Raw genomic sequence first — 55,760 nt, forward strand, 5'->3', positions numbered from 1 at the left:
GGTCACACGAACGCGCACCACAGGGGCGCGGGGCTGAGACATTGTGCGGCTCCGCCGCATGGGCGCGACCAGCCACAAGGCACCCGCAGCCGGGCGCCGCCCCAAACCCGAACGGCGCTCACTCCCCGTAAGCCGCCCGCAGGGCATCCCGCACGGCGTCCAGGGCGTCAGCCTCCGTCACCCCGAGCCGCCGCGCCCGCGAGGCGAACTCCTGCGCCCCGGACGCCACCTCCCGCTCCGCCGCGGAGCCCGCGGCAGCGACGAACGTTCCGTTGCGCCCCCGCGTCTCGATCACCCCGTCCCCCTCCAGCGCCCGGTACGCCTTGGCGACCGTGTTCGCGGCGAGGCCCAAGGACTCGGCCAGTCCGCGCACGGTCGGCAGCCGGTGGCCGACCGGCAGGACGCCCGACCGCGCCTGTTCGGAGATCTGCGCGCGCACCTGCTCGTAGGGCGGCGTGCCGTCATCGATATGGATCTTCAAGGTCACGCGGCGATTGTCCCGTATCCCGGGGAAAATGAGAGGCACCCGGCCACCCGTCCGCCGTAGCGTGCGCCCACATGACCGTTCTTGTACGCGATCTGCGTTCCGACGACCCGGCCGATGTCGCGGCCTTCGCCCAGGTCCGCCATCTCGCCGTGCCGTTCATCCTGTGGACGCCGGAGGCCGTCGTGCACCGGCTGGTCCACACGCCCCCGGACGCCCGGAGCCGGTCCCTGGTCGCGGAGGAGGACGGGGAGGTGATCGGCACGGCCCAGATCGGGCTGGTCCACGACAGTCCGGAGCCCGGTCAGGGCTTCCTGAACATCTACGTCCACCCGCAGAGGTTCCGGCGCGGAGCCGGCGGGCTGCTGGTGCGCACGTCCGAGGAGTACCTGGCCGGCGAGGGCGCGACGAAGCTGTACTCCTGGGTGCTGGACGGCCCGGCCAACCTGGCCTTCGCCGAGCGGCACGGCTACGAGCGGCGGCGCGCCGCCCACTTCCTGCGACTGGACCTGGCCAAGGCCGCGCTTCCGCCGCTGTGGACGCCGCCTCCCGGGGTCGAGCTGCGCACCGCCGCCGACTTCGCGGACGACCCGCGCCCCATGTTCGAACTGGACGCGGAGACGGTGGCGGACGAACCGAGCGACGTCGACGTGGAGTTCACGGACTACGAGGCCTGGCTCGCGGAGACCTGGCGGCACCCGCTGCTGAACCGTGAGCTGACCACGGTCGCGGTCGTCGACGGCCGCCCGGCCGCCTTCAGCGTCGCCTACACCGACGGCACCCGTTACTCGACCGCGATGACGGGGACGATCCGCGCCCAGCGCGGCCGGGGCCTGGCCAAGCTCGCCAAGACCGACTCGCTGCACCGGGCCCGCGCGGCCGGGTACACGGAGGCGTTCACGGGCAACGACACCGACAACGGTCCGATGCTCGCCATCAACAAGTGGCTCGGCTACGAGGTCTGCGCGACGGAGGTGCGCCATGTCCGTGAACTCGGCTGAGACACCGGCCGTGGTGGAGGTCGTCCTGGTCAAGGCGGGCCGTACGAAGATCCGGTACGCGAGCGAGCTGCTGCACGACGACGGCACCCGCCTCGCCGTACGCGCCCCCTGGGCCGGTGACGGCGTCCGCGACTTCGGCTTCGTGCGCTTCGAGGCCGGCGACGTCTTCACCGAGTACTACTGGCGCGACCGGTGGTATTCCGTGAAGGAGGTCCGGACTCAGGCCGGTGTGCTGAAGGGCTGGTACTGCGACATCACCCGCCCCGCCGTCCTGACCGGCACCCGGCTGGTCGTCGAGGACCTCGACCTGGACCTGTGGCGCTCCGCCGACGGCACGGACGTACGGCGGCTGGACGAGGACGAGTTCGCCGAGAGCGGGCTTGCGGAGCGGGACCCGCGGGCCGCTGCCGCCGCCGTGGCCGCACTGGACGAGCTGGAGCGGCTGGCCCGCGGGGACGGCTTCACCGACCTGCTGGAATAGTGCGCCGCCCGGCTCACCCGTATGTCGCCACCACCGCGTACCGCTCGTCGGTCACCTCCCTCCCCCACAGCGCCGGGTCGCCGGACAGCCGTTCCACGCGCACCTGCCCGGCGTGCGGGGTGAGGAGGGCGGTGAGCCGGTCGGCGGGTATGCCGACCGGGGTGACGGTGCCCCACACTCCCTCGACCAGGACCAGCCGGCCCCGGGGGCGCAGCAACTCCCGCCAGTGCCGCAGGGCCCGGCCGGGGTCGGGCAGCGTCCACAGGACGTGGCGGACCAGCACGGTGTCGAAGCGCTGCTCGCCGACGGGCGGTGCCGCGGCGTCACCGGTGAGGAACACCGCGTCACGACCGGCGAGTTTGGTCCTGGCCAGCTCCACCATGGCCGGGGAAAGGTCGACTCCGGTGACGTGGTGTCCCCGCTCGGCCACGAGGAGCGACAGGCTGCCGGTGCCGCAGCCCAGGTCGAGGACGTCGCCGGGGCGGGCGGGCAGCCAGGAGGCCAACCGGGCGGCCCAGGCCCGGCGTACGCCGGCATCGCGCAGGCCGTGGTCCGGTGCGTCGTCGAAGGCGGCGGCCTCCGCGTCCCAGTCGACACGCGGTGCGGTCGTCCGATCACTGTCTTCGCTCATGCGCCAAGAGTGACACCAGCCACTGACAACGGAGTCGTGGCGCCGGAACGTGACAACCGCCACTGACAGGAATGCATCGATGGGCAACTCTCGGGGAAAGGGTCTACCTCCGTGAGAACGCGGAACCCGGTGGATCCGTAAGGAGGCAGCCATGCGCCGTCTGACCGTGCAGAAGCCCCTGAAGAAGACCGACGCCCGCCGAGTCCGCGAGGAGGCCGACGAGCGCCCCTCGGGACGCCCGGAGGTCCGCAAGGACATCGCGCGCACGTGGTGGCCGGAGAGCTGACCGGGCCGGTCACGTCATGAGACGCGTCAGAGCAGCCGCTTACGGTAGTGGACGCGGTCGTAGGACCCGTCCACTCGGCGTTCCACCGGCTCGTACCCGTACTTCGGGTAGATCTCCTGGTTCTCCCACATCTTCGCGTTGGTATAAAGCCTGATCTCGGGCAGACCCAGCGCACGCGCGTGTGCCTCCACGAACCGCAGCAGCCGCCGTCCCACCCCTCTGCCGTGCGCGTCGGGGTGGACGGCGACGCTGTCGAGGAAGAGGTGGTCCGTGAACTCCTCCAGGACCACGAGGCCGACCGTGCCCATTCCGGGTTCGCCCGTGACGAACACCTTTCCCGCGGCCACGTTCGCCGCGTGGTCCGCCTCCATGGGCTGCGGCACCACCCCGATGCGCTCGACGTAGGGGCGGTAGGCGGCGTCGGTGACGGCCTCGACGGCCGGTACGTCGGCGGTGACCGCCTGCCGGATCCGCTCTTCGTGCTCGTGTGTCATGCCGCGAACGGTAGCTACCTCAGCACAGCCTGAGCACTCCCTTAACGCGACCATAAGGATCTCCATCACCCGCCTCCAGCAGGCGATTTCACGGTTTCCCGGGGCTAGTTTGCTGCTCACCCCACGGGTTCCGGCCCAAGGCCCAGGTTCCCCGTTTTTCCCCGTTCCCCGTTCCCCGTTCCCCGTTCCCCGTGACCGTCTCGAGGAGATCCCCATGCCCGCACCGTCCGCGTCCCGCAGGGCCGTCGCCGTCGCCGTCGCCGGTCTCGCCCCGCTCGCCCTGACCACGCTGGCCGCGGCTCCCGCGTCGGCGCACGGTTCGATGGGCGCCCCGGTCAGCCGGGTGTCGCAGTGCCACGCCGAGGGCCCCGAGAACCCGAAGTCCGACGCGTGCAAGGCGGCGGTCGCGGCCGGCGGCACCCAGGCGCTCTACGACTGGAACGGCATCCGCATCGGCAACGCGGCGGGCAAGCACCAGGAGCTGATCCCGGACGGCAAGCTGTGCAGCGCCAACGACCCGGCGTTCAAGGGCATGGACCTGGCCCGCGGCGACTGGCCAGCGACCAGCGTGAGCAGCGGCTCCTACACCTTCAAGTACCGCGTGACGGCCCCGCACAAGGGCACGTTCAAGGTGTACATCACCAAGCCCGGCTTCGACCCGGCGGGTCCGCTGGGCTGGGGCGACCTGGACCTGTCCGCCCCGGTGGCGACGGTCACCGACCCGGCCGCCTCGGGCGGTTTCTACACCTTCTCCGGCACTCTGCCCGAGCGCTCCGGCAAGCACCTGCTGTACGCGGTGTGGCAGCGCTCGGACAGCCCCGAGGCGTTCTACTCCTGCTCCGACATCTCCTTCGGCGGCGACAGCGGCACCGCGGCCGGGGACGCCACGGGCAGCGACACCGGCAGCGACGCGGCGGGCGGGGACGCGGCCGGCGGTGCCGCCCCGGCACCCGAGGCCTCCGCCCCGTCCGAGGAGCAGCTCGCGGCCGCGGCCGGCAAGTCGACGATCGAGCACCACGGCCACGGCGACCAGGACGCGGAGACGACCACGGACCCGACTGACCCGGCCGCCCCGGACGCGGCGCCCGACCCGGCCGCCGAGGCCGCAGCGGCCGCCGGTGAGCCCAACCAGGTCAAGGCCGCCGGTGCGAGCACCGAGAACCTCGCCGAGACCGGCGGGGACAGCACCACGCCCTACATCGCCGTCGGTGGCGCCGCCGCCCTCGCGCTCGGCGCGGCCGCGCTGTTCGCGTCGGTCCGCCGCCGGGCGCTGACCGGTGGCCGTCACGGCCGCTGACCCGGGACCGGGGGAACGCGGGGTCCGTCCGGCGGCTCAGGCCGGACGGACCCCGCGTGTGTGCCGGGCGTCTCGTCAGCCGAAGACCGAGGCGCAGGTGGTGGGTGTGGCGTGCGCCGGGTCCAGGGCGCCCGCCACCTCGTGGAAGGCGATCCGGTCGAACAGCCCGATCGCCAGGTGCTCGGAGAAGTCGAGCGGACACAGGTCCTGGAGCAGGACGTTGCGCACGCCCGGGCCGCTGAGGAACTGGCTGCGGTACGGCGTGACCACCTCGTCGTACTTCGTGGCGAGGACGGTGTAGCGGACGCCTGGCACGGTGTCGCCGCCCGCGTTGAGCTTGGTGAGGACGTCGGAGCCGACGACCTGGTCGGCGAGGGCGGGGGTGTGCTCGTTCAGCAGGTCCCCGATGCCCGGGAAGTACGGCAGCAGGTTGGTGAGGCCGGAAAGCGTGGTGCCGTGGTTGCTGGGCGCGATGCCGACCAGGGCGTTCACCTTGGCGGCCCCGCCGAGGAACTTCAGGTAGTAGCGGGGCATCATGCCGCCCTGCGAGTGGCCGACGATGTCGGTCTCGGCGGCGCCGGTCGCGGTGAGCACCTTGTCGACGTAGGTGGCCAGTTGCTCCGCCGACTTCTCGACCGGGCCGAGGCCGTGGAAGAGCGGGACGCCGGGCAGTTGGCCGTAGTCGAGGGAGAAGACGCAGTAACCGCGGTTCTTCAGGTAGGGCGCGAGGCCCAGCCAGTTGTCGACGGAGTTCCCGAAGGTGCCGTGGACCAGGACGACGGGGCGGGGATGGGCGGCGGAGGGCTCGCAGGTGTAGTCGTTCCAGCCGGCGCTGGGGCGCGCGCCGGCGGCGTGGGCGGTGGTGGCGGCGGGGAGCAGCGCGATCGCGGCGGTCAGCAGCAGCGCGGTCAGCGGTCTGAGCAATCGGCTCCAGGGCAGCATCGGGTGATCTCCTTGCGGCTCAGGGGAGTTGCGTCAGCAGGACGCCCTGTGATCCGGATCACGAGGATGCTGTTCACTCGTCAAGTTACGGGCGAGTAGTGCAAGTGTGAAGTTACGCGTCAGTAAAAACTTCCAGCGATAACCAACGCCGCCGGCACCGCAGGTGATAGGGGGTCACCAGGTGGGCCGCACCGGTCCGCCCGGCGCCACCCGCAGCAGGCTGTCGCGCAACGCGCGCACCCCGTCCTCGCCCAGCACGCCGACCCACGCGTCCACGGCCTCCGCCGCCGCCTCCTCCGCGGCCCGCGTGCAGGCCCACCCCGCCCCGGTCAGTACGACCAGCCGGGCGCGCGCGTCGGCGGGATGCGGCCGGCGTTCGGCATACCCCTTGCGGACCAGCTCCTCGACGAGCTGACTGGCGGCCTGCTTGGTCGTCCCGAGGTGGGCGGCGAGGTCGGTGACCGTCGCGCCGTCCGGGGCGAGCCTGGTGAACGCGAACCCGTGCGCGGGGCGCAGCCCCTCGAAGCCGCGGGCGACGACCCCCTCGTGGATGCGCTGCGTGAGCCCGCCGGCCGCGGCGAGCAGGGCGGCGGACAGGGCCATGGCGTCGGAGTTCTGCACGGGGGCATTGAAACACCCTTGACATGTTGGTCAAGCAGCTTGACTATAAGGACCGGCAAAATGGTCAAGCAACTTGACCATTTGGTCACATCCACAGTCGCATCGCACCCAGTCCCACCCAGTCCCACCCAGTCGCACCCAGTCGCACCCAGAGGAGATCGCCATGCCCGTCGTCCGCTCGTCCGAAGGCGTCACCCACGAGATCCACGGCACCCGCTTCGTCTCGTACGCCAACCCACGCGTCGGCAGCAAGGAGCTGTGCGCCTGGCGCGGTGAGATCCCGGCGGGGACGAAGGCACCCGCGCACACCGTCGACCGGGAGGAGATCTTCCATCTGCTCACCGGCGAACTGCTGATCACCCTCGACGGCCGCACCGAGCGCGTCGCCGCGGGCGACACCGTGATCATCAACCCCGGGGCGACCCTCGCCGTCGAGAACCCCACCGACCGGACCGCGACGTCCTGGGTCACCACCTCGGTCGGCCTGACGGCCCGGATGGCCGACGGCACCCGGATCACTCCCCCGTGGGCCAACTGACCCACGGGGGCCTCACGCCGCCAGCGACCCCGGCATCACCGCCCTCGGCCCGAACTTCGCCCGCGCGCGGTCCGCGACCTCCTCGATCCGGCGGACCTTCTCGTCCACGGGGTCGAAGGTGAGCTGGTGGGAGGCCTGTTCGGCGGGGGCGAGGCCCTCGGCGCGCAGGACGACCGAACGGACCCGGGCGCGCTGGAGACCGAGCGCCTCGTACATGTCGTACGCGGTCCGCGTCAGCGCCGCCGAGTGCGCGGTCGGCTCCTTCAGGGTGCGGCTGCGGGTGGTGGCCGACCGGTCGGCGTAGCGGACGGTGAGGGTGAGGGTGCGGCACACCTTGTCCACGGCGCGCAGCCGGGTGCCCAGTTCCCCGGCGGCCGAGAGCAGGGCGCGGCGGTGCCGGTCGGGGTCCAGCTCGTCGCGGTCGAAGGGGCGGTCGGCGGCCAGGGACCGGGATACGCCGTTGGGGACGACGCGGCCGCGGTCGACACCCTGGGCCTTCTCGTGCAGCTCGCGGCCGGCCTTCGCGCCGACCAGGCGCTGGAGCGTGGACAGCGGCGCGGCGGCGACCCGGCCGAGGGTGTCGAGGCCGTACTCGCACAGGGTGCGGGCGGTCGCGGTGCCGACGCCGGGCAGCGCGGCGACTGGCTGGCCGGCGAGGAACTCCCGCTCCTCGCCCCCGGGCACCGCGCGGGTCAGCCCCGGCCGGGCGTCGCGCAGGGCCATGCGGGCCAGCATGGGGCCGGGACCGGCGCCGATCACGCAGTCGACGCCGTACAGCGCGAGGGCGCGGACGCGGATCACCGAGGCCAGCTCCACCGCGTCGCGTCCGAAGTACCGTTCGGCGCCGCGCAGGTCGGCCAGCGCGCCGTCGGGTGGCAGCGCCTCGACGACCGGCGTGAACTCCGCCAGCAGCCCGAGCAGTTCGGGCAGGGCCGCCTCGTACATCGGCGGCAGCTGGAAACGTACACAGAGAATCGTCATCCCGCACTCCCCGGACTCTGGTGCCACAACTTCCTTCCGACCGCGGGCCCTTCGCCCGCGGGGCGCAGATCTGCCCAGGGGTGCATCTCGTACCCCGTGGACATGCGGATCGTCCGCTGTCCCCCGTCGCCGTCGTCGCCGCCGTCGCCGTCGCCGTCGGCGGCGGCCCCGGCGGTCTCGGGGGTGGCGGGGGCGGCGGCCAGCCGGGCCGCGACGCCCTCGAGCCCCTCCTCGCCCCGCACCTCCAGCAGGTCCGCGAGGTTCCAGGCGGCGGAGCCCACCACGCTGAGGCTGCGCGGGCCGCGCCGCTGCACCACCCCGCGCACCAGCAGCAGCCAGGAGTGGAAGACGGTGTGCGCGCAGGCGTCGTGGGAGTCGTCGAAGAAGGCGAGGTCGACCAGGCCGGAGCCGTCGTCCAGGGTGGAGAAGATGACCCGGCGGCCGGAGCGGATCGGCGGCGTCTGGGTGGCCGCCTTGGCGCCCGCGACCAGCACCGTCTCCCCGTGCCTGGCCTCGCGCAGCCGCTTGGCCGACACCACGCCCAGTTCGCGCAGGAAGGTGCGGTGGTCGTCCATCAGGTTGCGCGAGGCGTCCATGGACAGCACGCCCAGTTCGGCGCTGAGCTTCTCCGCCGAGGTGAGGTCGGGCAGCCCGGCGGAGGCGGTCTTGCGTCCGCCGGACAGCGGGAGCTGGTCGCCGCGTCCGCCCCGGGCGCCGCGGTGCAGTTCGGTCAGGTGCAGTTGCAGGTCGCGGCGGTTGGCGCCGAACGCGTCCAGCGCGCCGACCTGGGCGAGCCGTCCGGCCAACGGCCTGCTGGGGCGGGCCCGTTCCCAGAAGTCGAGCAGGGAGGCGTAGGGCTGCCCCTCGGCGATCCGTTCCGCCTCGGCCTCGCTGATGCCGTGCACGTCAAGGAGGGCGAGGCGGAGTCCCCACGCGGCGGGCTTCCGTGACCCTGATTCAGACACCAGTTCGATCCTGTGTGCGGCCCCCGACTTGTTCACGTCCAACGGCAGGATCGGCACCCCGCGCCGTCGCGCGTCCGCCAGCAGCAGCCGCTTGGGGTACATGCCGGGGTCGTGGGTGAGCAGGCCCGCGTAGAAGGCGGCCGGGTGGTGCGCCTTCAGCCACGCCGACTGGTACGTCGGCACCGCGAAGGCGACCGCGTGCGCCTTGCAGAAGCCGTAACTGCCGAAGGCCTCGATGATCTCCCAGGTCCGCCGAATCGTTTCCGCGTCGTAGCCGCTCGCCGTCGCGTGCTGCGCGAACCACACCTTGATCCGCCCCTGCGACTCCGGGTCGGAAAGACCGCGCCGCACCCGGTCCGCCTCGCCGCGCCCGCAGCCGGTCATGATGTCGACGATGTCGATGATCTGCTCGTGGAAGACGACGACCCCGTACGTCCCCTCCAGCGGCTCCGCCAGGTCCTCGTGCGGGTAGCGCACCGGCGCGCGCCCGTGCCGGGCCTCGATGAACGGCCGCACCATGTCGGCGGCGACCGGTCCGGGCCTGAAGAGCGAGATGTCGACCACGAGGTCGTGGAAGGTGGCCGGCTGGAGCCTGCCGACCAGGTCCCGCTGCCCCGGCGACTCGATCTGGAAGCAGCCCAGCGTCTCGGCGGAGCGGATCATCCGGTACGTCGCCGGGTCGCCCTCCGGTACGGCGTCCAGGTCGACCTCGGTGCCCGTGGCCCGCTTCACCTCGGCGACCGCGTGCGCCATCGCCGACTGCATCCGCACGCCGAGCACGTCCAGCTTGAGCAGCCCGAGGTCCTCCACGTCGTCCTTGTCGAACTGCGCCATGGGGAAGCCCTCGCCGCTGGTCGGCATGACCGGCGTACGGGAGAGCAGTGAGGCGTCGGAGAGCAGCACGCCGCAGGGGTGCATGGCGACGCCGCGCGGGAGGGCGTCGAGGCCCTCGACCAGCTCCCAGAGCTTGCCGTAACGCCCCCCGCCGTCCCGCCGGGACTCCTCCGCCAGCTCCCTCAGCTCGGGCAGTTCCTCCAGCGCGGCGCGGGCGTCGCGGGCGCGGATGTGCGGGAAGGACTTGGCGACGCGGTCGATCTCGGCCGGGTCCATGGACAGGGCGGCACCGACGTCGCGGACGGCGTGGCGCACCCGGTACGTCTCCGGCATGGCGACGGTGGCGACCCGCTCGGTGCCGAAGCGGCCGATGATCGCGCGGTAGACCTCCAGCCGGCGCGCGGACTCCACGTCGATGTCGATGTCGGGCAGTACGACCCGCTCCCTGGACAGGAAGCGCTCCATCAGCAGCCCGTGCTCGACCGGGTCGGCGTGCGCGATGCCGAGGAGGTGGTTGACGAGCGAGCCCGCGCCGGAACCGCGCGCGGCGACCCGGATGCCCATGTGCCGTACGTCGTCCACGACCTGGGCGACGGTGAGGAAGTACGAGGCGAAGCCGTGGTGGGCGATGATGTCCAGCTCGTGGTGCATCCGCTCCCAGTACTCCCTGCGGTCGCCCCGTCGGTCGTAGCCGCGCAGCACCATGCCCGCCGCCGCCCGGGAGGCGAGCGCGCGCTGGGCGGTGCGGTGCCCGGCGCCGACGAGGTGCGGCTCGGGGAAGTGGACGGCGCCCATGCCGAGGTCGTCCTCGGGGTCGACCAGGCACTCGGCGGCCGTGGCCCGGGTCTGCTCCAGCAGGCGGTGGGCGGTGTCGCGCCGGAAGCCCGCGGACTCGACGATCCGCTCGGCGGCGTGCCGCATGGCGCCGGCGTCCTTGAGCCAGGCCTCGCCGGAGTCCAGTTCCTTGGAGGCGTCGATCGGGACGAGCCGGCGGGCGGCGTCCAGGACGTCGGCGACCTGGCCCTGGCCGGGGTCGGCGTAGCGGACGGCGTTGGAGAGCACCGGCCGGACGCCCTGCTCGGCGGCGAAGCCGACGGTGCGGGCGGCCAACCGCAGGGAGCCGGGGCCGGTGCCCTCGCGGCCGTGCCAGACGGCCTCCAGGCGCAGGGCGTCGCCGTAGACCTCCCGCCAGGGGGCGAGGAGCCGCGCCGCACGGTCGGGGCGGCCTGCGGCGAGGGCGCGGCCGACGTCGGAGTCGGGGCCGAGCAGGACGGTCAGGCCGTCGGCGTGGTTGTCGGACCAGGAGAGCAGCGGGGCGCCCTCGGCCGTGTGGGCGGCGGAGACCAGGCGGCACAGGTCGGCCCAGCCGCGGGCGCCGTCGCGGGCGAGGAAGGTCACCCGCGGGGCCGACTCGTCGACGAAGGCACCTCCGCGCACGGGGACGCGGCGCCGGTCACGGCGTACGGAGGTGGCCGTGCGTTCCGCCTCGGGCTCGGGGGCGGCCACCGCCAGGTCCGCGCCGAACAGCGGACGGACGCCCGCCCTGGCGCAGGCCTTGGCGAAGCGGACCGTGCCCGCGAGGGTGTCGCGGTCGGTGAGGGCGAGGGCGTCCATGCCCCGCTCGAAGGCGCGCTCGGCCAGCCGCTCCGGGTGGGAGGCGCCGTAGCGGGCGGAGAACCCGGAGACGGTGTGCAGGTGCGTGAAACCCGGCATCACGCACCTCCCGACTCTGAACCCGACGCCTTATCGAACGTCTGTTCCCAACTACCTCACCCCCACCATAGACCAATTCTCGAATGTGTGTGCGACATCCGTTCGGACCCGCCCCACCTGCGCATACGCCCGCCGACACGGACGGTGAGGACATGTCGCACACCCCGGTCACCGACCGCCGCAGCGGCTCCTTCCTCGGTGAGGTGAAGGACGCCGTCACCCCGCGGGCCACCCTGCTCGTGATCGGCGTGATCGCGCTCCAGCTGCTGTTCATCGCCTCCTACGTGGGGGCGCTGCACGACCCGAGGCCGAAGGACGTGCCCTTCGGGGTGGTCGCGCCCGGGGCGGCCGCCGAGCAGACGGTGGACCGGCTGGAGCGGCTGTCCGGCTCGCCGCTGGATCCGCGCACGGTGGCCGACGAGGCGAGCGCCCGGAAGCAGATCGTGAACCGGGAGATCGACGGCGCCCTGATCGTGAAGCCCGACGGCGGGCAGGACACCCTGCTGGTCGCCTCCGGCGGCGGCACCGTCCTCGCCACCACCCTGGAGGGCATCGTCGGCAAGGTGGAGAAGGCCGAGCGGCGCGCGGTACGGATCGTCGACGTGGCCCCGGCCTCTCCCCACGACTTCGACGGGCTGTCGTCCTTCTACCTGGTCGTGGGCTGGTGCGTCGGCGGCTATCTGTGCGCCTCGATCCTGGCGATCAGCACCGGCGCGCGGCCGGCCAACCCGCGCCGCGCGGCGATCCGGCTGATCGTGATGGCGCTGGTCGCGATCGTCGGCGGGCTCGGCGGCGCGGTGATCGTCGGGCCGGTCCTGGGCGCGCTGCCCGGCGCCGTGGTGGACCTGTGGGGGCTCGGCGCGCTGATCACCTTCGCGGTGGGCGCCGCCACGCTCGCCCTCCAGGGCGTCTTCGGGATCGTGGGCATCGGTCTTGCGATCCTGCTGGTGGTGATCGCGGGCAACCCGAGCGCGGGCGGCGCCTTCCCGCTGCCGCTGCTGCCGCCGTTCTGGAAGGCGATCGGCCCGGCGCTGCCCCCGGGCGCGGGCACCTGGGCGGCCCGCTCGATCGCCTACTTCAAGGGGAACGACGTGACCTTCTCCCTGCTGGTGCTGTGGGCGTGGGCGGTCGCGGGGACGGTGATCACGATGCTGGCGGCCGTGCTGCCCATCGGGCAGCGGGAGAAGGAGTTGCCCGCCCGGGCCGACTGACCCGCCGCGGGCGTGCGGAAGTCCCCGCCGCGGGCGTGCGGAAGTCCCGCCGCGGACACGCGGAAGTCCCGCCCCTCGCGCGCGGGACGGGACTTCACAGGTGCGGGTGGTGCTCAGCCGATCTGCGTACCGGTGGCCGACAGGGCCTCCGTCACCGGCTGGAAGAAGGTCTCGCCGCCCGAGGTGCAGTCGCCGCTGCCGCCGGAGGTGAGGCCGATGGCCTGGTCGCCCGAGAAGAGCGAGCCGCCGCTGTCGCCGGGCTCGGCGCACACGTCGGTCTGGATCAGGCCGTTGACGATGTCGCCGTTGCCGTAGTTCACGGTGGCGTCCAGGCCGGTCACCGTGCCGTCGTGCACCTGGGTGGTGGAACCGCTGCGGGTCACCTCCATGCCGACGGTGGCCTCGGAGGCGCCCGAGATGGCCTGGGAGGAGCCGTCGTAGAGGTTCACCTCGCTCGGGTGATCCACGTCCGCGGTGTACTTGACCAGGCCGTAGTCGTTGTCCGGGAAGCTGGACGCCTCGTTCTCGCCGATGACGTTCCCGGAGGAGTCCGACCAGCTCGAGATGGACTCGGTGCAGTGGCCGGCGGTGATGAAGTACGGCTCGCCGCCCTTGGTCACGTTGAAGCCGAGCGAGCAGCGCCCGCCGCCTCCGGTGATGGCGTCGCCGCCCGCGACGAAGGGCTTGTACTCGCCCTTGGTCCGCTGGAGTTCGGCCTTGGCGCCCAGCCCGTCGACCACCTTGGTCAGCTTGGTCAGCTCGGCCTTGGAGACCGTGCGGTCGGCGGTGACGACGACCTTGTTGGTGGTCGGGTCGGTCGCCCAGGAGGTGCCCGGGATGGTCGCGTCCTCGGTGAGGGTGGTGCGCGCGCTCTTCAGGTCGGCGAGCGAGTTCGCGACGACTCTCGCCTTGGCGCCGGCCTCCTCGACGGTCTGCGCGGCGCTCTCGTCGAGCACGTTGACCACGAGGCTCTTGGCCTGCGCGTCGTAGTACGTGCCCGCCGCGTCGGTGCCGAGGTCGCCGATCAGCGTGGAGGCGAGCTTTCCGGCCGCCGTGACCGACAGGGTCTCGGGTGCGGAGGTCGGCTGGGACTCGCTGGCGTTCGCACTCTGGAAGGTGACTCCCGCGGCGACCAGTGCGGTGATTCCCGCACCTACCACGGCGGCCCGCCGCCTGGGTATGCGTCGGTGCTTCAACTCATGTCCTCCTGTGGGGGGTCGGCCCGGGAGGTTGTGGGGACCTCGCGAACCGGAAGGCTGGTTGACGAGCGTTCACTCTTCCGATTCCACAGGCGGTACACAAGGTCGACTTCGAGACGTGCGCACGACAACTCCAGCGCGGTCACACGGCCTTCACCGTTCATGCTCCTTCCAGCAGGATTCACGCGGCGAACGCATCAGCAAACGCTACGAGCGAGTAACCGCGGCTTGGCCGAACCGGTCCAGCCCTGTCCGAAAACCACCCCTTGCATTCAGGCCGCCGCGTGTGCGTCTACACGCGGTGGTGGCACCGGGCCCGGACACGCGCGGGCACGGAAGAGCCCCCGCACACCGACGGGTGTACGGGGGCTGTCGAACTGCCGGACTGCCGGGGACTAGTAGACGCTGACGCCGTAGGCGCTCAGGGCCTCCGTCACCGGCTGGAAGAACGTCGTACCGCCGGAGGAGCAGTTGCCGCTGCCGCCGGAGGTCAGACCGTACGCGGTGCCGTTGCTGCCGTAGAGCGAACCACCGGAGTCGCCGGGCTCGGCGCAGACCGTGGTCTGGATGAGGCCGCCGACGACGTCACCGCCGCCGTAGTTGACGGTGGCGTTCAGGGCGGTGACCCGGCCGCTGTGGGTGCCCGAGGTGGAGCCGTCACGGATGACGGTGGTGCCCACGCTCGGGGTGGCCGCGCGGGTGATGTCCACGCCGTTGGCGGTGCCGGGCCGGCTCACGGAGCCCGTGTACTGCACGATGCCGTAGTCGTTGCCCGGGAAGCTGGAGCCCGCCGTCTGTCCGATGACGGTGCCTCCGGAGCTGGCGCGCCAGGCGCCGGCGCCGTCGGTGCAGTGACCGGCGGTCAGGAAGTACTCGGCTCCGCTGCTGGTGCGGACGTTGAAGCCGAGGGAGCAGCGCCAGCTGCTCGCGTAGATGGCGTCGCCGCCCTGGATGAGTTTGTTGAACGTGCCGGGGGTGCGCTTGACCGTGAGCGCGCCGGCCTTGTCGCCGGCCTGCTCCTTGATCTTCGCGATCTCGGCCTGGGAGACGGTGCTGTCGACGGTGAGCAGCACCCGGCCGGACTCGCTGTCGACGGCCCACGCGGTGCCGGGGACGTCGGCCTTGAGTACCGCGCTGCCTGCACTGCTCAGCTCGGCGGCACTGAAGGTGGCCGGGGTGGGTGCCGCGTTCGCGCTGGGGATCGCGACGGCGGCCGCGGCCACGAGGCCGGTGGATACGGCGATCAGCCGAGTCCGTCTCGTGATGCCGCTGCGGGGGGTGGTGCGCTTGATCCTCACTTTTCGTTCCTCCACAGGGGAAGTCGGGGGCCCCTCTTGGTGGGGTCGGGGGCCCGTGAGGCGCAGCCAGGGACGGACCTCCGGGTTCCGGATACGTCGTGCCCCTGACAAGCGCTGAGGTTGGAGTATTCGGCCGAACGACCGGTCGGCGCAAGAGTGCCTTTCGGCCGTCAACCTTTGAACGACCTTTACCGCCCCCGCATGGCCGCGCCGGCCGTCAGCAGCACCGGGTCGCCGTCCCTCGTCCACCGCCCGGGGATGTCCGGAAGTTGACCGTCCGGAGGGTCCGCCGGACGCGTCAGCCGTCACCCGTCGTCATGGGCACCCCTTCCCCCGGGTCGGCCAGACCGAGGTGGGAACGCAGGGTGGCACCCTCGTAGGCGGTACGGAACGCGCCCCGTTCCTGCAGCAACGGGACCACCCGGTCCACGAACCCGTCCAGCCCGCCCGGGGTCAGCTGCGGTACGAGGATGAAACCGTCGGCGGCGTCCCGCGCCACGAACTCCGTCAGTTCGGCGGCGACTTCTTCGGGGGTGCCGACGAAGGACTGCCGGGCGCCCGCCTCGATCACGGTCTGCCGGATGGACAGTCCCCTCTCCTGGGACAGGGCCCGCCACTTCTCGGCGGTCGCCACGCTGTCGCCGTGCCGGGTCCGGCCCTGGCTGAGCGCCGGTTCGGGCACCGGGTCGATGTCGGGCAGCGGCCCGTCGGGGTCGTAGGCGGACAGGTCGACGCCCCAGATCTGCTCCAGCGTCAGCAGCGCGGTCTGCGGGGAGACCTGCTGCCACCGGATCTCCTCGGCGCGCTCGCGCGCCTCGGCGGCGGTGTCCCCGAGGACGACGGTGACCCCGGGCATGATCTTGAGGTCGTCCGGGCCGCGGCCGTACCTCGCCAGGCGCCGCTTGACGTCGGCGTAGAAGGCGCGGCCCGCCTCCAGGGTGCCGTGCCTCGTGAAGATCACGTCGGCCGAGGAGGCGGCGAACTCCCGGCCCTCGTCGGAGTCGCCCGCCTGGATCACCACCGGGTGCCCCTGCGGGGAGCGGGGCAGGGTGAACTCGCCCGCGATGTCGAAGTGCCGCCCGTGGTGGGCGAAGGGGCGGGGGGTGCCGTCCGGGGTCCAGGAGTCCCACAGTTCCCGTGCGGTGGCGACGAACTCCGCGGCGCGGGTGTACCGGTCGGCCCGGTCCAGGTAGCCGCCGCGGCGGAAGTTCTCGCCGGTGAAGGCGTCGGAGGAGGTGACCACGTTCCAGGCCGCGCGGCCCGCGCTGAGGTGGTCCAGGGTGGCGAGCCTGCGGGCGAGTTCGTAGGGCTCGTTGAAGGTGGCGTTGACCGTGGCGGCGAGCCCGAGGCGTTCGGTGACGGCGGCGAGCGCGTTCAGCACGGTCAGCGACTCGGGGCGGCCGACCACGTCCAGGTCGTGGATACGGCCCTTGTGCTCGCGCAGCCGCAGTCCTTCGGCCAGGAAGAAGAAGTCGAACAGGCCGCGCTCGGCGGTACGGGCGAGGTGCTCGAAGGAGGCGAAGTCGATCTGCGAGCCGGAACGCGGATCGGCCCAGACGGTGGTGTTGTTGACGCCCGGGAAGTGCGCGGCCAGGTGCATCCTCCTGGGCTCCACCCTCTTGGGCTCCATCCTCCTGGGTTCCGCCCTTCTGGGCTCCAAGCTCTCGGGTCCGGTCATGACGCTCCTCGCGCGACGGCGTACTGGTTGGCGGGCCGGGCCAGGCCCAGGTGGTCCCGGAGCGTGCTGCCCGGGTAGAAGGTGCGGAACAGTCCCCGGTGCTGGAGCAGGGGCACGGTGCCGTTGACGAGGCGTTCCAGATCGCGGCGCGGTTCGACCGGCGTGAGGTGGAAGCCGTCGACGACGCCGTCCCGGTGCCAGGAGGCGATCAGTTCGGCCAGGTCGACGGGGCCGCCGCGGTACAGCGGGCCGCGTGCGGTGGTCCGGGGGCCGCCTCCGCCGTGGCCGGGGTCGGCCGCGTACTCGCCGTCGAGGTCGACGTCCAGGGCCGCGAGGACTCGCAGGTCGTCCGGGTCCCGGCCGTGCGCCGCCGCGGACGCCCGCAGTTCGGCCCGCGCGGCGGCGGCCTGCGCGGGCAGCGCCGTGCGGACGAGGGCGACGTCGGCGTACCGGGCCGCGACGGCCCGCGCGGGCCGGTTGGTGGCGTCCACCACGCGCACGGGGTGCCCCTGCGGGGGCCGCGGCACGATCGAGGGGCCCTTGACGGAGAACGCGGAGCCGGTGAAGTCGACGTAATGCAGCTTGTCCCGGTCGACGAAGCGGCCGGTGGCCACGTCCCGGATCTCGGCGTCGTCCTCCCAGCTGTCCCACAGGCGCGCCGCCACGTCGGCGGCCTCGCCGGCCTCCTGCCAGAGCGCGTCGGCGGGCGCGGCGTCGCGGCGGCCGAAGAGGCGGGCCTCGCCCTCGGTGGTGGACACCTCGATCCGCCAGCCGGCCCGGCCGCGGCTGATCCAGTCGAGGGTCGCCACGGCGGCCTGGACGTGGAAGGGCTCGGTGTGGGTGGTGGTGACGGTGGGGACCAGGCCGACGCGCCGCGTGGCGGGCGCCGCGCGGGACAGGACGGCCAGCGCGTCGGGGCCGGGGCGGGCGAGGCTGTCGCCCAGGGTCACGAAGTCGAGCGCGCCGCGTTCGGCGAGCCGGGCGGCCGCCACGTACGCGTCGGCGTCGTACACCGACGGCCGGTCGAGGGCGGTGGCCAGGTGCAGCCGCCGCCTGCCGTGGGAGGAGGTCATGCGGGTCATCCCTTTCCGAACTGCGGTTCCAGAACTGCGGTTTCAGAGGACCTTGGACAGGAACGCCCGGGTGCGCTCGTGCCGCGGGCGGTCCAGTACGTCGCCGGGCGGGCCCTGCTCGACGACGCGGCCGTCGTCCATGAAGACCACCGTGTCGGCCACCTCGCGGGCGAAGCCGATCTCGTGCGTGACGACGATCATGGTGGTGCCCTGCCGGGCCAGGTCCTTGATGACGTCGAGGACCTCGCCGACCAGTTCGGGGTCGAGCGCGGACGTCGGCTCGTCGAACAGGAGCAGCTTCGGTTCCAGGGCGAGCGCCCGCGCAATGGCGACCCGCTGCTGCTGACCGCCGGACAGCTGCCGGGGGAAGGCGTCGGCCTTGTCCTCGAGCCCGACCCTCTCCAGCAGCCGGCCGGCCGCCTCCACGGCCTCGCGGCGTGAGCGCTTCAGTGCGGAGACCGGGGCCTCGGTGAGGTTCTCCAGCACGGTCAGGTGCGGGAAGAGATGGAAGTTCTGGAAGACGAAACCGATCCGCGTGCGCTGCTTCAGCACCTCGCGCTCGGGCAGTTCGCGCAGCCGGTCGCCGGTGCGCCGGTAGCCGATGAGGTCACCGTCCACGCTGATCACGCCCCGGTCCACCTTCTCCAGGTGGTTGACGGTGCGCAGCAGCGTCGACTTGCCGGACCCGGAGGGGCCGAGGACCACGGTCACCTCGCCGGTGCGCACGGTGAGGTCGATGCCCTTGAGCACCTCCAGCGGGCCGAAGCTCTTGTGCACGGACCTGATGTCGACCATGACGTTCGTCTCGCTCATCGCGAGGACTCCTCGAGCAGTGGGGGGTGCGGTGCCGCGGGCCCGGCGGGCGCCCGCAGGAAGGTCAGCGCGGCCCGCGCGGTGGCGTCGTTCTGCCGGAACGCCACCCCGCCGGTGCGGGGCCGGGTGAAGGCGCCCGAACCGCGCGCGTCGGTGTGCGGCCCGAGTGCGAACCGCCGCGGGTGCGGGCGCCCGGCCCGGTCCAGCACCCGTCCGTCGGTCCGGTCCACGGCCAGCAGGCCGTCCGGGGTCGTGGCGGCCCCGTCGGCGTACAGCGCGCGCAGCAGCGGATCGCGGGTGCGCTCGACGGTGGGGTGCGGCAGCCGTGCCTCGACCAGCGCCCGCGCCTCGACGGCGGTGCCCGGCACGGTGGCGCCCCTCGTCCGGAACACCCCGTCCTCGGCGGTGACCGTCATGCCGGCGCCCAGGAAGCGCACGACGCCGGCCCGGGACAGCGCGAGCAGCTGCCGCAGCCGGGGTCCGGGCGGGCCCGAGGCAAGGTAGCTGAAGAAGCCGTGCCACCGGCCGCCGACGTCGCCGAGCCGGACGAGCTGCCCGTAGACGGAGAGCAGGGCGAGGAAGACCGCCAGGTCGGGGCTGTGCGCCGGGTCGTGACGGCGCCGCAGATCGGCCTCGACGTATCGGCGCAGCCCCTCCTGGAGTTCGTCGTGCGAGTCGTGGCGCACGGCGTCGAGGGGGCGGTCGAGGGCGGCGAGGTCGAGCCGGTCGGCGGGGTCGGGCACGGCGGCGGCGACGAGGGCGGCCCGTCCGTCCGGGCCGGCGAGGGCGTACCGCGCCTCGAAGTCGGCCCAGTCGGCGCCCACCCGTTCCGGATGGGCGGTGAACAGGCGGTGGTAGTGGGCGAAGCCCAGCTCCTTCTCGATCAGCGGCCACACGTCCCGCCGGAAGTCGAAGCCCTCCGGCCGGGCGAGGAGTTCCTCGGTCTCGGCGGGTCCGAAGAACCTCGGCAGCGGCGGCCGCTCCCCGGTCCAGTCGTAGCCGATCTTCGAGTGGTACGGCACTCCGCGCCGCGAGCCTACGTACAGCACCGGTTCCCGGCCGGACGGCACGTACGTGTCCCCGTCGTAGCGGCCGCCCCTGCCCTCGGTCAGCAGCACCATCAGGTCCACGAAGGCCAGTCCGAGTCCGCGCACGAGGACCGGCTCCCCGGGGCGCAGCGCGGACAGGTCGCTGTCGGCGGTGAAGTCCGGCGGCAGGTGGACCAGGCCGTGCGCGCGGGCGTACGCCGACAAGTCCCGCTGCTCCTCGTCGGGTTCGGCGTCGAGGTGGCCGAGGGCGAGGACGACCAGGTCGGCGGGGAGCGGAGTGCCGCGGCCCTCCAGCCACACCCGCTGGCGTTCCTCGGGCGAGCCCTCCACCCGTACCGCGCGGCGCGTGTGGTGGTACACGACGACGTTCGGCGGCAGCCCCGCCACGGCACGCTGGTACACCCAGCGCAGGTAGGCGCCCTGGGCCTGCCGGCCGGCGAAGGTGCCGCCGTCCAGGCCCGCCCACTCGTGCAGGGTGGGGCCCGGCCGCACGGGACCGGCCATCTCGACCGTCTCGTCGGTGAACATGGTGACGTCCTCGGCGTGCGAGTTCATCCACAGCAGCGGCGACTGCTCGGCGCGCCAGATGCGCCCGGCGCCCGGTGGGTGCGGGTCCACGAGATGGATGTCGAGGCCGGAATCGTCGTACAGCTCGGGCGCGTTGGCGGCGATGCGCTCCAGCAGTCCGGTGCCGCGCGGTCCGGCGCCCACGATCACCAGGGACGGCCGGCTCATCGGGTGCGCCCCGTGCCGCGGGCGTAGTGCCTCTCGACGTAGTACTGGCCGACGCCGAGCAGCGAGGTGACCACGGTGTACCAGACGGTGGCCACCATCAGCAGCGGGATGACCTGGTAGGTGCGGTGGTAGACGAGCTGCACCGAGTAGAGCAGGTCCTGTACGGCGATGACGCTGACGATGGAGGTGCCCTTGAGTGTGCCGATCAGCATGTTCCCGGCCGGCGGCACGATGGAGCGCATGGCCTGCGGGAGGACGATCCGCCGCCACCGGCGCCACCGGCTCAGGCCGAGTGCCTGCGCGGCCTCGATCTGGCCGCGGTCCACGGACAGGATGCCGCCGCGCACCACCTCGGCCGCGTAGGCGGCCTCGTGCAGCGTCAGGCCGATGACCGCCACGGTGACCGGGCCGAGCAGGTCGACCGTCTTCACGCCGAGGACCTGCGGGTACAGGGCACCGATGTTGAACCACAGCAGCAGCTGGACCAGGATCGGTATCGACCGGAACAGCCACACGTACCCCCAGCTCACGGCGCGCAGCACGGGGTTGGCGGAGAGCCGGAACGCGGCGAGCAGGGTGCCCAGCGCGAAGCCGAGGACCATGACGACGGCGGTCAGCCACAGGGTGAGCCACAGGCCGCGCAGGACCGCGTCGGAGGTGAAGTAGTCCGCGACGACGCCCCACTGGAAGGCGTCGTTGCGCAGCACGGAGTTGACGGCGAGGCCGAGGAGGACGAGGACGACGACGGCGGCCGTCCACTGGCCGAGACGACGCTCTGGGACGATCCGCGGGAGGTCCGCCCGGTCCGGGGAGTCCGGTACGGCGGCGGACTTGGCGAGGGTGTCGGAGGACATGCGAAGGCTCCGTGACATCGAGTCAGTCGGACACGGTGGGTGGTGCCTTCACACGGCCGAGCCCCTCAGCAGGGCCGTCCGCCGAGAGTACGGCGGTGTTTCGGTCCGCTGTCAAGGCCGTCCACACTGTGAGCCGCACATCTCAATTCGTTGACGCGGAACCGGATGCCTGTTCCACTTGGCCCATGCATCCACAGCAGTGGCTGGTCACGCGCTCCCACATCGACTTCGGTCGAGTGTGGTCCTGTTCCTGTTGAGCCGACCTCCCTGCCTGCCCTGCCTGCCCTGACCGCCTGATCCCGTCGGGGCCTCCTCGGGTTCGACCTGTCGTCCCGCCTTCACACGCGCACCCCTCCCCTCGCGCCGCCCCATGCCTTCGCTCTCAGGAGACCTCTGACCATGCGCATGCCCATGCGTGCACCCTCGCGCGCCCGAAAACGACTTTTCCCGCCTTACGCCCTGATCACCTCGGCGGCCCTGCTCCTCACGGCGTGCGGCTCCGGTGACCCCGCCGGGGACGCGGCGAACGCGGCGGCCGGCTCCGACGCGATCCCCACCACGGACGTCGTCTCCGGCATCGGAGAGAACGCGGACGCCGTGCAGCTGCTGCCGCCCGGCACCGGCGAACTCACCCTCGCCGTCAGCGTCGGCGGCACCCCTCCCGGCACCACCTACCTGGCCGACGGCAAGACGCTGACCGGCCAGGACGTCGACTTCGCGAACGCCGTCGCCAAGGCGCTCGGCATCACGCTCAAGACCGAACAGGCCTCCTTCGAGGCGATCCTGCCGGCCCTGGACAGCGGCAAGTACGACCTCGGCGCCAGCAACTTCGGTGTGACCGAGGAGCGGCGCAGGACCATCGACTTCGTCACCTACATCAACGACGGCCAGGGCTTCGCCGCCCGCGAGGACAGCGGGCTGTCCAAGGTCACCGGCCTGGAGCAGCTGTGCGGCCTGAAGGTGGCGACCGGCGCCGGCACCACCTTCGAGGCCACGCTGGAGGAGAACCGGCACCTGTGCACGGACGCCGGCGACAAGGCGTACACGGTGCAGACCTACAGCGAGCAGGGCGCGCTGTGGTCCTCGCTCCAGCAGGGGCGCAGCGACGTCGTGATGTCCACCATCAACGGCCTGCGCTACGCGGTCGCCCACCAGCAGGGCGTGAAGTTCCTGAACGAGTTCCACCGCCTGGACGTCGGCTTCGCCCTGAAGAAGGGCTCGAAGCTGGCGCCCGCCCTCCAGACAGCGGTGAACGGGCTGATCGCCGACGGGACGTACGACCGGATCCTGAAGAAGTGGGAGACGACGGAGTCGGCGATCGAGAAGTCCCGGATCTCACCACCGGAGCTGAAGGACTGACGGCAGGACTGACGGCCTCTCAGCAGTCACACCCGCAGCCGTCGCAGCAGCATCCGTCGCCACAGCAGTTGCCGCAGCAGTCACAACAGTCGCAGCAGTCACCGCAGTCGCACTTGGAGCACAGCCCTTCCCTGTGCTGCCTGCTCCAGGGGTCCTCGAACGTGCCGCAGCACATCTGGCACGTGCAGGCCAGCCCCAGCCACACGGCGCATCCGGTGAGCAGCCCGCGCCGGTCGCGCCGGGGCGGCTCCGGGGGCGTCGGCCCACCGGGGCCGCCGGGGGCGCCCGGAGTGCCGGGAGGGGCGTACGGATGGCTGCCGTGGGCGCACGAGACGGTGCCGAACGCGCGGTCCACGGAGTTTCCCAGCTCGTGCACGAGCAGCCGGTGCACCAGCCGGCCGTCGCCGAACTCGGCCTCCCGCAGGGCCAGCCGCACCCCGTGCACGGCGTCGTCCGCGAGCCGCCGGGCCTCGGTGAGCGGCGTACCGGTGGCGGTGAGCGGGTTCCAGGCGCCGGACGCGGCGTCGGCCTCCTGGTCCTCCACGGCGTCCAGGAGGTGGGCGAGCCGGCCGAAGAGCCGTCCGGCCTCGGCGAGCGGCGCGGCGTTGTGCGGCCGCCCGGCGAGGTGCGCGGTGTGCGCGAAGGCGGCGGCGGTCGCGGTCTCGGTCGGCTCGGTGACGGTGAGCAGGGGCGTGCCCGGCCCGGCGAGCGCCTCGATGCCGCCCTGCCGGTCCACGGCGTCGAGCAGTACGGCGGTGTCGAAGCCGACGGCGCTGCCGCCCCGTGCTCCGGCCGTGTCCCAGCCGGTGGCGATCCGGCGGGCGGCGAGCGCCACCGGCCGCCGGGCCAGCAGCCCGTCCCCGTCGGCGACATGGTCGCGCACCTTGGCCGAGGCCAGCACCAGCGAGACGGCCGCCGCGAGCCGGGCCCCCTCGCCGTGCGCGACGGAGGCGGTGCGCATGCCGCGCAGCGGGCAGGGTCCGGCGGTGCGCCGCCCGGCGCCCGCGCCGCCCCGCTCGGCCTGAGCCTCCGTCAAAACCGATATGAGGAGCCCGTCATAGTTCGTCACGATGCGCGCGAACTGTCCGTGGTCCTTGCGCAGAGCGAGACACAACCCGCACAAATGCGCCATCCACTGGCTCGTGAGGCTCTCTCCGAGCCGATGCCTGCACGGCCTGACGATTCCGAACACGACACTCCCCCGTGGTTGGTACGACGCTGAGCTGCGGCATCGTACCCACCGTCGCGTTCACCCGTACGCACCCGTCCTCACCCGTCCGCCGAGAAGAATCATATTTCACTCACAGTCAGCAGCCGTTTGGGAAACGACCCTTGGGACACAAGGACTCTCGACGGATTCGCTGTGCACCAGTACCGTCACAAACCCCCCGCGCGGCGTCTATCCACTTGGCGCGACGTCCGCATCATGGATGACCATAGGGATGCGGAAGCACGAAAGACCGCTGTGAGAGGAGGCGTCCATGGGATCGGTACGCAAGGCGAGTGCGTGGCTCGGCCTCGTCGACGACAACGATGACGAGCGTTACTACGACGACGACTACTCCGAGGGCACCGAGACCGGGGACGCCTGGGTCACGGACCCGCGGGTGAAGGTGGCCTCGGACGTGGCCGAGGAGAAGGGCCGCCGCATCGCGACGGTCACCCCGGACAGCTTCCGGGACGCACGGTCCATCGGTGAACTGTTCCGGGACGGGGTCCCGGTCATCGTGAACCTGACGGCCATGGAGGGCGCCGACGCCAAGCGCGTGGTCGACTTCGCGGCCGGACTGATCTTCGGCCTGCGCGGTTCGATCGAGCGGGTGTCGACCCGGGTGTTCCTGCTGAGCCCGGCGGACACCCAGGTCATCAGCGGCGAGTCCGCCACGCACCGATCCGACGGTTTCTTCAACCAGAGCTGAGGCGGGGCCGCGCACCACGGCCCCGCCCGCCCCGATCCGCGCTCCTACCGGAAGGCGTCCAGTCCGGTGAGCGCCTTGCCCAGCACGAGCTGGTGCATCTCGACGGTGCCCTCGTAGGTGAGCACCGATTCCAGGTTCGTCGCGTGCCGCATCACGGGGTATTCGAGGGAGATCCCGTTGGCGCCGAGGATCGTGCGGGCCGTACGGCAGATGTCGATGGCCTCGCGTACGTTGTTGAGCTTGCCGAAGCTGACCTGCTCGGGACGCAGGCGGCCGGCGTCCATGCGCCGCCCGAGGTGATGGGCGAGCAGGATCCCCTTGTGCAGTTCGACCGCCATGTCGGCGAGCTTGGCCTGGGTCAGCTGGAACCCGCCGATGGGCCGCCCGAACTGCTCCCTCGACTTCGCGTACTGAACGGCCGCCTCGAAGGAGCTGCGGGCCGCGCCCATCGAGCCCCACACGATGCCGTAGCGGGCGTGGGTGAGACAGCTGAGCGGTCCGCGCAGTCCGGCGCCTTCCGGCAGTACGGCGTCGGCGGGCAGCCGTACGTCGTCGAGGACGAGTTCGCTGGTGACGGACGCCCGCAGGGACCACTTGTGCTTGATCTCGGGCGCGGAGAAGCCGGCGCTGTCGGTCGGCACGACGAAGCCGCGGATGCCGTCCTCGGTCTGCGCCCAGACGACGGCGACGCCGGCCACCGACCCGTTGGTGATCCACATCTTGCGGCCGTTGAGCACCCAGTCCCCACCCGCGTCCCGCTTGGCGTGGGTGCGCATGTTGGCGGGGTCGGAGCCGTGGTCGGGCTCGGTCAGCCCGAAGCAGCCGATGACCTCGCCGGCGGCCATGCGCGGCAGCCACTGCTGCTTCTGCTCCTCGCTGCCGAAGCGGTGGATGGCGTACATGGCGAGGGAGCCCTGCACGGAGACCAGGGAGCGGATGCCGGAGTCGGCCGCCTCCAGCTCCAGGCAGGCGAGCCCGTACTGGACGGCGGTGGCTCCCGCGCAGCCGTAGCCCTTGAGCGACATGCCGAGCGCGCCGATGGAGCCGAGTTCGCGGGCCAGGTCGCGGATGCCGGGCAGCTCGCCCCGCTCGTACCAGTCCGCGATGTGCGGCAGCACGCGGTCCGCGGCCCAGGTGCGCACGGTGTCCCGGATCGCCAGGTCCTCCGGTTCCAGGAGGTCGTCGACGCCGAGGGGGTCGGCGGGGTCGAACGCGGGCAACTTGGGGGACGCGGCCATGGGACACCCTCCGGGACGGTTAAAACTAGCGGCGCTAGTTACGACTCTCCTGCCGACGTTACGATGCGAGGCACCGCACGTCCACCATGCCCGTCCCCCACCCACGCACCACCGGTTCACCGCCAACCGAGAGGTGAACGTCGGCCGCGGGGGCCGCGCACCGTCGGCGGCTTGCGGCAGTCGAGTCGCAGCCGGGCCTGTGCCGCCCGGGACACGCGCTCACACGGAGACGCGGGACTCCACGGCCCCCCGAGGCGCAGGCACGGAGACCTCCTCCTCGCACTGCATCACCCGAGGCAACCGCAACGCCATCACCGCCCCCAGCAGCAACAACCCCGCACTCACCACCAACGTCACATGCAGCCCATGCACGAACGCATCGGCCGCCGCCCGCCGCAACGCACCCCCCGCAGGCCCCCCGAGCTGCGCGGCAACCTCGTACGCCTCCCCCAGCGAATGCCCCGCCGCCACCGACGCCGACGCCGGCACCCCGGGCACGCCTCCCGCCACCCCCGGCGTGTACGCCGCGTTCATGACGCTGCCCAGCAGCGCGATCCCGATCCCGGCGCCCAGTTGGTAGGAGGTCTCGCCGATCGCCGCCGCCCCGCCGGACTGCTCCTGCGGCGCCTCGCTCAGCATCGACTCGTACGCCCCGAACAGCGTCGTCTCCAGACCGAAGCCGAGCAGGACGAAGCCGCAGAGCAGCAGCGCGCAGTTGTCGGCGCGGCCCATCGCCGTGAGCAGCAGCACCGCGAAGGCCGTCAGGCAGAACCCGACGCACACCATCGTCCGCGGCCCGAAGCGCCGCAGCATCCGCGCCCCCGCCAGCCCCGCCGCCATCGCCGCGAAGGTCAGCGGCAGCAGCCGCAGCCCGGTCTGGAGCGGGGACAGCCCGAGCACCAGTTGCAGATACTGCGCCGCGATCAGTTCCAGACCCACCAGCGCCAGCATCGCCAGCACGATGCACCCGACCGACGTACTGAACGCCGGCCGCCGGAACATCCGCAGGTCCACCAGCGGGTACGTACGCCGTCGCTGCCGCCGTACGAAGCCGGTCAGCAGGGCCGCGCCGGCCACCAGCGGCAGCACGGTGAACACGCTCGCCACCGGCTCACCGCCGCCCAGCCGCTTCACGCCCAGGACGACCCCGAACAGACCGGCCGCCGCCATCAGCGCGCCGACCACGTCCCAGGGCCCGCGGCCGTCGCCCTTGGACTCGGGCAGCAGCAGCCGCCCCACCGGCAGGCTGACCAGCATCAGCGGGATGTTGACGAGGAAGACCGAGCCCCACCAGAAGTGCTCGAGGAGGAAGCCGCCGAGCAGCGGGCCGACCGCCGCGCCGACCGCGGCCACGGCGCTCCAGATGCCGATGGCCAGCGCCCGCTCCCGCCGGTCGGGGAAGACCTGCCGCAGGATCGACAGGGTCGCCGGCATGATCATGGCGCCGCCGACGCCCAGCAGCGCGCGGGCCGCGATCAGGACCTGGGCGCCCTCGGCGAGGGCCGCGAGCGCGGAGGCGACGCCGAAGAGGGCGTAGCCGAGCAGGAGGACCCGTCTGCGGCCGACCCGGTCGCCCAGCGTGCCGAAGAGGATCAGCAGCGAGGCACAGACGAGCGGATAGACGTCGACGATCCAGAGCAGTTCGATCGCGCCGGGCCTGAGGTCCTCGGTGACGGCGGGGACCGCCACGTGCAGCACGGTCGCGTCGACGGCGACGAGCAGCAGGCTGACGCAGAGGACGACCAGCACGACCCAGCGGTTGGCACCGGCCCCGGCCGCCCGACGGCGCAGCGCTGCGGCAGCCGTGGTCGTCCCGGACATGTACGTACCTCCAAGATGTTCCCTCGCGTCCGGCGGGCCGTGGGGTGGGGACTCCCCTGCGGCTCGGCCGGAGAGGAGCGGGGGGCTCCGGGCCGTGCAACGGGACGCGAGTGACTCGCCAGAGTACGCGAGACCGTGCATCGCACACGTGGCGGGTCTCACACATCCCGCCTCGCTCGTGTGGCGTGCGCCACTGCGTCCGCGGCCCCGGTCGGCCCGGTCGGCCGGCCGCTTTGGGGCTCGGCAGATAATCGAGCCCGTGACCGATCTTGAAACGCGCACGGCGGGCCGCACCGGTGCCCTGCGCCGGGCCGCCCCGGCGCTCCTCGGCTACGCGGCCGTACGCGCCCTGGGCCTGCTCGCCCTGGCCCTGTGGAGCGCCGCGCGCGGCAAGAGCGCGTACACGCTGCTGACGGCCCGCTGGGACTCCCTCTGGTACACCAGGGTCGCCGAGCTGGGCTACGGCTACGAGGTGCGGCTGCCGAACGGCGACGTGCACTCCAATCTGGCGTTCTTCCCGCTGCTGCCCTGGCTGGAGCGGCTCGGGGCGGCGGTGACACCCCTGTCGTACGCCGGCGCCGGCTTCGTCGTCAGTCTGCTCGCGTCGCTCGCCGCGGCCTGGGGGATCTTCGCGGTGGCGGAGCACGTGTACGGCCGCCGCGTGGGCGTGTGCGCGGTGCTGCTGTGGGCCGTGCTGCCGGTCGGGGTCGTGCAGTCGATGGCCTACAGCGAGTCCCTGTTCACGGCGCTGGCCGCCTGGTCCCTGTACGCGGTGCTGACCGGACGCTGGGTGACGGCGGGGGCGCTGGCCGCGCTGGCCGGGCTGACCCGCCCGGTGGGGCTCGCGGTGGCGGCGGCGGTGTGGGTGGCCGCGATCGCGGCATTCGTGCGAAGCCGGAGCGAGGCCGCCGCGGACGGCGCCCAGGGCTCGCCGCGCGCTCCCGGTGACGGCGCGCGGCGCGTGCTCGGCATGCTGCTCGCGCCCCTGGGCGCCGCCGGTTACGTGCTGTGGGTCGGCCACCGCACCGGCAAGGGGCCGCTCGGCTATCTCGACGTCCAGGCCGGCTGGCGCAACGGCTTCGACGGGGGCGTGGCCTTCGCCCGTTTCGTCGCGGAGAAGTTCACGTCGTTCCCGGCGGCCCTGGCCGGGGTGGGGCTGATCGTCGGGGTCGCGCTGCTGGTCCGGCTGTACGTGGTGGGCGTACGACAGCGCCAGCCGCTCGCCCTGCTGGTGTACACGGGGATCGTCCTCGCCCTCGCCCTGTGCGCGTCGAGCTACTTCGGCTCCAAGCCCCGGCTGCTGCTGCCCGCCTTCCCGCTGCTGCTCCCCCTCGCCCTGGCCCTGGCCCGGCTGCGCACCTCCAGGTCGGCCCTGGTCGTGTGCGGGGTCGCGGTGGCGTCGGCGGTGTACGGGGCGTTCTGGCTGAACGGCTCCGGCCCGCCCTGACCGGCGGGGGACCTCCGATGACCATCGGGACAATTCCGTACCAGCATTCGGTGAACGAATTGATAAGCACGATAAAACCGCCGACCGGGCAGATCAAAGGAATTGAAGTCCGCGGTGGGCCGGGATTGCCGATTACCCGGAAATAGATCGCCGCCTGAGAGGAATCCCACATCACATCGTCATCACAAAGCCGTTGATTCGGCCGGGATCACTCCTCACTCGCTGTAACGTCGATTGGGTGCGTACCGAACGGAAGCTCACCCGTCTGGACCGGGTGTTCGCGAGACTGGACCGGGAGCCGGAACGACCGGCGCTCCTGGACGTGCCGGATATGAGCCGGCACCGGTTCGCGCTGTTCGCCGGAGCCCTCGCGTTCTACCTCGCGATCGTGTGGGCCGTGGTGATCACCTCGTGGCTGGTCCGGCTCGACTGGCAGGTCATGTTCTTCCGGCCCTACCAGCAGTGGCCGGAGATCCACGCGTTCGTCGACTACTACGTGGTGCTCGGCCAGCGCGGTCCCACCGCGGTGATGGTCGCGGCCTGGCTCGGCTGGCGCTCCTGGCGCCAGCACACCCTGCGCCCCCTGCTGGCGCTCGGCGTCTCGCTGCTCCTGCTGAACGTCACGGTCGGTGCCGCCAAGTACGGCATGGGCCGGCTCGGTCCGCACTACGCGACCACGATCGGCGCCAACGAGATGTGGCGCGGCGGCGATATATTTCCGAGCGGTCACACCGCGAACGCCGTCGTGACCTGGGGCATTCTCGCCTATATGGCCTCGACGCCCAGAGCCCGGCGCTGGCTGTCCGCGATCTCCGCGGTCACCTCGCTCGGGGTGGGCATGTCCACCGTCTACCTCGGTACGCACTGGCTGAGCGACGTGCTCCTCGGCTGGGCGGCGGGGCTGCTGATCCTGCTGGCGCTGCCCTGGTGCGAACCGCTGATCACCCGCGCCGAGACGTTGATCCTCGGTCTGCGCGACCGCTGGTACGCCTCGCGCGGCCGCGCGAAGGAGCCGAAGCGGCCGGCCGGCCCGCCCGTGGTCCTCACTCCGCCCGGCTCCGGCCAGGAGGACGCGCCGGCCCGCGAGCCGGTCGCCGCGCCCCACACCCGGGCTCCGGCGTACCTGGCTCCGGGTCCGCACACGACCCGCTCGGACCGTGTGCCGGTGACCCCGGCCGGCAGCCGCCGGCCGCCGCACTCCGACCGCCACCCGCGCAACACGGCCCCGGCCGCACGCCCCCTGTCGGGCGGCTGAGGGCGCCTCAGCCCTTCCAGGCCCGGGACACCCGGCCGTCCTTCACCTCGAAGTTGAGGCGGCCCACGCGGTACTCCATGGTGATGACCGTGCCCGGTGCCAGTGACCGCACCGTCGACCAGCCCCGCTCGCGAGCCCGCCGCTCGGCCGCGTCGGAATCGAGGCCCACGTAGGTGTCCGGACTGTCCTGGGGCTCGGCCGGGGGTGTCGGAATCGGTGCCATGCCGCCACGCTATGCCCTGCTCATGGAGCGGGGAAGCCCGGGCCGGTAACACGGGTCACGGATGCGCCTACGGTCACACTTCTGTCACAGGATCATGATGCGCGTTTTGTTGGAACTCGCTCACACGGACGGACGGTTTTGTACGCCTTCCGGAGGCCTGTGAGGTGAATTGCCGCGTGTCGCGGTGCGTCGTCGAATAGGGGGACGGGAAAGGCGTTCCACGCGTCCCGTCGGCGCCGCGCATTTCGCAGCCGAACACCCCCGAACGGCCTTGCGGGCGACCGTGCGAACGGGCTCGTGGGTCGCTTACACGGATCGGACATCGGACATTCGCCTCCCCTCACCCGCTCACGGGTTCCCGCCACCCGCCCCGGGCCGCCGGGCCGGCTCCAGGGCGCGGGTGAGCCGGTCGCGCGCCGTCCGGATCGCCTCCGTCAGTTCGGCCGGCTCCAGCACCTCGAAGTCGAAGCCGGTCAACATCACGTGCACCACCATGATGTCCAGGCTCCCCGCGCCGGTACGCAGGAGGCAGCTGTCCGGGCCCTCCGCCTCCAGCACCCCCGCGGAGGGCGAGATCCGCTCCGCCGCCTCCTCCAGGGGCACCAGCAGCCGGACGGCCGCGTGCGTGGCGTACGCGCGCGTGGAGACCCCCTCGGAGACGTAGGCGGCCAGGTCCTCGGCGGGCGGCTCGCGGGGGACGAAGCGGGGCCCGTGCGGCGGCATGGGCGTGACGCGGTCCACCCGGAAGGTGCGCCAGTCCGCCCGGTCCAGGTCGAAGGCGACCAGGTACCAGCGGCGCTCGGAGCACACCAGCCGGTGCGGCTCGACGGTGCGGCGACTCTCGGTGCCGTCGTGACCCCGGTACGCGAAGCGCAGCCGCTCGCCGTCCCGGCAGAGGTGGGCGAGCTCGGTCAGGACGGCGGGGTCGACGGCGGAGGGCTGCGGGCCGCGCAGCATCGGCACGGTGAAGGCGTTGAGGGCGCCCACCCGGCGGCGCAGCCGGTTCGGCAGCACCTGTTCCAGCTTGGCGAGGGCGCGCACGGAGGTCTCGCCGATGCCCTCGATGCCCTGGCCGGCGGCCGTGCGCAGCCCCACGGCGACGGCGACGGCCTCGTCGTCGTCCAGCAGCAGCGGCGGCAGTTCGGCGCCCGCGCCCAGCTGGTATCCGCCGCCGGTGCCGGGGCTGGCGTTGACCGGGTAGCCCAGTTCGCGCAGCCGGTCCACGTCCCGGCGTACGGTGCGCGGGGAGACACGGAGCCGGTCGGCCAAGTCGGTGCCGGACCACTCGCGGTGGGCCTGGAGGAGGGAGAGCAGACGCAGCAGTCGTGCCGAGGTCTCGAGCATGGCGCCGAGTCTGCCAGCGGTCGCGGACAGGTTCTGTCCGCGGTGGCCGCGGTGGTCAGGGTTCCAGCGGGGTGACGGCGAGGGACAGGTCGTTGTCCCGGGTGTAGAACGGCCCGGCCTCCATGGGGCCGTGCGGGGTCCGTAGCCGCGCGGGTGGACCGAGGAAGACGGGGTGCTTGTCGGCGACGTCGTCCAGCAGCCGCGCGAGGCGCACGAGGGGGCCGGAGTCCCCCGCGGGCCGCAGCCACAGGTCCCAGACGCCCGGTGCCAGGGCGTCGTAGGGCACGGTGAAGCCGAACTCCGTCCGCTCCGCCACGACGTCCAGCCGGTGTACACCGCCCCCGTCGGCACCGTCGCCCCCGTCGAAGCCCTGCCGGGCCCGCAGCTCGGCGTGGGCTCCGGGCACGAGCTGGGTGCCGTACACCCGCCCGCGCACGGTCAGGCCGCCGTCCGCCGAACCGAGGTCCACCGTCTCCGCGTGCGGGGCGCGCAGCCAGCTGCGGACGGTGAGGTTGCCCTGCCGGGTGGCGTACGGGATGCGGACCGCGACGTGGCCGAGCAGCCCGCTGGGGGTGCGCTCGGCGAGGGAACGCAGGTCGGTGACGCCGGGCACCAGGCGTCGCGGCTCTGAGTCGGACACCTGGGCGTAGGCGTCCCAGCGGCCCTCCGGCAGGGACACGCTGCTGGGCAGCGCGGCACGCAGCCGGCCCTTCGCCGCCGGGGCCAGCGGCAGGCTGACCGTCTCGTCGACGGCAGCGGCGTCGGCGCCGTCGCGGCGGCGCAGGACGAGCAGGGCCGCCCCGGTGTTTCCGCGCGCGGCGACGTCGAAGGTCAGACCGCCCGCGGAGTCGCCGATGCAGTCGGCGCGCAGCGGGGCGGCCGGTGGGGCCGGCGGCGTCATGCGGTGCGGTTCCTCCCTGGCTCTTCCCGTCGTCCGGTTAGACCCGGAACCCCGCCTTCTGGTTGTCCGTGTCCGATTGCGATGTGGTCACGGACGGTCCGACCGCCCGGACGGCGACCCTTTCCGGCCACCCGGTTAATTCACCGATTTCCTGATTTGTCGACTCCCGGGCGGAGCGGCCTCCACCTGCCTCACCGGCTCAACCCCGGTACTCCGCACAGCACTTGTGCATCCGACGGCGATCACGGCCGACAGACGTCCGCACAGGCCGCGTGCTTCGATTCCGTTGGCCATGGGGCGTGACTCCCGCGACAGATCACCCGTTGTCTTTGCATGAGCCGGGGACCCGCCCGGACCACGGCCCGGGAGCCACCCGGTCCGGTCACGTACCGCATCCCGAGGGAGCCACCCGTGCCGCGCATGCTCGACGTCAGCGACGACGTACGCGCCGAGATCGGCGACGAAGAAGCCGACCGCCTGCTCGCCGGGGAGTCCGCCCCGGGCAGCTACGACTGCACGTCCTGCCGCACCCCGGGCGACTGTGAGCAGGAGCGCACCAGCACCGTCCTCTTCATCGGGGACGAGACCGCCGTGCTCGCCTTCGCCCACGCCGGCTGCCTGCCCTCGCAGGTCGTCAAGGTCACCGAGGAGCAGCTCCAGGGGGCCGTGCGGTCCATCAGCGCCGACCAGGACCACCAGGAGCCCGCGCCGGCCGCCCCCGAGCAGGCCGCTCCCGAGCAGGCCGTGCTGGGTGTGACCAGCGGACTGATCCTGATCGCCGGGGAGCTGCACCCGGCCCTCGTGGTGGAGCCGACCGCTCCCATCGCGCGGCCCGGCACGGCCGGGGCCGGCGACGACTTCCTGCCGCTGCTGATCGAGCAGGGCTTCATGCCGGTCACCGAGCTGCTGTCCGCGCCGGCCGTGCTGCACGGCTGGTCGGTCCTGCTCGCGATGGGCCAGCTGCACGCGGTGCTCCAGCCCGGGACGAACGGCGGCCGGCCGGTCGCCTGGTGGCAGGCCCACCAGCCGCTCCAGGTCACCGAGGGCTGGCGCACGGCGGCCAACAAGCACCAGCAGGTGCTGATGTTCGCGGCGCCGGTCGGGTCGATCGGACGGCAGCCCCGCGAGGACCTGCTGCGGGACGCGCTGGACAAGGCGGCGGCGAACGGGCACCTGGTGGCGGCGGCGCTGCCGCTGGCGGGGACCTGAGCCCGTTCACGCGGGTGCCGGACGGCCGCCACCTGGGCCGCATCCCTTCCAGCGCGGGGTCGTTTGGACATACGTGTACGCATACGACGCCTTCCACCGCCACGGCGGCCCCTCGGCCACGCCGATCTACGACGCGCTCTACGCCGAGTACGTCCGGTCCTTCCGATCGCTTCCGGGCGATCGCAGCGGTGAGGAGGAGCTGGGGTTCACGGCCTTCAGGAGCATCCCGCGCAGCAGAGGCGCCTACAGCGCCTACAGCGCGGGGGCCCAGAGCGCCCGCGTCGGCCAGCAGTCGGTGTGGCAGCGCGTGGGCGGCACGCATCACGTCCCGGCCGCGCTGCCGCCGGCTCCGCGGGCGGGGACCTGACCGCCACCCGAGCGACGAGAGAGGGCGACCCCGGCCGGGGTCGCCCTCTCTCGCTGTCCGTGCCGCCCGGCCGTTGCCGGTGGGCTACTTCTTCTTCCCACCGCGCTTCTCGCGCACCCGCACGGAGATGTGGATCGGCGTGCCCTCGAAGCTGAACTCCTCGCGCAGCCGGCGCTCGATGAAGCGCCGGTAGCCCGCCTCGATGAAGCCGGAGGCGAAGAGCACGAACCGCGGGGGCTTGGTGCCCGCCTGCGTCCCGAAGAGGATGCGCGGCTGCTTGCCACCCCGCACCGGATGCGGGTGGGCGGCGACCAGCTCACCGAGGAAGGCGTTGAGCCGGCCCGTCGGAACCCGGGTCTCCCATCCGGCCAGGGCGGTCTCGATCGCGGGCACCAGCTTCTCCATGTGACGGCCGGTCTGCGCCGAGACGTTGACCCGCGGCGCCCACGCCACCTGGCCGAGCTCGGTCTCGATCTCCCGCTCCAGGTAGTAGCGGCGCTCCTCGTCGAGGGTGTCCCACTTGTTGAAGGCGACGACGATCGCGCGCCCCGCCTCGACGGCCATGGTGACGATCCGCTGGTCCTGCACCGAGATCGACTCGGAGGCGTCGATGAGGATCACGGCCACCTCCGCCTTCTCGACGGCGGCGGCGGTGCGCAGCGAGGCGTAGTAGTCGGCACCCTGCTGGAGGTGGACGCGCTTGCGGATGCCCGCCGTGTCGACGAACTTCCAGGTCACGCCGCCCAGCTCGATCAGCTCGTCGACCGGGTCGCGGGTGGTGCCGGCCAGCTCGTTGACGACGACGCGCTCCTCGCCCGCCACCTTGTTCAGCAGCGAGGACTTGCCGACGTTGGGGCGGCCGATCAGGGCGATGCGGCGCGGGCCGCCGATGGCGGTGCCGAAGGTCTGGGCCGGGGCCTCGGGCAGGGCCTCGAGGACCTTGTCCAGCATGTCGCCGGTGCCGCGGCCGTGCAGCGCGGAGACCGGCTGGGGCTCACCCAGCCCCAGCGACCACAGGTAGGAGGCGTCGGCCTCGCCGCTCGGGCCGTCGACCTTGTTGGCGCACAGCACGACGGGCTTGCCGGCCTTGCGCAGCAGCCGTACGACCGCCTCGTCGGTGTCGGTGGCGCCGACCTTGGCGTCCACGACGAAGACGACCGCGTCGGCGGCCTCGATCGCGTACTCGGCCTGGGCGGCCACAGAGGCGTCGATTCCGAGGACGTCCTGCTCCCAGCCGCCGGTGTCGACGACCTTGAAGCGGCGTCCGGCCCATTCGGCCTCGTAGGTGACGCGGTCGCGGGTGACGCCCGGCTTGTCCTCGACGACTGCCTCGCGGCGGCCGATGATCCGGTTCACCAGGGTCGACTTGCCGACATTGGGGCGGCCGACGACGGCGAGGACCGGCAGCGGGCCGTGCCCGGCCTCCTCGATCGCGCCCTCGACCTCGTCGACGTCGAAGCCCTCTTCGGCGGCCAGCTCCATGAACTGCGCGTACTCGGCGTCGCCGAGCGCCCCGTGGTCGTGCTCCCCGCCCGAGCCCTCGGAGTGGATGTGGTCGTTCATGAAGTCCGTACCTCGTTCATCGTGGTGATCGGTGGCGCACCCGGTACCGGGTGATCCACTACTCAAGTGTCACTCGGCGCCCGGTGAGGCGCCTGGCGTTTTCCAGGTGCGCGGTGAGCTGCTTCTGGATGCGTTCGGTGGCCTCGTCCAGCGCCTTGCGGGTGCGCCGTCCGCTGCCGTCGCCCGCGTCGAAGGGGTCGCCGAAGACGACGTCCACGCGGGAGCGCAGCGGGGGCAGCGCCTTTATCAACCGTCCGGGACGGTCCGTGCTTCCCAGCACCGCGACCGGGACGATCGGCGCGCCGCTGCGCACCGCGAAGTAGGCGAGCCCGGCGCGCAGTGAGGCGAAGTCGCCCTCGCCCCGGGTGCCCTCCGGGAAGATGCCGAGGACGCCGCCGTCGGCCAGCACGCCCAGCGCCTGCCCTATGGCCGCGCGGTCGGCGGAGTGGCGGTCCACCTTCAACTGGCCGATGCCGGTCAGGAAGCGTCCGAGCGGGCCGATGAACGCCTCCTTCTTGATCAGGAAGTGCGTCGGCCGGGGCGCCACGCCCATGACCATCGGGCCGTCGATGTTGTGCGCGTGGTTGACGGCGTAGATCACCGGGCCGGTGGCGGGCACCCGCCAGGCGCCGAGCACACGCGGCTTCCACAGCCCGTACATCAGGCCGACGCCGATACGTCGCCCGACCTCGGCGCCCTTCTCGGAGGGGACGGGCGAAACGGAGGGTTCGCTCACTTGCCCGCCCGCTTCTCCTCGACGAGGGTGACGACGCACTCGATGACCTGCGGGAGGGTGAGGGCGGTGGTGTCCACCTCGACCGCGTCGCCGGCCTTGGCCAGCGGCGAGGTCTTGCGGGTGGAGTCGGCCGCGTCCCGCTTGATCAGGGCCTCGCGGGTGGCGTTGACGTCGGCGCCCTTCAGCTCGCCGCTGCGGCGGGCGGCGCGGGCCTCCGGCGAGGCGGTGAGGAAGATCTTCAGGTCGGCGTCCGGCAGCACGGTGGTGCCGATGTCGCGGCCCTCGACGACGATGCCGAGCGGCGCGGCGGCGGCGATGGAGCGCTGCAGCTCGGTGATCCGGGCGCGGATCTCGGGTACGGCGCTGACCGCGCTGACCTTGGAGGTGACCTCCTGGGTGCGGATCGGGCCGGCCACGTCCACGCCGTCGACCGTGATGGCCGGGCCCGCCGGGTCGGTGCCGGAGACGATCTCGGGCTTGCCGGCCGCGGCGGCGACGGCGTGCGGGTCGTCGGTGTCGATGCCGTTGCTGACCATCCACCACGTGATCGCCCGGTACTGGGCCCCGGTGTCCAGGTAGCTCAGGCCGAGCTGTGCGGCCACGGCCTTCGACGTGCTCGACTTGCCCGTGCCGGAGGGGCCGTCGATGGCGACAATCACGGCGGGGACGGTCGGGGCGGCGCCGTTTTCCACGAGGGGACACCTTCCTGGTGCGGTGCGGTGGGTGGTGTGCGGGACGCGAGCGCGTCCCGCACAAGGTTACCGGGCCCGCGGGGCCCCTCTTACAGCCCTACGACGCTCCCGCAGCGCTGCGGCGCCGTCGATCACTGCCGGATCGCCCAGCCCCGTTCCTTGAGGGCCGCGGTGAGGACGGCGGCGGCCTTCGGCTCCACCATCAGCTGCACCAGACCCGCCTGCTGCCCGGTCGCGTGCTCGATGCGTACGTCCTCGATGTTGACCCCGGCCCGTCCCGCGTCCGCGAAGATGCGGGCCAGCTGGCCGGGCTGGTCGTCGATGAGGACGGCCACCGTCTCGTAGGTCCGCGGCGCCGATCCGTGCTTGCCGGGGACGCGGACCTGCCCGGCGTTGCCGCGCCGCAGCACCTCGGCGATGCCGGTGCCGCCCTCGCGGCGCTTGTCCTCGTCGGCGGACTGCAGGGCGCGCAGGGCCCGTACCGTCTCCTCCAGATCGGCGGAGACGTCGGTGAGCAGGTCGGCGACCGGCCCCGGGTTGGCGGAGAGGATGTCGATCCACATCCGGGGGTCGGAGGCGGCGATCCGGGTCACGTCGCGGATGCCCTGCCCGCACAGCCGTACGGCCGCCTCCTCGGCGTGCTCCAGGCGGGCGGCGACCATGCTGGAGACAAGGTGGGGCATGTGGGAGACGAGGGCCACGGCGCGGTCGTGGGCGTCGGCGTCCATCACGACCGGCACCGCGCGGCAGTGCGAGACCAGCTCCAGGGCGAGGTTCAGCACCTCGGTGTCGGTGTCCCGGGTCGGGGTGAGCACCCACGGGCGGCCCTCGAAGAGGTCGGCGGTGGCGGCCAGCGGGCCGGACTTCTCGCGGCCGGACATGGGGTGCGTGCCGATGTAGGACGACAGGTCGAGCCCGCGCGTCTCCAGTTCGCGCCGCGGGCCGCCCTTGACGCTGGCCACGTCGATGTACCCGCGGGCGACGCCGCGTCCCATGGCGTCGGCGAGCACGTCGGCCACCAGGGCGGGCGGGGCCGCGACGATCGCCAGGTCGACGGGGGCGTCCGGCGCCTGCTCGGTGCCCGCGCCCAGCGCGGCGGCCGTACGGGCCTGCTCGGGGTCGTGGTCGGCGAGGTGGACGGTGACGCCCCGGTCGGTGAGGGCGAGGGCGGCGGAGGTGCCGATGAGGCCGGTGCCGATGACGAGTGCGGTTCTCACTGGGCGATGTCCTTGCGCAGGGCCGCGGCGGCGCCGAGGTAGACGTGGGCGATCTCGGCGCGGGGCCGGTCGGACTCGATGTGGGCGAGGACCCGCACGACGCGGGGCATGGCGCCCTCGATGTCCAGTTCCTGGGCGCAGATCAGCGGCACGTCGGTGATGCCGAGCCCGCGGGCCGCGGCGGCCGGGAAGTCGCTGTGCAGGTCGGGGGTGGCGGTGAACCACAGGCTGATCAGGTCGTCGACCGTCAGGGCGTTGCGCTCCATGACGGCGGTCAGCAGGGCCGCGACCTGCTCGTCCATGTGCCCGGCCTCGTCCCGCTCCAGTTGGACGGCGCCCCGGACCGCTCGTACCGCCACGGCGATGCTCCTTGCTGACGTGCGTATCGGTTCTTGGTCCGTCCAGCCTAGTCAGCCCGCCGCCTGCCGGCCCGGGGCGCCCGTCTCCTGAGACGCTGACCGCGGCCGAACCCCCCTCCCCCGGAGCCGCGAGATGACGCACACCCCGACCCGCCGTACGGTCCTCCTCTGCACGGGCTCGGCGGCACTCGCCGCGGGCTGCGGCGACGGGGGCGGCGGAGGCAGCGACGGCGGCTCCTCGGCCGCCTCGCCGGGGCGGGAGCTGGCGCCGACGAGCGACATCCCGGTCGGCGGCGGAAAGATCTTCCCGGACGAGAAGATCGTGGTGACCCAGCCGGAGCAGGGCGAGTTCAAGGCCTTCTCGGCGGTCTGCACGCACCAGAACTGCCTCGTGTCGGCGGTGCGGGACGGCACCATCGACTGCGCCTGCCACGGCAGCAGGTTCAGCGTCACCGACGGTGCGGTGGAGCAGGGACCGGCGACGAGGCCGCTGCCCGAGGAGCGGATCGCGGTGGAGGGAAATTCGATCCGGTCGGCGTGAGCCGCCCGCGTACGCTCCGGGCATGGAACCCGAGACCCTGGTACGCGACCACACGATCTACGCCTGTGTCATGGGTTCGCGCGCCTTCGGTCTGGCGACGGAGGGCAGCGACACCGACCGCCGGGGTGTCTTCCTCGCCCCGACCCCGCTGTTCTGGCGCTTCGAGAAGCCGCCGACGCACGTGGAGGGCCCGGCCGAGGAGCAGTTCGGCTGGGAGCTGGAGCGCTTCTGCGAGCTGGCCCTGCGCGCCAACCCGAACATCCTGGAGTGCCTGCACTCCCCGCTGGTGGAGTACGCCGACGACACGGGCCGCGAACTGCTCGCCCTGCGCGAGGCGTTCCTCTCCCGCCGGGCCCACGAGACGTTCACCCGCTACGCGCACGCCCAGCGCCGCAAGCTGGACGCCGACGTGCGCGCCCACGGCGCCCCGCGCTGGAAGCACGCGATGCACCTGCTGCGGCTGCTGACCTCCGCCCGCGACCTGCTGCGCACGGGCACGCTGACCATCGACGTCGGCGACCGGCGGGAGCCGCTGCTCGCCGTCAAGCGCGGCGGGGTGCCCTGGCCCGAGGTGGAGGCGCGGATGACGCGGCTGGCCGAGGAGGGCGAGGCGGCCGCCCGGCGCAGCCCGCTGCCCGAGGAGCCGGACCGGCGCCGCGTCGAGGACTTCCTCGTCCGCACCCGCCGCGCCTCAGCGCTCCAGCCGGACCCGTACGACGAAGTCGTGCAGGGCGTCGTGAGCGGTCGGGGCGTCGGGGAGCGCTGACGCGGCCTGCGCCTGGTCCAGCACGCTGTGCAGCTTCTCCACGTCGGCCCGCACGCGCGCGTGCTCGACGCCGGCGTCCCCGGCGTCCCCGTGCTCGCGCTCGGCCTTGGCCGCGATCAGCTCGGGCAGGTAGGCCGGTGCGGCGTCGGTCTCCCCGACGAGCGTGGGCAGATGCGGCTGGACCTCGCCGGACCGCATCAGGTGGATGCCGGTGAGCAGGACCCGGAAGGTGTACAGGAGCGGCTTCAGCTCGCCGGTCTTCTCGAACAGGCGCCACTGGGTCTGGGCGAATCCCCGGTAGTGGTGCGCGTGGTGGCCGGTGAGGACGCCCGGCGCGAGCGCGGCCAGTTCCCGGTGCGCCTCGGTGGTGTGCACGACCAGCGGGGAGAGCAGCTGCTCGAGCACGTAGCCGTTGCGCCGGAGCATCAGCCGTACGAACTTGCGCAGGTCGTGGGTGACCAGGTCCATCTCGACGCCGTCCCGGTCCCACATCCGCGACCTGGTCTCCTCCGGTTCGCGCAGCCCGACCAGGTCGGCGGCGGGCAGCAGGTGCACGCCGCGCAGGTCGACGTCCGAGTCGCGGGAGGGGAAGCCGTAGAGGTGGGCGCCGGAGACGGTGGCGAACAGCACCGGGAAGGGCTGTTCGGCCACCACCGGCGCCAGGTCGATGTCCAGGGCGTCGATCATGCGCTCAAGCGTCCCAGAGCGCTCCGAGGGCCAGCAGGTCGCCCCGGTACTCGATGCGGTCGGCCCACTCGCCCGGCCAGGCGTCGGCGCCCAGGTAGGCGCCGGCGAAGGCGCCCGCGAGGCAGGCGATGGAGTCGGAGTCGCCGGAGGTGCAGGCGGCCCGGCGAAGCGCGGTCAGCGGCTCGTCGACGAAGAGCAGGAAGCAGAGCAGGCCGGCCGCCATGGCCTCCTCGGCGATCCAGCCCTGGCCGACGGCCAGGCAGGGGTCGGTCTCGGGCGAGACGGTGCGCACCGCCTCCTGGAGCCGGTCGAGTACCGCCAGGCACTCGTCCCAGCCGCGCGCGACGAAGTGTTCGGGGGTCGGGTCCTGGGCGCGGCTCCACAGGTCGCCCAGCCAGCGCTCGTGGTAGCGGGTGCGGTTGTCGTAGGCGTACGAGCGCAGCAGCCCGACCAGTCCGGTCGGCTCGGCCCCCTCGGCGAGCAGCCGCACGGCGTGCGCGGTGAGGTCGGAGGCGGCGAGGGCGGTGGGGTGCCCGTGGGTGAGCGCGGACTGCAACTGGGCGGCGCCCGCCCGCTGTTCGTCACTGAGGCCGGGGGCGAGTCCGACGGGCGCGACGCGCATGTTGGCGCCGCAGCCCTTGGAGCCGACCTGGCTGGCGTCCTGCCAGGGGCGGTCCGGGGTCTTGAGGAGGTTGCAGGCCTTGAGACAGGTGTTGCCGGGCGCGCGGTTGTTCTCGGGCGACTGGTACCAGTCGACGAACTCCTCGCGCACCGGACGTTCCATCCGCTTGGGACCGAGCAGGCCCCGGTCCATGGCCGTCCGCAGCCCCTTGCCCAGGGCCAGCGTCATCTGCGTGTCGTCGGTGACGAAGGCCGGGTCCGGCAGCGCCATCTCGCGCCAGGGGCCGCACTTGGCGAGGATCGAGGGGACGTCGTTGAACTCGGTGGGAAAGCCCAGCGCGTCGCCGAGGGCGAGGCCGGTGAGCGCTCCGGTGGCGGCGCGTTTGGCGACGGTGGTCGAGGTCATGCGGGGCGTCCTTCCCGAGGGGTGCGCAGCAGGGGCGGGTGCAGGGAGCCGGCCGGGCCGGGCCGGTACAGCGCGGCAGGCTTGCCGCGGCCCCCGGTCAGTCGGGCGGCGCCGGGGACGGCCTCGACGAAGCCCGGGGTGGCGAGGACCTTGCGCCGGAAGTTGGGCCGGTCCAGGGCCGTGCCCCACACCGTCTCGTAGACCTGCTGGAGCTCGCCGAGCGTGAACTCGGCCGGGCAGAAGGCGGTGGCCAGACAGGTGTACTCGAGCTTGGCGCCGACGCGTTCCCGGGCATCGGCCAGGATCCGGTCGTGGTCGAAGGCGAGGCCCTGGGCCTTGTCGTACGGCACCCAGCGGGCCTCGGCGGCGTCGGTCCCGGCGTGCGGCTCGGGAGGGTGGGGCAGCAGGGCGGCGAAGGCGACGGAGACGACCCGCATCCGGGGGTCGCGGCCGGGTTCGCTGTAGGTCCGCAGCTGCTCCAGGTGCAGTCCGGTCACGTCCGCGAGGCCGGTCTCCTCCGCGAGCTCGCGCCGGGCGGCCGTCTCGGCCGACTCGTCCGGCAGCAGGAAGCCACCGGGCAGCGCCCAGCGGCCGGCGTAGGGCTCCTGGCCCCGCTCGACGAGCAGCACGTGCAGGGCGCCCGCGCGCAGCGTGAGGACGGCGAGGTCGACGGTGACGGCGAAGGGTTCGAAGGCGTGCTTGTCGTAGCCGTGCACGGCCGGCCACCCCCTTAATAGTCACAACGACTATAAAAGGAGGTGGCCGGTCGGTACAAGCCCTCTACGACACCGGCGGCCTAGAGCTCGACCTCCTGCATCAGCATCCCGACCTCCGTGTTGGACAGCCGGCGCAGCCAGCCCGACTTCTGGTCGCCCAGGGTGATCGGGCCGAAGGCGGTGCGCACCAGCTTGTCGACGGGGAAGCCCGCCTCGGCGAGCATCCGGCGGACGATGTGCTTGCGGCCCTCGTGGAGGGTGACCTCGACCAGGTAGTTCTTGCCGGTCTGCTCGACGACCCGGAAGTGGTCCGCGCGCGCGTACCCGTCCTCCAGCTGGATGCCGTCCTTGAGGCGCTTGCCGAGGTCGCGCGGGATCGGGCCCACGATGTGCGCGAGGTAGGTCTTCTTCACGCCGTACCGGGGGTGGGTCAGGCGGTGCGCCAGCTCACCGTGGTTGGTGAGCAGGATCACGCCCTCGGTCTCGGTGTCGAGCCGGCCGACGTGGAAGAGCCGGGTCTCGCGGTTGGTGACGTAGTCACCGAGGCACTGCCGGCCGTCCGGGTCCTCCATGGTGGAGACGACACCGGCGGGCTTGTTGAGCGAGAAGAACTGGTACGACTGCGTCGCGACGGTCAGGCCGTCGACCTTGACCTCGTCCTTCTCCGGGTCGACCCGCCTGCCCTGCTCCAGGACGATCTCGCCGTTGATCTCGACGCGCGCCTGCTCGATCAGCTCCTCGCAGGAACGCCGGGAGCCGTAGCCCGCGCGCGCGAGGACCTTCTGCAGCCGCTCGCCCTCCTGCTCGGCGCCGGGGAAGGTCTTGGGGGGCTTGACGTCCTTCTTGCCCGCGTACCGCTCGCGGTTGCGCTCCTCGGCGCGCGCCTCGTACTCGCGGGACGTGGCCGGGACCGAGCGCCCGCGCTGCAGGGGCTTCTTCGGCCCGCCCTTGGCGCCGCCGCGGGCCGCCGGGCCGCGGCCCGACTTCGGGCCCTCGTGCGTGGCGCCGGGACCCACGTCGTAGCGCCGCTCCTCGGGGCGCGGGTTCTTCGGACGGCCGCCCTGCTTGTTGTCGCGGTTGCCACCGGCGCCGCGGGGGGTACCGCCGCTCCCGCCGCGGGGGTTACCGCCGCTCCCGCCGCGGGGGTTACCGCGGCCACCGCTGCTCCCGCCGCGGCCGCCGCTGTTGCCACCACGGCTCCCGCCGTTGTTTCCGCTGCTGTTCCTGCCGCTGCTGCTTCGCATCAAAGTTCCGTCTTGTCGTCTGCGTCCTCGGAATCCGGGGCGTCCGGATCGAACGACGGGACCCCTTCCAGTGTGTCGGCCTCGATCGCCGCCGCCTCCGGGAGGAAGGGCGCGAGCTCCGGGAGCTCGTCCAGACCGCGCAGGCCCATCCGCTCCAGGAAGTAGTTCGTCGTCACGTACAGGATCGCACCTGTTTCGGGTTCCGTGCCCGCCTCCTCGACCAGACCCCGTTGCAGGAGGGTGCGCATCACGCCGTCGCAGTTCACGCCGCGCACCGCGGAGACGCGGCCGCGGCTGACCGGCTGGCGGTAGGCGACCACGGCGAGGGTCTCCAGCGCGGCCTGGGTGAGTCGGGCGTGCTGGCCGTCCAGGACGAAGCCCTCGACGGCCGCGGCGTACTCGGGCCGGCTGTAGAAGCGCCAGCCGCCCGCGATCAGGCGCAGCTCGAAGCCGCGGCCCTGGACGGTGTACTCGTCGGCCAGCTCGCGCAGGGCGTCCGCGATCCGCCGGCGGGGACGCTGCAGTATCTTCGCGAGGTGTTCCTCGGTCGCGGGCTCGTCGACGACCATGAGGACGGCCTCGAGGGCGGGCTTGAGGTCGAGGTCGGCGACGCCGTCCGGTGCGCCCACGGCCTCCGTGGTCTCGTCACTCACGCCTTCCGCTCCTCCTCGGTCTCCTCGGCCGGCCGGTCGAACTCGTCCGTCACCACCGGCCCGGTGTCCTGGTCCCCGCCCGTCCAGCGCACCAGCAGGTCACCGAGCGCCGTCTCCTGGTCCAGCTCGACGGCCTTCTCCCGGTACAGCTCAAGCAGGGCCAGGAAGCGGGCCACGACGGTCAGCGTGTCCTCGGTGTCCTGGACCAGCACGCGGAAGCTTGCCTCGCCCAGCTCCTTCAGCCGGGCGACGACGATCCCGGCCTGCTCCTGCACGCTGACCAGGGGGGCGTGGATGTGCTCGACGTACACCTGCGGCTTGGGCTTGGGCTGCATCGCCTTCACGGCGAGCTTGGCGAAGCCTTCGGGGCCGATGCTGATGACGACCTCGGGCAGCAGGTCGGCATGGCGGGGTTCCAGGCCGACGGTACGGGGGTAGCGGCGGGCCTCGGCCTCGAGCCGCTCGTTGAAGATCTCCGCGATCTGCTTGTACGCGCGGTACTGGAGCAGCCGTGCGAAGAGCAGGTCGCGGGCCTCGAGCAGCGCCAGGTCGGCCTCGTCCTCGACCTCGGCGGCGGGCAGCAGCCGGGCCGCCTTCAGGTCGAGCAGGGTGGCGGCGACCACCAGGAACTCGGTCGTCTCGTCGAGGTCCCAGTCCGGCCCCAGCGCCCGGATGTGCGCCATGAACTCGTCGGTCACCTTGGACAGCGCGACCTCGGTGACGTCCATCTTGTGCTTGGAGATCAGCTGGAGGAGCAGGTCGAACGGCCCCTCGAAGTTGGCGAGCCGCACCTTGAAGACGCCGTCGCCGGCGTCGTCGGCCGCGCCTTCGGCGACGGCGCGCGCCGCCTCTGCGTCCTCCGGCCGATCCGCGGGACCGACTCCGGGCGGAGCCACCGCTGCCACGGCGGACATCCGAGGCCCGTCCTCCGGCGCCTCGGCGGGCGGCCGCGGCCCGGATTCCGGCGCGGCGGTGGGCGCCGCCCGGACGGCCTCCGGCGCCTCGGCGGGCGCCTGTGCCCCGGCTCCCGGCGACACGGCGGAATCCCCCGCCACTGTTCCGGGCGCGGCGGTGGCCACTGCCTCGGCGGCTTCCGAGGCCACGGCGGGCGAGGGCGGGGCGGTCTCCTGCCGAGGGCCCGTCGTGGCCTGCGACCCACCCCGCGCGCCGGTGTCCGGGCGGGCGCGCCCGGCCTCCGGTTCGGTTGCCGCACGGAAGGATTCCGAAGGGGGCATGTCAGTCCGTGGTGAGGTTTCCGGAGCCGGGGTCTCGGCCGGCTCGCCGGAGGGCTCCGCACGCGCGACCGCGGGCTCGGGGGACTCGGCGCCGGACGGCAGCCCCTCGGGCGCCTCGGGTGTCTCGGGGAACTCCGGCACCGGCGGAGCCGGCTGCTCCGCCGGTCCCCGCCCCAGCGCGCGCCGACGGCCGGCGCGGGCGCCGGGGCTGGGAGCGTCGTTCGAGGTCATGGCTCCCGCAGGCTACCGCTACCGCCCGCGCAGCCGTCGTACGAGGATGCTGGCGTCCCCGCGGGATTCGAGGTCGGCGAGGACCACGGCGACCGCCTCGCGGACGATGCGGCCCCGGTCCACGGCCAGGCCGTGCTCGCCCCGGAGCACCAGACGGGCGTGTTCCAGGTCCATCAGCTCCTCGGCGGAGACGTACACGGTGATCTTCTCGTCGTGGCGCTCCCGTCCGCTGGGACGGCGCGAGGGGGACCGTCCGCGCTTGCGGGGCCGGTCGGCGGCAGAACCTTCCTGCGCCGCCGTACCCGGCCCGGAGCCCCGCGTGGAGCGCTCGGCGCCCCGGCTGCGCGACTCGCCCGCCGAGCCCGGCTCCGCGTCCGCCGCGGCGTGTTCGGCGCCCTCGCCGTCACCGCCCTGCGCGGGCACCGACTGCGGTGCGTCCTCGGCGGCGGCCTGGTCACTCTCCCCCGCCGGCGCCGGCACCCGGGCTTCCCCGTTGGCCGAGCGCCGCGGGGAGGACGCCTGGAGCGCCATTCCCCCTGTCGTACGGAAGAGTTCGTCGGCCCCCGGCAGACTCACTCGGCGTGACACCGGGCGAGCACCTCCCTGGCGAGCTGGCGGTAGGCGGCGGCGCCGACGGAGTTGGAGGCGTACGTGGTGATCGGCTCACCGGCGACCGTGGTCTCCGGGAAGCGGACCGTGCGCCCGATGACCGTGTGGTAGACGTGGTCGTCGAACGCCTCGACGACACGTGCGAGCACCTCACGGCTGTGCACCGTGCGCGAGTCGTACATCGTGGCGAGGATGCCGTCGAGCTCCAGGTCCGGGTTGAGCCGCTCCTGGACCTTCTCGATCGTCTCGGTCAGCAGGGCCACACCGCGCAGCGCGAAGAACTCGCACTCCAGCGGCACGATCACCTTGTGCGCGGCCGTCAGCGCGTTGACCGTGAGCAGGCCGAGCGAGGGCTGGCAGTCGATCACGATGTAGTCGTAGTCGTCCATCAGCGGCTTCAGCGCCCGCTGGAGGGTCGACTCGCGCGCGACCTCGCTCACCAGCTGCACCTCGGCCGCCGACAGGTCGATGTTGCTGGGCAGCAGGTCCATGTTGGGGACCGCCGTCTTCAGCAGCACCTCGTCGGCCGCCATACCCCGCTCCATGAGCAGGTTGTAGACGGTGAGGTCGAGCTCCATCGGGTTGACGCCGAGTCCGACCGACAGCGCGCCCTGCGGGTCGAAGTCGACGAGCAGCACCCGGCGCCCGTACTCGGCGAGCGCGGCACCCAGGTTGATGGTCGACGTGGTCTTGCCCACGCCGCCCTTCTGGTTGCACATCGCGATGATCTTGGCGGGGCCGTGATCGGTCAGCGGTCCCGGAATCGGGAAGTACGGCAGCGGACGTCCGGTCGGGCCGACGCGCTCACGGCGCTGTCGGGCCGCGTCGGGCGCGAGCGTGGCGGCGTACTCGGGGTCCGGTTCGTACTCCGCGTCCGGGTCGTAGAAGTGCCCCTCGGGCAGTTCGTCGTAGTCGGCGAAGTGGTTGCGGGGCGCGCCACTTCCGTCGCCGGCCATGGCGTTCACGTGTTGGCCATCCATACTCATGTGTGCTGTCCGAGTCGCCTGCGGACTCTGGTGGGCGGCTGCGAAGGTGCGTACAGCTACGGAGCCGACAGCCTCGAGACGCCCGGGGCTGTGGGCCCGTGCAGGCATTCCTGGTTGACCACCCCCGGGAGTAAATGTCGACTCATTCACAAGTCGTCTTACCTCCTTGGTGACCAGGGAACTTCTAGACAGGTCAGCGTGGCACCATGCCGACGTTCGGCGACTCTATGGCGTGTCGGCCGTCCGCAGCAACACAATCCGCCGGACCCGGCCCGATGTGTCGGCAATGAAACATCCCTCTGTCAAGGGCGTACGGCCGTCGCACAGCAGGTTTCACCGGTGCGCGAATCGGTTGAAGCGTTACGTTCGAGGCGAGTTGACCGAGAATCGCAAAGTGACCATACACACACCCGGCCGGACCTTGTCGGGCAAGGTCCGGCCGGGTGTGCGGGGTTGACGACGACTGTTGACGTATCGCCTTTCCCGGGTGATGACTTAGCCGACTTACCGGCCGCCGAGACGCTCTGGCGGCAGGTCAGGCGAGCAGGGAGGCCAGCTCCGCGTGCTCGAGGCCGTGCGCCTCGGCGACCTCCCTGTAAACGACCTTGCCGTCATGGGTGTTGAGGCCCCTGGCCAGCGCGGGGTCGCGGCGCAGCGCCTCGGCCCAGCCGCGGTTCGCCAGTTCCACGATGTAGGGCAGCGTGGCGTTGGTCAGCGCGTAGGTGGAGGTGTTCGGCACCGCGCCGGGCATGTTGGCGACGCAGTAGAAGACCGAGTTGTGGACCGGGAAGGTCGGCTCGGCGTGGGTGGTCGGGTGGGAGTCCTCGAAGCAGCCGCCCTGGTCGATCGCGATGTCGACAAGGACACTCCCGGGCTTCATCCGGGACACCAGCTCGTTGGTGACCAGCTTCGGGGCCTTGGCGCCCGGGATCAGCACGGCGCCGATCACGAGGTCGGCCTCCAGGCAGGCCTTCTCCAGCTCGAAGGCGTTGGAGACGACGGTCTGGATCTTCGTACCGAAGACCTTGTCCGCTTCCTTGAGCTTGTTGATGTCCTTGTCGAGCAGGGTCACGTGGAAGCCCATGCCGATGGCGATCTGCGCCGCGTTCCAACCGGAGACGCCGCCGCCGATGACCACGGCACGGCCGGCCAGCACGCCGGGGACCCCGCCGGGCAGGACACCGCGGCCGCCGTTGGCGGCCATCAGGTGGTAGGCGCCGACCTGGGGGGAGAGGCGGCCCGCAACCTCGGACATCGGGGCCAGCAGCGGCAGCGCGCGGCTGGGCAGCTCGACCGTCTCGTAGGCGATCGCGGTGGTGCCGGACTCGATGAGCGCGTCCGTGCACTCCTTGGAGGCGGCCAGGTGCAGGTAGGTGAAGAGTGTCTGGTCCTTGCGCAGGCGGTGGTACTCCTGCGCGATCGGCTCCTTGACCTTGAGCACCAGGTCGGCGGTGGCCCAGACCTCGTCCGCGGTGCCGAGTATCCGCGCGCCGGCGGCGACGTACTCGGCGTCGGGGATCGAGGAGCCGACGCCGGCGTCGTGCTCGATGACGACCTGGTGACCGTGGCGCACCAGCTCGTGCACGCCGGCGGGGGTGATGGCCACCCGGAACTCGTTGTTCTTGACCTCGCGGGGGATGCCGACCTTCACGTGGATCACGGTCCTTGGCTCAGAGGATGGGCTATTACAAGGCATACCCGATCAAGCGCGGGCACACCGGGAGAGACCGCCGGAGAACGTGCGGCAGAGCCAGTTTAATGAAGGCGTTCTCTCTGTCCAGCCTTCCAAAGCATCAATCTTCAGTCACTGCGCTGCGGATTTCGCAGGCGTCGTCGGACTCTTCCCTCAGCATGCGCTCTGCGGCGCCGCGCTGCAGGCCGGCCGCGGTGGGGTCGCCGAGCCGGTCGAGCGTGTCGGCGAGCCGCAGGTGCAGCGCGGCCTGGAGGCGTACGTCCTCGGCCCGGCGGGCCCAGTCGACGGCCTCCTGACAGGTGCGCAGCGACTCCTCGGGGCGCCCTGCGTACTCCTGGACGCGGGCCAGCTCGGACAGGGCCCGGGCGTGCGCGGCCACGTCGTCGGCCTTGCGGTACCCGGCGAGGGCGGCGCGCCAGGACCGCACCGCCTCGCCGTAGCGGCCGGCGTAGGTGTGGGTGGTGGCGATGCGGCCGTAGATCCGGGCGGCGTCGGCCCGCTCGTCCCGGGCGAGCCGCTGGGCGAGCGCCCGGCCGAACCAGTCGGCGGCCCGGTCGTAGTCCCCGAGCTCCAGGTGGGCGCCGCCCACGGATTCCATGGCGCGGCCGGTCGCGTACGGGTCGTTCGCCTCGCGTCCGGCGTCCAGCGCGGCCCGGTAGCGCACCAGGGCCTCGGCGGTGCGGCCGGTGCGGGCGTCGAGGTCGGCCAGGTTCAGCAGGGCCGCCGCCTTCTCCCGGGGCAGCTCGCGGCGCTCGGCCACGTCGAGGACGAGGCGGTGGATGCCGTACAGGTCGGGGGCCGCCGCACGGGTGCCGACGTGGGCCACCATGGCCCGCACCAGCTGGGACATCAGCCTGCGGGCGAGGGTGTCCAGTTCGCCGTCGGCGACCGCGAGGCGGGCCGAGGCCAGCAGGGCGGGGCGCCGGGCGCGCAGCCAGTCGGCGGCGGCCCTCGGATGCGGGAAGCGCAGGTCGCGCGGCGTGGCGAGGAGCTTCTCGCGGGCCTGCGGACTGTCGGTCTCGGTGACCGCCCGGCAGGACTGGAGCAGCCGTACCGTCCGCTCCAGCATGCGGGCGCGGGCCAGCTGGAGCTCGGCGGGCCGGTCGTGTCTCAGGGCGAGGGCCCGCAGCTGGGCGTGCAGGCATCCGGGGACCTCGTACTCGGGCAGCGGCGAGTCGACGGCGCGCACCAGGCCGAGGGCGACGAAGTCGTCCAGGGTGCTGCGGGCGCCGTTCACCGAGCAGCCGGCGAGCGCGGAGGCGGTGTGCGGGTCGACCAGGCCGGCCGGGGCGAGGGAGAGCAGTCGCAGTATCCGGGCGGCGGGGCTGGGCAGGGAGGCGTAGACGAGGCGGAAGACCCTGCTGAGCGCGGTCCCCTCGTCGCCCTCCGCGTGCACCTGCTTGGCGAGGTCGGCGACGGCCGCCTGGGGACGGGCGGCGAGCCAGCCGCCGGCGAGGGTCAGCGCGGCGGCCTGTGCCTGGCATACCTCGACCAGCTGTTCGGCGGCCCGGGGGTCGACGGTGATGCGGACCGAGCCGGTGTACCGGGACAGCAGCTCCACGGCCGACTTGGTGTCGAGGCCCCCCAGCGTGCAGGGGCGGACGTCCGCGATGCCGGTCAGCGGGCCCTCGGCCACGACCACGGCCAGGCAGTCCGGGGTGTCCGGCAGCAGGGCGTCGACCTGTTCGGCGTCGGCGGCGGCGTCGAGCAGGAGCAGGACCCTGCGGTCGGCGAGGACGGTGCGCAGGGCCTCGGTGAGGTCGTCCTCGCCGGCCCCGGGCGGGGCGGGGTGGTCCAGTTCGCCGAGCAGTTCCCGGGCGAGGCGGTCGACGGTCACGCGGGTGCCGTCCGGTTCGCTCAGCCGGGCCCGCAGCACACCGTCGGGGTACTTGTCCGCGACCTGGGCCGCCAGCTCCTCGGCGAGCGCGGTGCGTCCCGAGCCGGGGCGGCCCGCGATGAGCAGCACGCGCGCGCGGGGGGCCTTGCGGCCGGAGAGGGTGTCCAGGCCCGCACGCTCGATGTCGGCGCGCAGTTCCTTCAACTCCCGGGTGCGGCCCAGGAACCCAGTTTCCTCAGCAGGGTCCTCCGACAGCCGTACGCCGTCCGTGTCCACCGCCTGATCCGTCACGGGCCACACTCCCGATCCCACCGCACGCCGGCACCCGCCGGAACCCCGGTTCGGGCGTTTCCAGAGCCTAGTTCACGCTCTGCTACGTTCCCGGCGGAGCGCGGCGGGCACATCCCTCGATCGGATCAACCGATGGTCACACCGGCGACCCCGAAGCCGACACCCTGCGACGGTGCCACCATCCCCGCCCGGCCCGACCACGCCACCACTCGCGCGGCACCCGCGCCCCCGGCCGCCCCTGAACCCCAGCCGTCCCGCGCCGCAACTGGGCGCCCTCGTGACCGAGGCCTCGGCGGGCAGTACGGCCACTCCGGCGCCGTGCGCCGTCACCGGAGCCGCCATGCCGAGGGCACCACCGCCCGACCGCCCACCCGCAACGCGAAACAGGCGCCCTCGACCCCCAGCCCTCCGGCGCCGTACGCCGTCACGGGAACCGACCGGCCGAGGGCGGCAGCCACAGGCCGGCCGCGCAACCGGAAGCGCGAAGCGCGGCGACCGGCCGTCAGGCCTCGAACGGGCGGGCCGGCCAGGGCGCCTCGGCGGGGCGGAGCGCGTCGAGTCCGTCGCCCCGCTCCGCCGCGACCAGCGAGAGCACGCCCACGACCAGGCAGTTGTTGTGCAGCTCCCCCGCGAGCACGCCCCGGACCAGGTCCGCGACGGGCACCCGCTCCAGCTCCATGTCGGCCTCTTCGTCCTCGACCTCGAAGCGCTCGCCCTCGGCCTCGGACAGGTCCCGGGCGAGGAAGATCCGTACGGCCTCGTCGCAGCCGCCCGGCGTGGTGTAGACGTCGGTCAGCACCCGCCAGTCCTCGGCCTTGACGTGCGCCTCCTCGTACAGCTCGCGCTGGGCGGCGTGCAGCGGGTTCTCCCCGGGGACGTCGAGCAGGCCGGCCGGGATCTCCCACAGCTTCTCGCGCACGGGGTGCCGGTACTGGCGGAGGACCAGCACCCGGCCCTCGCCGTCCAGGGCGAGGACGGCCACGGAGCCGGGGTGGACCTGGTAGTCGCGGGTCACCACGGAGCCGTCGGGCATGACGACGTCGTCGGTGCGGACGGAGGTCTTGTTGCCCCGGAAGGGGGTCCGGGTGCTCCGGACCTCCCACTCCTCGGGGGTGTCCTTGATCGTGCTGCCCGTCATCCCTGACCCGTCCTTCCAGACGTACGAAAGCCGGGGCCCGCGCCGTTGAGTGCGCGCGCCCCGGCCACCGTACAACTGGTGTGTTACTTCGATGTCTTCCGCTCGACCGCGGCCTTGACCAGCCCGGCGAAGAGCGGGTGCGGGCGGGTCGGGCGCGAGCGCAGCTCCGGGTGCGCCTGCGTGGCGACCAGGTACGGGTGGACGTCGCGCGGGTACTCGACGTACTCGACGAGCTTGCCGTCCGGGGAGGTGCCCGAGAAGACGAGGCCGGCGTTCTTCTCCAGCTCCGCGCGGTAGGCGTTGTTCACCTCGTAGCGGTGACGGTGCCGCTCCTCGACGTACTCCTTGTCGTCGTAGACCTCGCGCACGATGGAGCCCTCGGCCAGCTTCGCCGGGTACATGCCGAGCCGCATGGTGCCGCCCATGTCGCCGTCGCCGGCCACGATGTCCAGCTGCTCGGCCATGGTGGAGATGACCGGGTGACCGGTGGCCGGGTCGAACTCGGTGGAGTTGGCGTCCGAGATGCCGGCCAGGTTGCGCGCGGCCTCGACCACGATGCACTGCAGGCCCAGGCACAGGCCGAGCAGCGGGATCCGGTTCTCGCGGGCGTACTTGATCGCGCCGACCTTGCCGAGCACACCGCGGTCGCCGAAGCCGCCCGGGATGCAGATCGCGTCGACGTCGCCGAGCTGCGCCGCCGCACCCGCCGGGGTCTTGCAGTCGTCGGACGTGACCCACTTGATCTTCACGCGGGCCTTGTTGGCGAAGCCGCCCGCGCGCAGCGCCTCGGTGACCGAGAGGTAGGCGTCGGGCAGGTCGATGTACTTGCCGACCAGGGCCATCGTGATCTCGTGGTCGGGCTTGTGGACGCGGTCGAGCAGGTCGTCCCAGGTCGTCCAGTCCACGTCGCGGAACGGCAGGTCCAGCTTGCGGACGACGTAGGCGTCCAGGCCCTCGGTGTGGATGACCTTGGGGATGTCGTAGATCGAGCGGGCGTCGGGGCAGGCCACCACCGCGGCCTCGTCGACGTCGCACATCAGGGAGATCTTGCGCTTGATCGCGGTCGGCACCTCGCGGTCGCAGCGCAGCACGATCGCGTCCGGCTGGATACCGATGTTGCGCAGCGCCGCGACCGAGTGCTGGGTCGGCTTCGTCTTGAGCTCGCCCGAGGGGCCGATGTACGGCAGGAGCGAGATGTGGACGACGAACACGTTGTCGCGGCCGACCTCGTGCCTGACCTGGCGGACGGTCTCCAGGAACGGCAGCGACTCGATGTCGCCGACGGTACCGCCGACCTCGGTGATCACGACGTCGACCTCGTCCGTCGCCATGCGGCGGATGCGGTGCTTGATCTCGTTGGTGATGTGCGGGATGACCTGCACCGTGTCGCCCAGGTACTCGCCGCGCCGCTCCTTGGCGATCACCGTGGAGTACACCTGGCCGGTGGTGACGTTGGCGGAGCCGTCCAAGTCGCGGTCGAGGAAGCGCTCGTAGTGTCCGATGTCCAGGTCGGTTTCCGCACCGTCGTTGGTGACGAACACCTCACCGTGCTGGAAGGGGTTCATCGTGCCAGGGTCGACATTGAGGTACGGGTCGAGCTTCTGCATCACGACGCGCAGACCCCGCGCCTTGAGCAGCATGCCGAGGCTGGAGGCGGTCAGCCCCTTGCCGAGCGAGGAGGCGACACCCCCGGTGACGAAGATGTGCTTGGTCGTCGAAGCTGTGCTGTTTCGGAAAGCAGCGGGCGGCATGGCCAAGAGGGGGCTCCCGTGGTCGCGGTCTGGGGTGCGGTGCGCTCGTCGTCCGACCCGGTCGTCCCGGAGGTCGTCGGCGGCGCCGTCGCTGCGGTTCCGGGGTTTTTCTCCCACCGGTCCACGGGCTACCAGCGTATCAGCGCCTCGGGGCGATGGCTTCCGGCCACCCTCCGCACACGCCCGGACACGCAGACGGGAGCGTCACCGTTTCCTCACCCGGTGGTCACCCGTTCGGCGGACCCGGGTTGCCCGGAGCGGCACACAGATCATCTACGTGCGTCGTATCCTGCTCGGACGTTCGCTGCCGAGCCCGCCCGGCGACATGGCACCACCCCTCGCCCGTCAGCCCCGGAACAACGAGAGCTCGTCAGTTCGTTGAGCAACAATTGTCGTTTGCGGCACAGCGTTTGGCTCCACGGCCGGACGGCTGCTTTGCTTCATGACTCAACGACACATGACACACATCCCCTGACACACTTCCCTGACCCCACCCTTGACCGCACTAGCGACCGCCCCCACGCGGGGTGACGTGGCCGTTCGACTGGAGTTGCACGTGGCCGGGCGCATCGAAGACTACGCACTCATCGGAGACATGCAGACCGCTGCCCTCGTCTGCCGGAACGGCACAGTCGACTGGCTGTGCCTGCCCCGCTTCGACTCGCATGCCATCTTCGCCGGTCTGCTCGGCACCGGGGAGCACGGCTTCTGGCGGCTGGGACCCGCCTGCTCCGCCGGTGCCGAACCACCCGTCGCGGCCCGGCGGAACTACCGCGGCGACTCGCTGATTCTGGAGTCCGAGTGGGACACCCCGCGCGGCACGGTCCGGGTGACCGATTTCATGCCGCCGCGTGACGGCGCGCCGCAGCTGATCCGGATCGTGGAGGGCGTCTCCGGCCGGGTGCCGATGCGCTCGGAACTGCGGATGCGGTTCAGCTACGGCCGGGTGGTCCCCTGGGTGCACAAGCACGAGGGCCGCACGGTGGCCGTCGCGGGCCCGGACTCCGTGTGGTTCGACACGGAGGCGGAGACCTACGGCGAGGCGCTCACCACGTACGCGGACTTCACGGTGGCGCCGGGTGACCGGATCGCGTTCACCATCTCGTGGGAGCCCTCGCACAAGGAGCCGCCGGCGCTGCCCGAGCCCGAGCAGTCGCTGGTGGCCACCGAGGACTTCTGGCGCGACTGGGTCGAGCACTGTACGTACCACGGTCCCTACCGGGAGGCCGTGGTCCGCTCCCTGATCACGCTGAAGGCCCTGACGTACGCCCCCACCGGCGGCATCGTGGCCGCGCCCACCACCTCCCTGCCGGAGGACATCGGCGGCGTCCGCAACTGGGACTACCGCTACACCTGGCTGCGCGACGCCGCGATCACCCTGTCCTCACTGCTGCGCACCGGATACCGCGAGGAGGCCCGGGCGTGGCGCGAGTGGCTGCTGCGCGCGGTCGCGGGCGACCCGGAGAACCTGCAGATCATGTACGGCATCGCCGGTGAGCGCGAACTGGGCGAGGCGGAGCTGGACTG

Annotated in this window: 53 protein-coding genes (2 of these 53 only partly in view); 16 read left to right on the forward strand and 37 right to left on the reverse strand. The window is 72.5% G+C overall.

Annotation, left to right across the window (positions count from 1 at the left end; all coding sequences use genetic code 11):
* Positions 1-37, forward strand: the 3' portion of a protein-coding gene (locus tag ACGH7X_RS08645) for a DUF72 domain-containing protein (RefSeq protein WP_399883247.1). 734 nt of this gene lie to the left of the window's left edge; the window shows 37 of its 771 coding nt (coding positions 735-771); its start codon lies beyond the left edge, outside the window; its stop codon occupies positions 35-37.
* Positions 38-118: 81 nt separating this feature from the next.
* Here ACGH7X_RS08645 and ACGH7X_RS08650 read toward each other — a convergent pair whose 3' ends face one another.
* The gene (locus ACGH7X_RS08650; RefSeq protein WP_399883249.1) at positions 119-487 is read right to left on the reverse strand and encodes a GntR family transcriptional regulator; all 369 of its coding nucleotides are present in this window, start codon (positions 485-487) and stop codon (positions 119-121) included.
* 71 nt (positions 488-558) lie between these two features.
* Here ACGH7X_RS08650 and ACGH7X_RS08655 point away from each other — a divergent pair, with 71 nt between their 5' ends.
* Entirely contained in the window at positions 559-1,485 is a 927-nt protein-coding gene (locus ACGH7X_RS08655; RefSeq protein WP_399883251.1) for a GNAT family N-acetyltransferase, read from the forward strand.
* The gene (locus tag ACGH7X_RS08660) at positions 1,466-1,966 is read left to right on the forward strand and encodes a DUF402 domain-containing protein (protein WP_399883253.1); all 501 of its coding nucleotides are present in this window, start codon (positions 1,466-1,468) and stop codon (positions 1,964-1,966) included. Before ACGH7X_RS08655 ends, ACGH7X_RS08660 begins: the two co-directional genes overlap by 20 nt.
* A 13-nt stretch (positions 1,967-1,979) precedes the next feature.
* On the opposite strand, the gene ACGH7X_RS08665 is transcribed toward ACGH7X_RS08660, so the two are convergent.
* A complete protein-coding gene (locus tag ACGH7X_RS08665) occupies positions 1,980-2,597 on the reverse strand; it encodes a class I SAM-dependent methyltransferase (protein ID WP_399883255.1) in 618 nt (205 codons plus the stop codon).
* A 151-nt stretch (positions 2,598-2,748) separates the two neighbouring features.
* On the opposite strand from ACGH7X_RS08665, the gene ACGH7X_RS08670 reads away from it, so the two are divergent.
* The gene (locus tag ACGH7X_RS08670) at positions 2,749-2,883 is read left to right on the forward strand and encodes a hypothetical protein (RefSeq protein WP_061445559.1); all 135 of its coding nucleotides are present in this window, start codon (positions 2,749-2,751) and stop codon (positions 2,881-2,883) included.
* Positions 2,884-2,909: 26 nt separating this feature from the next.
* Here the strand turns inward: ACGH7X_RS08670 and ACGH7X_RS08675 are convergent, their stop codons facing one another.
* A complete protein-coding gene (locus tag ACGH7X_RS08675) occupies positions 2,910-3,377 on the reverse strand; it encodes a GNAT family N-acetyltransferase (RefSeq protein ID WP_399883257.1) in 468 nt (155 codons plus the stop codon).
* Between the two features lie 214 nt (positions 3,378-3,591).
* Here ACGH7X_RS08675 and ACGH7X_RS08680 point away from each other — a divergent pair, with 214 nt between their 5' ends.
* The gene (locus ACGH7X_RS08680) at positions 3,592-4,674 is read left to right on the forward strand and encodes a lytic polysaccharide monooxygenase (protein WP_399883259.1); all 1,083 of its coding nucleotides are present in this window, start codon (positions 3,592-3,594) and stop codon (positions 4,672-4,674) included.
* 75 nt (positions 4,675-4,749) lie between these two features.
* Here the strand turns inward: ACGH7X_RS08680 and ACGH7X_RS08685 are convergent, their stop codons facing one another.
* Together ACGH7X_RS08685 and ACGH7X_RS08690 are read right to left on the reverse strand one after the other, a co-directional pair.
* Positions 4,750-5,616 carry an esterase/lipase family protein gene (locus ACGH7X_RS08685; protein WP_399883261.1) on the reverse strand — a complete coding sequence of 289 codons (867 nt, stop codon included), beginning with the start codon at positions 5,614-5,616 and terminating at the stop codon, positions 4,750-4,752.
* A 174-nt stretch (positions 5,617-5,790) separates the two neighbouring features.
* Entirely contained in the window at positions 5,791-6,237 is a 447-nt protein-coding gene (locus ACGH7X_RS08690; protein ID WP_399883263.1) for a MarR family winged helix-turn-helix transcriptional regulator, read from the reverse strand.
* A gap of 163 nt (positions 6,238-6,400) precedes the next feature.
* Here ACGH7X_RS08690 and ACGH7X_RS08695 point away from each other — a divergent pair, with 163 nt between their 5' ends.
* Positions 6,401-6,775 carry a cupin domain-containing protein gene (locus ACGH7X_RS08695; RefSeq protein WP_399883265.1) on the forward strand — a complete coding sequence of 125 codons (375 nt, stop codon included), beginning with the start codon at positions 6,401-6,403 and terminating at the stop codon, positions 6,773-6,775.
* A 12-nt stretch (positions 6,776-6,787) separates the two neighbouring features.
* Here the strand turns inward: ACGH7X_RS08695 and ACGH7X_RS08700 are convergent, their stop codons facing one another.
* Both ACGH7X_RS08700 and ACGH7X_RS08705 read right to left on the reverse strand, forming a co-directional pair.
* Entirely contained in the window at positions 6,788-7,756 is a 969-nt protein-coding gene (locus tag ACGH7X_RS08700; protein ID WP_399883267.1) for a DNA polymerase thumb domain-containing protein, read from the reverse strand.
* Positions 7,753-11,268, reverse strand: a complete 3,516-nt coding sequence (locus ACGH7X_RS08705) for a DNA polymerase III subunit alpha (RefSeq protein WP_399883269.1) — start codon at positions 11,266-11,268, stop codon at positions 7,753-7,755. The genes ACGH7X_RS08700 and ACGH7X_RS08705 overlap by 4 nt, the downstream gene beginning before the upstream one ends.
* Positions 11,269-11,420: 152 nt before the next feature.
* Between ACGH7X_RS08705 and ACGH7X_RS08710 the strand changes: the two genes are divergently transcribed.
* Positions 11,421-12,479, forward strand: a complete 1,059-nt coding sequence (locus tag ACGH7X_RS08710) for a DUF3533 domain-containing protein (protein ID WP_399883271.1) — start codon at positions 11,421-11,423, stop codon at positions 12,477-12,479.
* Between the two features lie 113 nt (positions 12,480-12,592).
* Here the strand turns inward: ACGH7X_RS08710 and ACGH7X_RS08715 are convergent, their stop codons facing one another.
* From ACGH7X_RS08715 to ACGH7X_RS08745, 7 genes are all read right to left on the reverse strand, one after another.
* The gene (locus ACGH7X_RS08715) at positions 12,593-13,675 is read right to left on the reverse strand and encodes a S1 family peptidase (RefSeq protein ID WP_399883273.1); all 1,083 of its coding nucleotides are present in this window, start codon (positions 13,673-13,675) and stop codon (positions 12,593-12,595) included.
* Positions 13,676-14,073: 398 nt separating this feature from the next.
* The gene (locus ACGH7X_RS08720) at positions 14,074-14,976 is read right to left on the reverse strand and encodes a S1 family peptidase (RefSeq protein WP_399883275.1); all 903 of its coding nucleotides are present in this window, start codon (positions 14,974-14,976) and stop codon (positions 14,074-14,076) included.
* A 298-nt stretch (positions 14,977-15,274) separates the two neighbouring features.
* On the reverse strand, positions 15,275-16,606 hold the full coding sequence (locus tag ACGH7X_RS08725) for an NtaA/DmoA family FMN-dependent monooxygenase (RefSeq protein ID WP_399883277.1): 1,332 nt from the start codon (positions 16,604-16,606) through the stop codon (positions 15,275-15,277).
* A 44-nt stretch (positions 16,607-16,650) separates the two neighbouring features.
* Positions 16,651-17,727: an LLM class flavin-dependent oxidoreductase gene (locus ACGH7X_RS08730; protein WP_399883279.1), complete on the reverse strand. Its 1,077-nt coding sequence runs from the start codon at positions 17,725-17,727 to the stop codon at positions 16,651-16,653.
* A gap of 42 nt (positions 17,728-17,769) precedes the next feature.
* Complete coding sequence (locus ACGH7X_RS08735) at positions 17,770-18,540, reverse strand: amino acid ABC transporter ATP-binding protein (RefSeq protein WP_399883281.1); 771 nt, start codon at positions 18,538-18,540, stop codon at positions 17,770-17,772.
* Positions 18,537-20,324, reverse strand: coding sequence for an FAD/NAD(P)-binding protein (locus ACGH7X_RS08740; protein ID WP_399883283.1), 1,788 nt, complete (start codon positions 20,322-20,324; stop codon positions 18,537-18,539). Before ACGH7X_RS08740 ends, ACGH7X_RS08735 begins: the two co-directional genes overlap by 4 nt.
* Entirely contained in the window at positions 20,321-21,178 is an 858-nt protein-coding gene (locus ACGH7X_RS08745; protein ID WP_399883285.1) for an amino acid ABC transporter permease, read from the reverse strand. The genes ACGH7X_RS08740 and ACGH7X_RS08745 overlap by 4 nt, the downstream gene beginning before the upstream one ends.
* A 411-nt stretch (positions 21,179-21,589) precedes the next feature.
* Here ACGH7X_RS08745 and ACGH7X_RS08750 point away from each other — a divergent pair, with 411 nt between their 5' ends.
* Positions 21,590-22,537 carry an ABC transporter substrate-binding protein gene (locus tag ACGH7X_RS08750; protein WP_399896858.1) on the forward strand — a complete coding sequence of 316 codons (948 nt, stop codon included), beginning with the start codon at positions 21,590-21,592 and terminating at the stop codon, positions 22,535-22,537.
* Positions 22,538-22,556: 19 nt separating this feature from the next.
* Here the strand turns inward: ACGH7X_RS08750 and ACGH7X_RS08755 are convergent, their stop codons facing one another.
* Positions 22,557-23,729 carry a DUF5685 family protein gene (locus ACGH7X_RS08755; RefSeq protein ID WP_399883287.1) on the reverse strand — a complete coding sequence of 391 codons (1,173 nt, stop codon included), beginning with the start codon at positions 23,727-23,729 and terminating at the stop codon, positions 22,557-22,559.
* Between the two features lie 289 nt (positions 23,730-24,018).
* Between ACGH7X_RS08755 and ACGH7X_RS08760 the strand changes: the two genes are divergently transcribed.
* On the forward strand, positions 24,019-24,456 hold the full coding sequence (locus ACGH7X_RS08760; protein ID WP_399883289.1) for a cell division protein SepF: 438 nt from the start codon (positions 24,019-24,021) through the stop codon (positions 24,454-24,456).
* Between the two features lie 44 nt (positions 24,457-24,500).
* On the opposite strand, the gene ACGH7X_RS08765 is transcribed toward ACGH7X_RS08760, so the two are convergent.
* Positions 24,501-25,694 carry an acyl-CoA dehydrogenase family protein gene (locus ACGH7X_RS08765; RefSeq protein WP_399883291.1) on the reverse strand — a complete coding sequence of 398 codons (1,194 nt, stop codon included), beginning with the start codon at positions 25,692-25,694 and terminating at the stop codon, positions 24,501-24,503.
* A gap of 219 nt (positions 25,695-25,913) precedes the next feature.
* On the reverse strand, positions 25,914-27,515 hold the full coding sequence (locus ACGH7X_RS08770; protein ID WP_399883293.1) for an MFS transporter: 1,602 nt from the start codon (positions 27,513-27,515) through the stop codon (positions 25,914-25,916).
* 259 nt (positions 27,516-27,774) lie between these two features.
* Here ACGH7X_RS08770 and ACGH7X_RS08775 point away from each other — a divergent pair, with 259 nt between their 5' ends.
* On the forward strand, positions 27,775-28,962 hold the full coding sequence (locus ACGH7X_RS08775; RefSeq protein ID WP_399883295.1) for a glycosyltransferase family 39 protein: 1,188 nt from the start codon (positions 27,775-27,777) through the stop codon (positions 28,960-28,962).
* A gap of 238 nt (positions 28,963-29,200) precedes the next feature.
* Positions 29,201-30,217 (forward strand): phosphatase PAP2 family protein, encoded by a 1,017-nt coding sequence (locus tag ACGH7X_RS08780; RefSeq protein WP_399883297.1) that lies wholly within the window; start codon positions 29,201-29,203, stop codon positions 30,215-30,217.
* Between the two features lie 7 nt (positions 30,218-30,224).
* On the opposite strand, the gene ACGH7X_RS08785 is transcribed toward ACGH7X_RS08780, so the two are convergent.
* From ACGH7X_RS08785 to ACGH7X_RS08795, 3 genes are all read right to left on the reverse strand, one after another.
* On the reverse strand, positions 30,225-30,440 hold the full coding sequence (locus tag ACGH7X_RS08785; RefSeq protein WP_217170865.1) for an I78 family peptidase inhibitor: 216 nt from the start codon (positions 30,438-30,440) through the stop codon (positions 30,225-30,227).
* A 348-nt stretch (positions 30,441-30,788) separates the two neighbouring features.
* Positions 30,789-31,784: a helix-turn-helix transcriptional regulator gene (locus tag ACGH7X_RS08790; RefSeq protein WP_399883299.1), complete on the reverse strand. Its 996-nt coding sequence runs from the start codon at positions 31,782-31,784 to the stop codon at positions 30,789-30,791.
* A 55-nt stretch (positions 31,785-31,839) separates the two neighbouring features.
* Complete coding sequence (locus ACGH7X_RS08795) at positions 31,840-32,685, reverse strand: hypothetical protein (RefSeq protein WP_399883301.1); 846 nt, start codon at positions 32,683-32,685, stop codon at positions 31,840-31,842.
* 411 nt (positions 32,686-33,096) lie between these two features.
* On the opposite strand from ACGH7X_RS08795, the gene ACGH7X_RS08800 reads away from it, so the two are divergent.
* Together ACGH7X_RS08800 and ACGH7X_RS08805 are read left to right on the forward strand one after the other, a co-directional pair.
* Entirely contained in the window at positions 33,097-33,894 is a 798-nt protein-coding gene (locus ACGH7X_RS08800) for a hypothetical protein (protein ID WP_399883303.1), read from the forward strand.
* Between the two features lie 73 nt (positions 33,895-33,967).
* Positions 33,968-34,261, forward strand: coding sequence for a hypothetical protein (locus tag ACGH7X_RS08805; protein WP_399883305.1), 294 nt, complete (start codon positions 33,968-33,970; stop codon positions 34,259-34,261).
* An 84-nt stretch (positions 34,262-34,345) separates the two neighbouring features.
* Here ACGH7X_RS08805 and der read toward each other — a convergent pair whose 3' ends face one another.
* From der to aroH, 5 genes are all read right to left on the reverse strand, one after another.
* The gene (gene der / locus ACGH7X_RS08810; protein WP_399883307.1) at positions 34,346-35,824 is read right to left on the reverse strand and encodes a ribosome biogenesis GTPase Der; all 1,479 of its coding nucleotides are present in this window, start codon (positions 35,822-35,824) and stop codon (positions 34,346-34,348) included.
* 58 nt (positions 35,825-35,882) lie between these two features.
* Positions 35,883-36,485: a lysophospholipid acyltransferase family protein gene (locus ACGH7X_RS08815; RefSeq protein ID WP_399896861.1), complete on the reverse strand. Its 603-nt coding sequence runs from the start codon at positions 36,483-36,485 to the stop codon at positions 35,883-35,885.
* Positions 36,486-36,556: 71 nt separating this feature from the next.
* Positions 36,557-37,252 (reverse strand): (d)CMP kinase, encoded by a 696-nt coding sequence (gene cmk / locus ACGH7X_RS08820; protein WP_399883309.1) that lies wholly within the window; start codon positions 37,250-37,252, stop codon positions 36,557-36,559.
* Between the two features lie 131 nt (positions 37,253-37,383).
* Positions 37,384-38,469 (reverse strand): prephenate dehydrogenase, encoded by a 1,086-nt coding sequence (locus ACGH7X_RS08825; protein ID WP_399883311.1) that lies wholly within the window; start codon positions 38,467-38,469, stop codon positions 37,384-37,386.
* Positions 38,466-38,828, reverse strand: a complete 363-nt coding sequence (gene aroH, locus ACGH7X_RS08830) for a chorismate mutase (protein WP_399883312.1) — start codon at positions 38,826-38,828, stop codon at positions 38,466-38,468. The genes ACGH7X_RS08825 and aroH overlap by 4 nt, the downstream gene beginning before the upstream one ends.
* Before the next feature lie 133 nt (positions 38,829-38,961).
* On the opposite strand from aroH, the gene ACGH7X_RS08835 reads away from it, so the two are divergent.
* Together ACGH7X_RS08835 and ACGH7X_RS08840 are read left to right on the forward strand one after the other, a co-directional pair.
* Positions 38,962-39,369, forward strand: a complete 408-nt coding sequence (locus ACGH7X_RS08835) for a Rieske (2Fe-2S) protein (protein WP_399883314.1) — start codon at positions 38,962-38,964, stop codon at positions 39,367-39,369.
* 22 nt (positions 39,370-39,391) lie between these two features.
* Positions 39,392-40,135, forward strand: coding sequence for a DNA polymerase beta superfamily protein (locus ACGH7X_RS08840; protein WP_399883316.1), 744 nt, complete (start codon positions 39,392-39,394; stop codon positions 40,133-40,135).
* On the opposite strand, the gene ACGH7X_RS08845 is transcribed toward ACGH7X_RS08840, so the two are convergent.
* The 12 genes from ACGH7X_RS08845 to ACGH7X_RS08900 form a co-directional block, all read right to left on the reverse strand.
* Positions 40,061-40,822, reverse strand: a complete 762-nt coding sequence (locus ACGH7X_RS08845) for a DNA polymerase beta superfamily protein (protein WP_399883318.1) — start codon at positions 40,820-40,822, stop codon at positions 40,061-40,063. The genes ACGH7X_RS08840 and ACGH7X_RS08845 overlap by 75 nt on opposite strands.
* A gap of 4 nt (positions 40,823-40,826) precedes the next feature.
* Complete coding sequence (locus ACGH7X_RS08850; protein WP_399883320.1) at positions 40,827-41,849, reverse strand: ADP-ribosylglycohydrolase family protein; 1,023 nt, start codon at positions 41,847-41,849, stop codon at positions 40,827-40,829.
* Positions 41,846-42,565, reverse strand: coding sequence for an NUDIX hydrolase (locus tag ACGH7X_RS08855; RefSeq protein ID WP_399883322.1), 720 nt, complete (start codon positions 42,563-42,565; stop codon positions 41,846-41,848). Before ACGH7X_RS08855 ends, ACGH7X_RS08850 begins: the two co-directional genes overlap by 4 nt.
* Before the next feature lie 80 nt (positions 42,566-42,645).
* Positions 42,646-43,809 (reverse strand): pseudouridine synthase, encoded by a 1,164-nt coding sequence (locus ACGH7X_RS08860; RefSeq protein WP_399883324.1) that lies wholly within the window; start codon positions 43,807-43,809, stop codon positions 42,646-42,648.
* The gene (scpB, locus tag ACGH7X_RS08865) at positions 43,809-44,462 is read right to left on the reverse strand and encodes an SMC-Scp complex subunit ScpB (protein ID WP_399883326.1); all 654 of its coding nucleotides are present in this window, start codon (positions 44,460-44,462) and stop codon (positions 43,809-43,811) included. The genes ACGH7X_RS08860 and scpB overlap by 1 nt, the downstream gene beginning before the upstream one ends.
* Positions 44,459-45,565, reverse strand: coding sequence for a segregation and condensation protein A (locus tag ACGH7X_RS08870; RefSeq protein ID WP_399896864.1), 1,107 nt, complete (start codon positions 45,563-45,565; stop codon positions 44,459-44,461). The genes scpB and ACGH7X_RS08870 overlap by 4 nt, the downstream gene beginning before the upstream one ends.
* A 381-nt stretch (positions 45,566-45,946) precedes the next feature.
* Positions 45,947-46,516, reverse strand: coding sequence for a hypothetical protein (locus ACGH7X_RS08875; RefSeq protein ID WP_399883328.1), 570 nt, complete (start codon positions 46,514-46,516; stop codon positions 45,947-45,949).
* Entirely contained in the window at positions 46,501-47,631 is a 1,131-nt protein-coding gene (locus tag ACGH7X_RS08880) for a ParA family protein (RefSeq protein WP_399883330.1), read from the reverse strand. Before ACGH7X_RS08880 ends, ACGH7X_RS08875 begins: the two co-directional genes overlap by 16 nt.
* Before the next feature lie 427 nt (positions 47,632-48,058).
* On the reverse strand, positions 48,059-49,183 hold the full coding sequence (ald, locus tag ACGH7X_RS08885) for an alanine dehydrogenase (RefSeq protein WP_399883332.1): 1,125 nt from the start codon (positions 49,181-49,183) through the stop codon (positions 48,059-48,061).
* A gap of 133 nt (positions 49,184-49,316) precedes the next feature.
* Positions 49,317-51,344, reverse strand: a complete 2,028-nt coding sequence (locus tag ACGH7X_RS08890; RefSeq protein WP_399883334.1) for a tetratricopeptide repeat protein — start codon at positions 51,342-51,344, stop codon at positions 49,317-49,319.
* 502 nt (positions 51,345-51,846) lie between these two features.
* Entirely contained in the window at positions 51,847-52,482 is a 636-nt protein-coding gene (locus tag ACGH7X_RS08895) for an NUDIX domain-containing protein (RefSeq protein WP_399883336.1), read from the reverse strand.
* Between the two features lie 83 nt (positions 52,483-52,565).
* Entirely contained in the window at positions 52,566-54,233 is a 1,668-nt protein-coding gene (locus ACGH7X_RS08900; protein WP_399883338.1) for a CTP synthase, read from the reverse strand.
* Positions 54,234-54,789: 556 nt separating this feature from the next.
* On the opposite strand from ACGH7X_RS08900, the gene ACGH7X_RS08905 reads away from it, so the two are divergent.
* On the forward strand, positions 54,790-55,760 hold the 5' portion of the coding sequence (locus tag ACGH7X_RS08905; protein WP_399896867.1) for a glycoside hydrolase family 15 protein. It continues 832 nt past the right edge of the window; only the first 971 of its 1,803 coding nucleotides appear in the window; it begins with the start codon at positions 54,790-54,792; its stop codon lies beyond the right edge, outside the window.

The sequence above is a fragment of the Streptomyces sp. BBFR51 genome (assembly GCF_044591655.1).
In the GTDB taxonomy this organism is placed as follows: Bacteria; Actinomycetota; Actinomycetes; order Streptomycetales; family Streptomycetaceae; genus Streptomyces.

Bases quoted from the DNA above. Each gene is read 5' to 3' on its own strand.
- ACGH7X_RS08725 (WP_399883277.1), bottom strand. From the start codon at position 16,606: ATGGAGCCCAAGAGGGTGGAGCCCAGGAGGATGCACCTGGCCGCGCAC.
- ACGH7X_RS08745 (WP_399883285.1), bottom strand. From the start codon at position 21,178: ATGTCCTCCGACACCCTCGCCAAGTCCGCCGCCGTACCGGACTCCCCG.
- ACGH7X_RS08705 (WP_399883269.1), bottom strand. From the start codon at position 11,268: ATGCCGGGTTTCACGCACCTGCACACCGTCTCCGGGTTCTCCGCCCGC.
- ACGH7X_RS08795 (WP_399883301.1), bottom strand. From the start codon at position 32,685: ATGACGCCGCCGGCCCCACCGGCCGCCCCGCTGCGCGCCGACTGCATC.
- ACGH7X_RS08660 (WP_399883253.1), top strand. From the start codon at position 1,466: ATGTCCGTGAACTCGGCTGAGACACCGGCCGTGGTGGAGGTCGTCCTG.
- ACGH7X_RS08685 (WP_399883261.1), bottom strand. From the start codon at position 5,616: ATGCTGCCCTGGAGCCGATTGCTCAGACCGCTGACCGCGCTGCTGCTG.
- ACGH7X_RS08760 (WP_399883289.1), top strand. From the start codon at position 24,019: ATGGGATCGGTACGCAAGGCGAGTGCGTGGCTCGGCCTCGTCGACGAC.
- ACGH7X_RS08665 (WP_399883255.1), bottom strand. From the start codon at position 2,597: ATGAGCGAAGACAGTGATCGGACGACCGCACCGCGTGTCGACTGGGAC.
- ACGH7X_RS08735 (WP_399883281.1), bottom strand. From the start codon at position 18,540: ATGAGCGAGACGAACGTCATGGTCGACATCAGGTCCGTGCACAAGAGC.
- ACGH7X_RS08655 (WP_399883251.1), top strand. From the start codon at position 559: ATGACCGTTCTTGTACGCGATCTGCGTTCCGACGACCCGGCCGATGTC.
- ACGH7X_RS08700 (WP_399883267.1), bottom strand. From the start codon at position 7,756: ATGACGATTCTCTGTGTACGTTTCCAGCTGCCGCCGATGTACGAGGCG.
- ACGH7X_RS08740 (WP_399883283.1), bottom strand. From the start codon at position 20,324: ATGAGCCGGCCGTCCCTGGTGATCGTGGGCGCCGGACCGCGCGGCACC.
- ACGH7X_RS08840 (WP_399883316.1), top strand. From the start codon at position 39,392: ATGGAACCCGAGACCCTGGTACGCGACCACACGATCTACGCCTGTGTC.
- ACGH7X_RS08770 (WP_399883293.1), bottom strand. From the start codon at position 27,515: ATGTCCGGGACGACCACGGCTGCCGCAGCGCTGCGCCGTCGGGCGGCC.
- ACGH7X_RS08675 (WP_399883257.1), bottom strand. From the start codon at position 3,377: ATGACACACGAGCACGAAGAGCGGATCCGGCAGGCGGTCACCGCCGAC.
- ACGH7X_RS08895 (WP_399883336.1), bottom strand. From the start codon at position 52,482: ATGACGGGCAGCACGATCAAGGACACCCCCGAGGAGTGGGAGGTCCGG.
- ACGH7X_RS08750 (WP_399896858.1), top strand. From the start codon at position 21,590: ATGCGTGCACCCTCGCGCGCCCGAAAACGACTTTTCCCGCCTTACGCC.
- ACGH7X_RS08765 (WP_399883291.1), bottom strand. From the start codon at position 25,694: ATGGCCGCGTCCCCCAAGTTGCCCGCGTTCGACCCCGCCGACCCCCTC.
- ACGH7X_RS08900 (WP_399883338.1), bottom strand. From the start codon at position 54,233: ATGCCGCCCGCTGCTTTCCGAAACAGCACAGCTTCGACGACCAAGCAC.
- ACGH7X_RS08880 (WP_399883330.1), bottom strand. From the start codon at position 47,631: ATGCCTGCACGGGCCCACAGCCCCGGGCGTCTCGAGGCTGTCGGCTCC.
- ACGH7X_RS08790 (WP_399883299.1), bottom strand. From the start codon at position 31,784: ATGCTCGAGACCTCGGCACGACTGCTGCGTCTGCTCTCCCTCCTCCAG.
- ACGH7X_RS08695 (WP_399883265.1), top strand. From the start codon at position 6,401: ATGCCCGTCGTCCGCTCGTCCGAAGGCGTCACCCACGAGATCCACGGC.
- ACGH7X_RS08785 (WP_217170865.1), bottom strand. From the start codon at position 30,440: ATGGCACCGATTCCGACACCCCCGGCCGAGCCCCAGGACAGTCCGGAC.
- ACGH7X_RS08850 (WP_399883320.1), bottom strand. From the start codon at position 41,849: ATGACCTCGACCACCGTCGCCAAACGCGCCGCCACCGGAGCGCTCACC.
- ACGH7X_RS08815 (WP_399896861.1), bottom strand. From the start codon at position 36,485: ATGTACGGGCTGTGGAAGCCGCGTGTGCTCGGCGCCTGGCGGGTGCCC.
- ACGH7X_RS08860 (WP_399883324.1), bottom strand. From the start codon at position 43,809: ATGCGAAGCAGCAGCGGCAGGAACAGCAGCGGAAACAACGGCGGGAGC.
- ACGH7X_RS08845 (WP_399883318.1), bottom strand. From the start codon at position 40,822: ATGATCGACGCCCTGGACATCGACCTGGCGCCGGTGGTGGCCGAACAG.
- ACGH7X_RS08680 (WP_399883259.1), top strand. From the start codon at position 3,592: ATGCCCGCACCGTCCGCGTCCCGCAGGGCCGTCGCCGTCGCCGTCGCC.
- der (WP_399883307.1), bottom strand. From the start codon at position 35,824: ATGAACGACCACATCCACTCCGAGGGCTCGGGCGGGGAGCACGACCAC.
- ACGH7X_RS08710 (WP_399883271.1), top strand. From the start codon at position 11,421: ATGTCGCACACCCCGGTCACCGACCGCCGCAGCGGCTCCTTCCTCGGT.
- ACGH7X_RS08835 (WP_399883314.1), top strand. From the start codon at position 38,962: ATGACGCACACCCCGACCCGCCGTACGGTCCTCCTCTGCACGGGCTCG.
- ACGH7X_RS08670 (WP_061445559.1), top strand. From the start codon at position 2,749: ATGCGCCGTCTGACCGTGCAGAAGCCCCTGAAGAAGACCGACGCCCGC.
- ACGH7X_RS08730 (WP_399883279.1), bottom strand. From the start codon at position 17,727: ATGACCTCCTCCCACGGCAGGCGGCGGCTGCACCTGGCCACCGCCCTC.